The organism is Methyloceanibacter methanicus (assembly GCF_001723285.1).
In the GTDB taxonomy this organism is placed as follows: domain Bacteria; phylum Pseudomonadota; class Alphaproteobacteria; order Rhizobiales; family Methyloligellaceae; genus Methyloceanibacter; species Methyloceanibacter methanicus.
Genome location: NZ_LPWG01000001.1, coordinates 56,369 through 109,126, shown reverse-complemented (window position 1 = coordinate 109,126; position 52,758 = coordinate 56,369). Strand labels below are relative to the sequence as shown.

Annotated in this window: 63 protein-coding genes, 1 tRNA gene and 3 pseudogenes (2 of these 67 only partly in view); 41 read left to right on the top strand and 26 right to left on the bottom strand. The window is 63.1% G+C overall.

Going from position 1 to position 52,758, the window contains the following annotated elements; genetic code table 11:
- The 4 genes from AUC68_RS00560 to AUC68_RS00545 all read left to right on the top strand — a co-directional run.
- Positions 1-142: the 3' portion of a magnetosome protein MamC family protein gene (locus AUC68_RS00560; protein ID WP_069435862.1), read on the top strand. Its footprint begins 203 nt before the window's first position; the window shows 142 of its 345 coding nt (coding positions 204-345); its start codon lies off the left edge, out of view; the stop codon is at positions 140-142.
- Between the two features lie 44 nt (positions 143-186).
- Positions 187-591 carry a hypothetical protein gene (locus AUC68_RS00555; protein ID WP_141701018.1) on the top strand — a complete coding sequence of 135 codons (405 nt, stop codon included), beginning with the start codon at positions 187-189 and terminating at the stop codon, positions 589-591.
- Between the two features lie 12 nt (positions 592-603).
- Positions 604-2,733, top strand: coding sequence for a heavy metal translocating P-type ATPase (locus tag AUC68_RS00550; protein WP_083240254.1), 2,130 nt, complete (start codon positions 604-606; stop codon positions 2,731-2,733).
- Between the two features lie 159 nt (positions 2,734-2,892).
- Positions 2,893-3,309: an HMA2 domain-containing protein gene (locus tag AUC68_RS00545; protein WP_141701017.1), complete on the top strand. Its 417-nt coding sequence runs from the start codon at positions 2,893-2,895 to the stop codon at positions 3,307-3,309.
- Between the two features lie 151 nt (positions 3,310-3,460).
- On the opposite strand, the gene AUC68_RS18025 is transcribed toward AUC68_RS00545, so the two are convergent.
- Complete coding sequence (locus tag AUC68_RS18025) at positions 3,461-3,586, bottom strand: hypothetical protein (RefSeq protein WP_280138491.1); 126 nt, start codon at positions 3,584-3,586, stop codon at positions 3,461-3,463.
- Positions 3,587-3,861: 275 nt separating this feature from the next.
- Between AUC68_RS18025 and AUC68_RS00540 the strand changes: the two genes are divergently transcribed.
- Positions 3,862-4,620 (top strand): phosphatase PAP2 family protein, encoded by a 759-nt coding sequence (locus tag AUC68_RS00540; protein WP_069435859.1) that lies wholly within the window; start codon positions 3,862-3,864, stop codon positions 4,618-4,620.
- Positions 4,621-4,760: 140 nt separating this feature from the next.
- The gene (locus AUC68_RS00535) at positions 4,761-5,156 is read left to right on the top strand and encodes a Spy/CpxP family protein refolding chaperone (protein ID WP_069435858.1); all 396 of its coding nucleotides are present in this window, start codon (positions 4,761-4,763) and stop codon (positions 5,154-5,156) included.
- Here AUC68_RS00535 and AUC68_RS16910 read toward each other — a convergent pair.
- From AUC68_RS16910 to AUC68_RS00525, 3 genes are all read right to left on the bottom strand, one after another.
- Positions 5,146-5,523 carry a DUF6477 family protein gene (locus tag AUC68_RS16910; RefSeq protein ID WP_193407066.1) on the bottom strand — a complete coding sequence of 126 codons (378 nt, stop codon included), beginning with the start codon at positions 5,521-5,523 and terminating at the stop codon, positions 5,146-5,148. The two genes, AUC68_RS00535 and AUC68_RS16910, sit on opposite strands and share 11 nt — an antisense overlap.
- Before the next feature lie 118 nt (positions 5,524-5,641).
- Complete coding sequence (locus AUC68_RS16620) at positions 5,642-5,788, bottom strand: hypothetical protein (protein WP_158008185.1); 147 nt, start codon at positions 5,786-5,788, stop codon at positions 5,642-5,644.
- Positions 5,776-6,573: a DUF4396 domain-containing protein gene (locus AUC68_RS00525; protein WP_069435856.1), complete on the bottom strand. Its 798-nt coding sequence runs from the start codon at positions 6,571-6,573 to the stop codon at positions 5,776-5,778. Before AUC68_RS00525 ends, AUC68_RS16620 begins: the two co-directional genes overlap by 13 nt.
- Before the next feature lie 658 nt (positions 6,574-7,231).
- Between AUC68_RS00525 and AUC68_RS00520 the strand changes: the two genes are divergently transcribed.
- From AUC68_RS00520 to AUC68_RS00510, 3 genes are all read left to right on the top strand, one after another.
- On the top strand, positions 7,232-7,450 hold the full coding sequence (locus tag AUC68_RS00520) for a hypothetical protein (protein WP_141701016.1): 219 nt from the start codon (positions 7,232-7,234) through the stop codon (positions 7,448-7,450).
- A gap of 3 nt (positions 7,451-7,453) precedes the next feature.
- Positions 7,454-7,882 (top strand): hypothetical protein, encoded by a 429-nt coding sequence (locus AUC68_RS00515; RefSeq protein ID WP_141701015.1) that lies wholly within the window; start codon positions 7,454-7,456, stop codon positions 7,880-7,882.
- 80 nt (positions 7,883-7,962) lie between these two features.
- Positions 7,963-8,424: a hypothetical protein gene (locus AUC68_RS00510; protein WP_141701014.1), complete on the top strand. Its 462-nt coding sequence runs from the start codon at positions 7,963-7,965 to the stop codon at positions 8,422-8,424.
- On the opposite strand, the gene AUC68_RS00505 is transcribed toward AUC68_RS00510, so the two are convergent.
- Positions 8,410-9,090, bottom strand: coding sequence for a hypothetical protein (locus AUC68_RS00505; protein WP_141701013.1), 681 nt, complete (start codon positions 9,088-9,090; stop codon positions 8,410-8,412). The genes AUC68_RS00510 and AUC68_RS00505 overlap by 15 nt on opposite strands.
- A 96-nt stretch (positions 9,091-9,186) precedes the next feature.
- Here AUC68_RS00505 and AUC68_RS00500 point away from each other — a divergent pair, with 96 nt between their 5' ends.
- Complete coding sequence (locus AUC68_RS00500) at positions 9,187-9,909, top strand: metallophosphoesterase family protein (RefSeq protein ID WP_069435851.1); 723 nt, start codon at positions 9,187-9,189, stop codon at positions 9,907-9,909.
- Here the strand turns inward: AUC68_RS00500 and AUC68_RS00495 are convergent.
- Positions 9,906-10,742 carry a hypothetical protein gene (locus AUC68_RS00495; RefSeq protein WP_141701012.1) on the bottom strand — a complete coding sequence of 279 codons (837 nt, stop codon included), beginning with the start codon at positions 10,740-10,742 and terminating at the stop codon, positions 9,906-9,908. The two genes, AUC68_RS00500 and AUC68_RS00495, sit on opposite strands and share 4 nt — an antisense overlap.
- A 149-nt stretch (positions 10,743-10,891) precedes the next feature.
- On the opposite strand from AUC68_RS00495, the gene AUC68_RS16230 reads away from it, so the two are divergent.
- Positions 10,892-11,404: a hypothetical protein gene (locus AUC68_RS16230; RefSeq protein ID WP_141701011.1), complete on the top strand. Its 513-nt coding sequence runs from the start codon at positions 10,892-10,894 to the stop codon at positions 11,402-11,404.
- 174 nt (positions 11,405-11,578) lie between these two features.
- Here the strand turns inward: AUC68_RS16230 and AUC68_RS00485 are convergent, their stop codons facing one another.
- Both AUC68_RS00485 and cysQ read right to left on the bottom strand, forming a co-directional pair.
- Positions 11,579-11,983, bottom strand: a complete 405-nt coding sequence (locus AUC68_RS00485; protein WP_069435848.1) for a DUF1134 domain-containing protein — start codon at positions 11,981-11,983, stop codon at positions 11,579-11,581.
- Between the two features lie 504 nt (positions 11,984-12,487).
- On the bottom strand, positions 12,488-13,348 hold the full coding sequence (cysQ, locus tag AUC68_RS15390; RefSeq protein WP_158008184.1) for a 3'(2'),5'-bisphosphate nucleotidase CysQ: 861 nt from the start codon (positions 13,346-13,348) through the stop codon (positions 12,488-12,490).
- 132 nt (positions 13,349-13,480) lie between these two features.
- On the opposite strand from cysQ, the gene chpT reads away from it, so the two are divergent.
- From chpT to AUC68_RS00450, 8 genes are all read left to right on the top strand, one after another.
- On the top strand, positions 13,481-14,119 hold the full coding sequence (gene chpT, locus AUC68_RS16225) for a histidine phosphotransferase ChpT (protein ID WP_069435847.1): 639 nt from the start codon (positions 13,481-13,483) through the stop codon (positions 14,117-14,119).
- A 163-nt stretch (positions 14,120-14,282) separates the two neighbouring features.
- Entirely contained in the window at positions 14,283-15,005 is a 723-nt protein-coding gene (locus AUC68_RS18260; RefSeq protein ID WP_141701008.1) for an Hpt domain-containing protein, read from the top strand.
- The gene (locus AUC68_RS18255) at positions 15,005-15,517 is read left to right on the top strand and encodes a hypothetical protein (protein ID WP_204376936.1); all 513 of its coding nucleotides are present in this window, start codon (positions 15,005-15,007) and stop codon (positions 15,515-15,517) included. Before AUC68_RS18260 ends, AUC68_RS18255 begins: the two co-directional genes overlap by 1 nt.
- Positions 15,412-16,995, top strand: coding sequence for a hybrid sensor histidine kinase/response regulator (locus tag AUC68_RS18250; protein ID WP_342027151.1), 1,584 nt, complete (start codon positions 15,412-15,414; stop codon positions 16,993-16,995). Before AUC68_RS18255 ends, AUC68_RS18250 begins: the two co-directional genes overlap by 106 nt.
- Entirely contained in the window at positions 16,992-17,459 is a 468-nt protein-coding gene (locus AUC68_RS00465; protein WP_069435846.1) for a chemotaxis protein CheW, read from the top strand. The genes AUC68_RS18250 and AUC68_RS00465 overlap by 4 nt, the downstream gene beginning before the upstream one ends.
- Positions 17,460-17,499: 40 nt before the next feature.
- Positions 17,500-17,865 (top strand): response regulator, encoded by a 366-nt coding sequence (locus AUC68_RS00460; RefSeq protein WP_069435845.1) that lies wholly within the window; start codon positions 17,500-17,502, stop codon positions 17,863-17,865.
- A 106-nt stretch (positions 17,866-17,971) separates the two neighbouring features.
- Positions 17,972-19,009, top strand: a complete 1,038-nt coding sequence (locus tag AUC68_RS00455; protein ID WP_083240252.1) for a protein-glutamate methylesterase/protein-glutamine glutaminase — start codon at positions 17,972-17,974, stop codon at positions 19,007-19,009.
- The gene (locus AUC68_RS00450; protein ID WP_069435843.1) at positions 19,006-20,025 is read left to right on the top strand and encodes a CheR family methyltransferase; all 1,020 of its coding nucleotides are present in this window, start codon (positions 19,006-19,008) and stop codon (positions 20,023-20,025) included. Before AUC68_RS00455 ends, AUC68_RS00450 begins: the two co-directional genes overlap by 4 nt.
- Positions 20,026-20,050: 25 nt before the next feature.
- Here the strand turns inward: AUC68_RS00450 and AUC68_RS17015 are convergent, their stop codons facing one another.
- From AUC68_RS17015 to ctrA, 3 genes and pseudogenes are all read right to left on the bottom strand, one after another.
- On the bottom strand, positions 20,051-20,197 hold the full coding sequence (locus tag AUC68_RS17015) for a hypothetical protein (RefSeq protein WP_244500317.1): 147 nt from the start codon (positions 20,195-20,197) through the stop codon (positions 20,051-20,053).
- Positions 20,198-21,066: pseudogene (locus AUC68_RS18855) on the bottom strand (nucleotidyltransferase family protein); the annotation flags it as partial.
- A 148-nt stretch (positions 21,067-21,214) separates the two neighbouring features.
- Positions 21,215-21,922, bottom strand: coding sequence for a response regulator transcription factor CtrA (ctrA, locus tag AUC68_RS00440; protein WP_069435842.1), 708 nt, complete (start codon positions 21,920-21,922; stop codon positions 21,215-21,217).
- Between the two features lie 400 nt (positions 21,923-22,322).
- Here ctrA and AUC68_RS00435 point away from each other — a divergent pair, with 400 nt between their 5' ends.
- The 3 genes from AUC68_RS00435 (at position 22,323) to AUC68_RS00425 (ending at position 23,858) form a co-directional block, all read left to right on the top strand.
- A complete protein-coding gene (locus AUC68_RS00435; RefSeq protein ID WP_069435841.1) occupies positions 22,323-22,721 on the top strand; it encodes a flagellar export protein FliJ in 399 nt (132 codons plus the stop codon).
- A 121-nt stretch (positions 22,722-22,842) separates the two neighbouring features.
- Positions 22,843-23,328, top strand: a complete 486-nt coding sequence (locus tag AUC68_RS00430) for a YajQ family cyclic di-GMP-binding protein (protein ID WP_069435840.1) — start codon at positions 22,843-22,845, stop codon at positions 23,326-23,328.
- Between the two features lie 5 nt (positions 23,329-23,333).
- Positions 23,334-23,858: a hypothetical protein gene (locus AUC68_RS00425; RefSeq protein ID WP_069435839.1), complete on the top strand. Its 525-nt coding sequence runs from the start codon at positions 23,334-23,336 to the stop codon at positions 23,856-23,858.
- 65 nt (positions 23,859-23,923) lie between these two features.
- Here the strand turns inward: AUC68_RS00425 and AUC68_RS00420 are convergent, their stop codons facing one another.
- Both AUC68_RS00420 and AUC68_RS00415 read right to left on the bottom strand, forming a co-directional pair.
- Positions 23,924-24,736, bottom strand: coding sequence for a hypothetical protein (locus tag AUC68_RS00420; RefSeq protein ID WP_069435838.1), 813 nt, complete (start codon positions 24,734-24,736; stop codon positions 23,924-23,926).
- Positions 24,737-24,847: 111 nt separating this feature from the next.
- On the bottom strand, positions 24,848-25,684 hold the full coding sequence (locus AUC68_RS00415; RefSeq protein WP_069435837.1) for a hypothetical protein: 837 nt from the start codon (positions 25,682-25,684) through the stop codon (positions 24,848-24,850).
- Positions 25,685-25,893: 209 nt separating this feature from the next.
- Between AUC68_RS00415 and AUC68_RS00410 the strand changes: the two genes are divergently transcribed.
- The 3 genes from AUC68_RS00410 to AUC68_RS00400 all read left to right on the top strand — a co-directional run bounded on the left by AUC68_RS00410 (position 25,894) and on the right by AUC68_RS00400 (position 27,752).
- Positions 25,894-26,190, top strand: a complete 297-nt coding sequence (locus AUC68_RS00410) for a type II toxin-antitoxin system RelE/ParE family toxin (protein ID WP_204376931.1) — start codon at positions 25,894-25,896, stop codon at positions 26,188-26,190.
- Positions 26,190-26,513 (top strand): HigA family addiction module antitoxin, encoded by a 324-nt coding sequence (locus AUC68_RS00405; protein ID WP_069435836.1) that lies wholly within the window; start codon positions 26,190-26,192, stop codon positions 26,511-26,513. Before AUC68_RS00410 ends, AUC68_RS00405 begins: the two co-directional genes overlap by 1 nt.
- Positions 26,514-26,633: 120 nt before the next feature.
- Entirely contained in the window at positions 26,634-27,752 is a 1,119-nt protein-coding gene (locus AUC68_RS00400; RefSeq protein WP_069435835.1) for a hypothetical protein, read from the top strand.
- Positions 27,753-27,818: 66 nt separating this feature from the next.
- Here AUC68_RS00400 and sciP read toward each other — a convergent pair whose 3' ends face one another.
- Positions 27,819-28,097: a CtrA inhibitor SciP gene (gene sciP / locus AUC68_RS00395; protein WP_069435834.1), complete on the bottom strand. Its 279-nt coding sequence runs from the start codon at positions 28,095-28,097 to the stop codon at positions 27,819-27,821.
- Positions 28,098-28,490: 393 nt separating this feature from the next.
- Here sciP and mnmA point away from each other — a divergent pair, with 393 nt between their 5' ends.
- The 6 genes from mnmA (at position 28,491) to AUC68_RS00365 (ending at position 33,505) form a co-directional block, all read left to right on the top strand.
- Positions 28,491-29,693: a tRNA 2-thiouridine(34) synthase MnmA gene (gene mnmA / locus AUC68_RS00390; protein ID WP_069435833.1), complete on the top strand. Its 1,203-nt coding sequence runs from the start codon at positions 28,491-28,493 to the stop codon at positions 29,691-29,693.
- Positions 29,694-29,758: 65 nt separating this feature from the next.
- Positions 29,759-30,568 (top strand): class I SAM-dependent methyltransferase, encoded by an 810-nt coding sequence (locus tag AUC68_RS00385; RefSeq protein WP_069435832.1) that lies wholly within the window; start codon positions 29,759-29,761, stop codon positions 30,566-30,568.
- A gap of 226 nt (positions 30,569-30,794) precedes the next feature.
- Positions 30,795-30,871 (top strand) — tRNA-Met (locus AUC68_RS00380).
- Between the two features lie 240 nt (positions 30,872-31,111).
- A complete protein-coding gene (locus AUC68_RS00375) occupies positions 31,112-32,605 on the top strand; it encodes a formylglycine-generating enzyme family protein (protein ID WP_069435831.1) in 1,494 nt (497 codons plus the stop codon).
- Between the two features lie 10 nt (positions 32,606-32,615).
- Positions 32,616-33,050: a hypothetical protein gene (locus AUC68_RS00370; RefSeq protein ID WP_141701007.1), complete on the top strand. Its 435-nt coding sequence runs from the start codon at positions 32,616-32,618 to the stop codon at positions 33,048-33,050.
- Positions 33,051-33,118: 68 nt separating this feature from the next.
- Positions 33,119-33,505: a lysozyme inhibitor LprI family protein gene (locus tag AUC68_RS00365; protein ID WP_069435829.1), complete on the top strand. Its 387-nt coding sequence runs from the start codon at positions 33,119-33,121 to the stop codon at positions 33,503-33,505.
- A 95-nt stretch (positions 33,506-33,600) separates the two neighbouring features.
- On the opposite strand, the gene AUC68_RS00360 is transcribed toward AUC68_RS00365, so the two are convergent.
- Positions 33,601-33,945, bottom strand: a complete 345-nt coding sequence (locus AUC68_RS00360; protein ID WP_069435828.1) for a DUF4189 domain-containing protein — start codon at positions 33,943-33,945, stop codon at positions 33,601-33,603.
- Between the two features lie 608 nt (positions 33,946-34,553).
- Positions 34,554-35,156: a histidine phosphatase family protein gene (locus AUC68_RS00350; RefSeq protein ID WP_069435826.1), complete on the bottom strand. Its 603-nt coding sequence runs from the start codon at positions 35,154-35,156 to the stop codon at positions 34,554-34,556.
- 150 nt (positions 35,157-35,306) lie between these two features.
- Here AUC68_RS00350 and AUC68_RS00345 point away from each other — a divergent pair.
- Positions 35,307-37,298 (top strand): annotated as a pseudogene (locus AUC68_RS00345) (acyl CoA:acetate/3-ketoacid CoA transferase).
- Between the two features lie 191 nt (positions 37,299-37,489).
- Here AUC68_RS00345 and AUC68_RS00340 read toward each other — a convergent pair.
- The 4 genes from AUC68_RS00340 to AUC68_RS00325 all read right to left on the bottom strand — a co-directional run bounded on the left by AUC68_RS00340 (position 37,490) and on the right by AUC68_RS00325 (position 40,950).
- Entirely contained in the window at positions 37,490-37,927 is a 438-nt protein-coding gene (locus AUC68_RS00340; RefSeq protein ID WP_069435825.1) for a DsrE family protein, read from the bottom strand.
- Positions 37,928-38,138: 211 nt separating this feature from the next.
- A complete protein-coding gene (locus AUC68_RS00335; protein ID WP_069435873.1) occupies positions 38,139-38,672 on the bottom strand; it encodes a flavodoxin domain-containing protein in 534 nt (177 codons plus the stop codon).
- A gap of 124 nt (positions 38,673-38,796) precedes the next feature.
- Entirely contained in the window at positions 38,797-39,756 is a 960-nt protein-coding gene (locus AUC68_RS00330) for a PQQ-dependent catabolism-associated beta-propeller protein (protein WP_069435824.1), read from the bottom strand.
- Between the two features lie 81 nt (positions 39,757-39,837).
- On the bottom strand, positions 39,838-40,950 hold the full coding sequence (locus tag AUC68_RS00325) for an ABC transporter substrate-binding protein (protein ID WP_244500316.1): 1,113 nt from the start codon (positions 40,948-40,950) through the stop codon (positions 39,838-39,840).
- Positions 40,951-41,369: 419 nt separating this feature from the next.
- Here AUC68_RS00325 and AUC68_RS18850 point away from each other — a divergent pair.
- From AUC68_RS18850 to AUC68_RS00315, 3 genes and pseudogenes are all read left to right on the top strand, one after another.
- Positions 41,370-42,454 (top strand): annotated as a pseudogene (locus tag AUC68_RS18850) (outer membrane protein assembly factor BamB family protein); the annotation flags it as partial.
- Between the two features lie 87 nt (positions 42,455-42,541).
- A complete protein-coding gene (locus tag AUC68_RS18845; protein ID WP_483127778.1) occupies positions 42,542-43,087 on the top strand; it encodes an outer membrane protein assembly factor BamB family protein in 546 nt (181 codons plus the stop codon).
- 96 nt (positions 43,088-43,183) lie between these two features.
- Positions 43,184-43,801: a c-type cytochrome gene (locus AUC68_RS00315; protein WP_244500314.1), complete on the top strand. Its 618-nt coding sequence runs from the start codon at positions 43,184-43,186 to the stop codon at positions 43,799-43,801.
- Positions 43,802-43,803: 2 nt separating this feature from the next.
- Here the strand turns inward: AUC68_RS00315 and AUC68_RS00310 are convergent, their stop codons facing one another.
- The 3 genes from AUC68_RS00310 to ampH form a co-directional block, all read right to left on the bottom strand.
- Positions 43,804-44,727: an ankyrin repeat domain-containing protein gene (locus tag AUC68_RS00310; RefSeq protein ID WP_141701005.1), complete on the bottom strand. Its 924-nt coding sequence runs from the start codon at positions 44,725-44,727 to the stop codon at positions 43,804-43,806.
- A gap of 81 nt (positions 44,728-44,808) precedes the next feature.
- Entirely contained in the window at positions 44,809-44,979 is a 171-nt protein-coding gene (locus AUC68_RS15385) for a Flp family type IVb pilin (RefSeq protein WP_083240249.1), read from the bottom strand.
- Between the two features lie 109 nt (positions 44,980-45,088).
- Positions 45,089-46,258, bottom strand: a complete 1,170-nt coding sequence (gene ampH, locus AUC68_RS00305; protein WP_244500313.1) for a D-alanyl-D-alanine-carboxypeptidase/endopeptidase AmpH — start codon at positions 46,256-46,258, stop codon at positions 45,089-45,091.
- Positions 46,259-46,358: 100 nt separating this feature from the next.
- Between ampH and aroQ the strand changes: the two genes are divergently transcribed.
- Positions 46,359-46,907, top strand: coding sequence for a gamma subclass chorismate mutase AroQ (gene aroQ / locus AUC68_RS00300; RefSeq protein WP_069435820.1), 549 nt, complete (start codon positions 46,359-46,361; stop codon positions 46,905-46,907).
- Positions 46,908-47,407: 500 nt separating this feature from the next.
- Here aroQ and AUC68_RS00290 read toward each other — a convergent pair whose 3' ends face one another.
- Positions 47,408-47,677 carry a DUF2853 family protein gene (locus tag AUC68_RS00290; RefSeq protein WP_244500312.1) on the bottom strand — a complete coding sequence of 90 codons (270 nt, stop codon included), beginning with the start codon at positions 47,675-47,677 and terminating at the stop codon, positions 47,408-47,410.
- A gap of 126 nt (positions 47,678-47,803) precedes the next feature.
- Entirely contained in the window at positions 47,804-48,358 is a 555-nt protein-coding gene (locus AUC68_RS00285) for a lipid-binding SYLF domain-containing protein (protein ID WP_069435818.1), read from the bottom strand.
- 175 nt (positions 48,359-48,533) lie between these two features.
- Here AUC68_RS00285 and mobA point away from each other — a divergent pair, with 175 nt between their 5' ends.
- Positions 48,534-49,157 carry a molybdenum cofactor guanylyltransferase MobA gene (gene mobA, locus AUC68_RS00280; protein WP_244500311.1) on the top strand — a complete coding sequence of 208 codons (624 nt, stop codon included), beginning with the start codon at positions 48,534-48,536 and terminating at the stop codon, positions 49,155-49,157.
- A 72-nt stretch (positions 49,158-49,229) separates the two neighbouring features.
- Here mobA and fdhD read toward each other — a convergent pair whose 3' ends face one another.
- The gene (gene fdhD, locus AUC68_RS00275; RefSeq protein WP_069435816.1) at positions 49,230-50,066 is read right to left on the bottom strand and encodes a formate dehydrogenase accessory sulfurtransferase FdhD; all 837 of its coding nucleotides are present in this window, start codon (positions 50,064-50,066) and stop codon (positions 49,230-49,232) included.
- Positions 50,067-50,298: 232 nt separating this feature from the next.
- On the opposite strand from fdhD, the gene AUC68_RS00270 reads away from it, so the two are divergent.
- From AUC68_RS00270 to AUC68_RS00255, 4 genes are all read left to right on the top strand, one after another.
- The gene (locus AUC68_RS00270) at positions 50,299-50,832 is read left to right on the top strand and encodes an HdeD family acid-resistance protein (protein ID WP_069435815.1); all 534 of its coding nucleotides are present in this window, start codon (positions 50,299-50,301) and stop codon (positions 50,830-50,832) included.
- 75 nt (positions 50,833-50,907) lie between these two features.
- Complete coding sequence (locus tag AUC68_RS00265; protein WP_204376930.1) at positions 50,908-51,663, top strand: vWA domain-containing protein; 756 nt, start codon at positions 50,908-50,910, stop codon at positions 51,661-51,663.
- Between the two features lie 141 nt (positions 51,664-51,804).
- A complete protein-coding gene (locus AUC68_RS00260; RefSeq protein ID WP_158008183.1) occupies positions 51,805-52,398 on the top strand; it encodes a vWA domain-containing protein in 594 nt (197 codons plus the stop codon).
- Between the two features lie 78 nt (positions 52,399-52,476).
- On the top strand, positions 52,477-52,758 hold the start of the coding sequence (locus tag AUC68_RS00255; RefSeq protein WP_204376929.1) for a vWA domain-containing protein. It continues 489 nt past the right edge of the window; the window shows 282 of its 771 coding nt (coding positions 1-282); the start codon lies at positions 52,477-52,479; its stop codon lies beyond the right edge, outside the window.

The window sequence follows — 52,758 nt, the reverse complement described above, 5'->3', positions numbered from 1 at the left end:
CGGCGCCGGCGTGCTCGCGGGAACGGCGGCGCATCTGGTGCGGAACCATCCGTTGACGGGCGTGGCTGTCGTGCTGGCCGTCGGCGCGGGAGCGCTCTACATGGCCGGCCAAGAGAAAGCGAACGAGCCCGCGGGCAGCTGACGCGCGGCGGTTCTGCAGCAACGTTCAATCGGAAGGAAGTCTCGATGAATCCCCATCCCCACATGTATCAGATGTCTCCCGGCAACCCGGCCGATGCGCATAACGGCGGCCCTGGGCCGCAAGCTTACGACCCAGGCCAAGCTTTTGGTTACGGGCCGCATTGGCATCAGCACGCGCACCCTTTCGGTCCGGGCCACGCCGCGGGCTATGGTCCGATGGCGCCCGGCCAGCCGCAAGGCCCGGCGGCGCTCGGTCTGCTCAACAATCGGTTCGTCACCGGCATGCTGGTGGGCAGTGCGCTGACTTATGTCCTGACCAACGAGCACGTTCAACGCGCGGCGATCCGCGGCATCACGCAGGTCTGGCTCGGCATCCAAGGCGCCCTCGAGGAGACGAAAGAGCGTTTCCGTGATGCGGAATCCGAGGTCAAGGCCAATCACGGGGAGTAGCACGGTTGTCACATGTCTCTTGAAGCCACCGCATCGCCGAGCGGCGACAACGTTAGGCCGCTTCACCAGCGGCAGAACACGGTCGTCGTGGCGCACGCGCTGCCCAGGAGACTGCGTCTCAAGATGCCGCTGCTGCGCCGGCCGCATCTGGATGCCGGGCATCTGACGAGCCTCATTTCCGAGTTCGACGGCGTCGAGTCCGTGCGGATCAATGCGGCCGCGGCGTCCGTGACCATCGGTTACGACGGCAAGGCCGCGACGCGGCAGGCCATACTCGACCGGCTCTCGGCGCTCTCGCCGAGTGCGCTCGCGTTCCACAACGGTGAGAGCGAACCGAGCGTCACGCCTCTTGTGCTGCGTGCCGCGCTGTTCCTGGTTCTTCCCGTGCTGCCCGCAACTCTCGGCCGGGTCGTGGTCTGGGGTTCGATCGCGCCGCGGGTCTTCCGCGGCGTCTGGTCGTTGCTCACGCAAGGCGTGACGGTCGAAGTGCTCGACGCCACGGCCGTGTCGCTCGGTGCCGCGCGTGGCCGATACGGCACGGCCCTCCTCACCGACGAGCTGATGGCGACCGGCGACTATCTCGAAGAGACCACCGAGCGCCATTCCGAGGACCTTCTGTCGCACCTGCTTTACCGGCACCCATCCTCCGTGTGGGTCGAACGGAACGGAGACGTGGTCAAAGTGCCGTTCGCGGACTTGGACATGGGCGAGATCGTCGTCGTCGGCATCGGCGAATTGATTCCGGTCGACGGGTTGGTGCGGAACGGGGCCGCTCAGGTCAACCAAGCGTCCGTGACCGGGGAGAGCGTGCCGGTCGGCAAGGAGGCGGGGGATCGGGTCATTGCCGGCAGCATTGTCGAGAACGGGCGGATCAGGATTGAAGCCCGCCAGGTTGGCGATGAGACCACCACCGCGCGCATCGCCGCGTTCATCCACGAGTCGCTGACCGCCAAGTCGGAGACGGAACGGGTTGCGGAGGAATTCGCCAACCAGCGTGTTCTGACGACGCTCGGATTGGGGCTGGCGACGTTCCTCCTGACCCGGGACATCACCCGCGTGATGTCCGTTCTGCTGATCGACTATTCGTGTGCGGTGAAGTTGAGCGCGCCGGTGGCGATCCGGTCCATGATGTCGGAAGCCGCCGATCGCGGTGTGTTGATCAAGGGCGGTCCGAGCATCGAGGCGCTGTCGAAAGTAGACACGGTGGTGTTCGACAAGACGGGAACGCTGACGCGCGGCGACCTCGCCATCACCGACATCGTTTCCCTGGCGCCGCAAGACTGGTCCGAGGACCGGTTGCTGGCGATGGCCGCGTCCATCGAGGAGCATGCGCGCCATCCCGTGGCGGCGGCCATTGTCCGCGTGGCCCGCGAACGGGGCGCGCCCCATGTCGCGCATGACGATATCGACGTGGAAATCGCCCATGGGCTGAGGACACGCGTTGACGGCGAGGCGGTCCTGATCGGCAGCCGGCATTTCTTGCAGGATCACGAAGGGATCGCGCTTTCGACCTACGAAGACACCGCGCAGGCGCTGTCGGCCCAAGGCAAGATGCTGCTCTATATCGCGTTCGGGGGACGCGCCGTTGGCATCATCGCGCTCCGCGATGAGCTCAGGACAGACTCCGCCGAGACCGTGAGACGGCTGCGGGCATCCGGCGTCCGCAGGTTGATCATGCTCACGGGCGACCGCAAGCAGCGCGCCGAGGCGCTGGCCGAAGGTCTGGGTCTGGACGGCGTGTTCGCCGAACTGCAGCCGGAGGACAAGGCGGAGATCGTGAAGCAGCTCGGCGAGGACGGTTGCCGGACCGCTTTTGTGGGTGACGGCATCAACGACGCGCCTGCCTTGGCCACGGCCGATGTGGGGATCGCCATGCCGCGCGGCGCCGATATCGCGCGTGCCACAGCCGACATCGTGCTGCTTCAGGACAGTCTCGGTCTCGTGGCCGACGCGCGAGAGGCGTCCCGGACCGCCATGGACATCATCCGCAGCAATTTCCGCGCGGCGATCGGCATCAATTCGGGGCTGTACGTGGTGGCCTCGACCGGCTGGCTCGGTCCGGTTGCAGCTGCGACCTTGCACAACGGAACGACGCTGGCGTTGCTGGGGCGCGCCTGTCCGCAAGCCGGTTCCCGTCAATGAAGAGCGAGCCGGAGGAGCCCGAAAGACCGGCGCCTGTCACGATCGCCGATCACAATGCCGCCCTTGCCGTCGACTAACATGAGGGATGCAAAGTCGTGACGAAGCTGTCAATCTCGATCCTTAAGATCAGTCCCAGCGGCGGCGCGTGAGGAGGATCCAATGGTTTATTGCATTCACCACGTACCCGGGCGTGCACGCTTCAAGGTGCCGCGGATCAAGCAGGATCGTGCTTTCGCGCACGAGCTCGAGACCAAGCTTCTGAGCCTCGAGGGCGTTCATCGCGTCGAGGTCAATCCTTCCGCGCACTCGGTGATCGTGCACTACGACGTCGTCGTCAATCCCTTGGGCGACGCGGTCTCGCACATGCATGGCGGCAAACCGCCCATCGAGACGAGTGGGTGCGACCCGGGCGTGATTCCGCTCAGCCCCAAGCCGGGCGCCGGACCGGCCGACCGGAAGACGCACGAGGAGATTTCGCGCGGTGTGGGTAAGATCGTCGGACAGGCCGTGTTCGCCACGCTGGTACAGCGGACTCTCGAGCGAAGCCTCCTGTCACTCTTGACCGGCCTGCGCTAAGCGGCTGTCGCTGGACCCGCGCCCGGGCTTGCCTTCGTGTGCTGCATAAAAGCAGGATGGGGGCAGGATCGAGTGGCGGCACGGCATCGCCCAAGGAGGGAGAGGGGATCCCGTGCCGCGCGGATGGTTCGCGCTGAAGCGCTGCGTCTCTTTAGCCGATCATGCTTGCGTGAAGCGTGACGAGCTTCGCGCCGAGGGGCGAATGCATCGCCGTGGCAATCACCACAATGGCCCCGGCTGCGATGAGTCTCATGGTCATACGAGAGGGCAAATACATGGGGGGGTATCCTTCCCGTCTAGCGTTGTGGGGCGTCGGATTTCGACACGGAAAGCCTAGACCTGTTGCGCGCGGTTTGGGGTTACAAATCGTACACCTGAGTTCACGCCTCGGTGAGGGGGACTGAGGCCGAAACAGGGCGGCGTAACCGAAACGAACTTTCCGGTTTGCATGGCATAATGGTTCGCAATACGCATAGTGGCCGAGGGGTGCCCCTGCCGGGGGACCCCGCTGACTAAACGCAAATACGGGCAGATTCGTTGCAGGATTCGTCTATGAAGCTGTGGGAGCAGGTGCTGATCGCCCTATCGGTGCTGGCCGTCGGCTTTCTGCTGATCGACCCCTTCATGCTGGAGCGGGCCAAGGCCATGCCGCCGGCCGCCCGCGACTTCTTCCGCGTCATCACCGATATCGGCCGCTCCAATTGGATGCTGATTCCGACCGCGACCATCATCGGCTTCGCGGTTCTGCTCCGGCGCAACCATATCGGTTTCCGCAACGCGGCCGGGTACGGGCTGATCATCCAGGCGGCGACCTTCGCGTTTGTGAGCATCGGCGGGGCCGGGCTGATCTCCTCGCTGTGCAAGAACATTCTGGGCCGGGCGCGCCCCAAGCTCTACGAGGAGCTCGGCCATTTCGACTTCACCTTCTTCGCCTTCGACGCCGATCACGCCTCGCTGCCGTCGGGCCATTCGACGTCGATCTTCGCGTTTGCGACCGTTGTGGCCATATTCATTCCGCGGGCGCGGGTGTTCGTCTACACGATCGCGGCATGGGTCGCGTTCAGCCGGGTGCTGATCGGCGTACACTACTTCACCGACGCGGCGCTCGGCGCGATTCTGGGAACGGTCTTCCCCTATATCGTCCGCGACCGCTTTGCGGCCCGGCGCTGGCTTTTCGAATACGCCCCGGGCGGTGGCTACCGGCTCCGGGGTTTGCGCACCCAGGCCTGGCTGGGCTGGCCCGCAGGCGTGCGCGCATCGCACGACGCCGCTGGCGCGCCATCTCAGGAGAAATCGGCGAAGCAGGGGTGAGTCCCGGCTGGACTGTCTGGGCCTGCTCACGCCCGTCCCCCGTTGATCCTTCCGCTCGTCGTTCCTATCTGCATTTTCTCGACAAAATACGTGGCCCACGCCCCCGTTGCTGGCTTGAGGGCCTAAGGAGAAATTTCGAAATGACGACAAGTCTGAAGCGTATCGTCGCCATGCTGGCCCTCATCGGCGCAACGCTGGTCCCGGCGGCGGCCTTGGCGCAATTGCTGACACCCGAAGACGTGGCCAAGATGGAGGCGCGTCTCGGCCTGACGCCGGAGCAGCGCGCCGCCATTCAGCCGATCCTGCGGGACTCGATGTCGGCCCGTAGCAGCACGTTTCAAAAGCACGGCGTGAACTTCGAGACCTGCGAGCGGCCTGGCGCTCTGGGACTCATCAGGCTCAACAAGGACATGAACCGGATCAACGCGGATACGCGCACGCGGCTGGCGGCCATCCTCAGTCCGGAGCAGCTTCGCGAATACGACAAGATCGTCGCGGAGCAGACGGTCCTCGTGAAGAACAAGATCATGTGCTGATTTCGGATGGCGCGCGGAGCGGTTTGTCCGCCTCCGCGTCGCCTCCGCGTGCAAGCGCCGCCAGTGCGGTTCTTTCCGCCTGCAAGGCGCCGAGGATGGCGAGGTGGCGGTTCGGGTCGTAGGACCAATGTCCGCCCGCGCCCGCGCGGGCCGAGTTGCGCGCGAGGCGTATCAGCCGGGCGATCAGCTTGCGCCGGCCCTGAAGCGACAGATCGGCGATCTCGTCCGGTTTTGCGGCGAGGATCTTCGGCAAATGGCGGGCCCGCTCGTAGCGCGCAGCGGTCCGGGCGATGGCGCCGGCGCGAGAGCCTCGTCCGGCGCGTGCACACGCTTCAAGCCGTTTCCGTCCGGGCTGTGGTGTCGGCACGGGACACTCCGCTGCATACCGGCCACCTCCCGTCCCCTCCGGCACCCGCCGATAGGATAGAGGCAGGCGCGCGGACGCGGACTGTCTGTGGACAGCGCGGTCCCGTGCGCGGACGCTACTAGGCGAAGATCAGTGTGATGACGATGCCGAGGGCGAGGACGGCGAGCGACACAGCCCCCATGACCCACACCGGCGGCGTGGGCTTGTGCAGCGCGGAGCCGCTCTCGGCCGCCTTCATCTTGTCGGCCATGGTCATGGCGGACATTTTCGTGCCCGGTGCGGCGCCGTCCTTGGAGGTGGCGTTGGGCGTATCCTCGGACATGTCCATGCCGGCCATGTTGCTCGATCCTTCCCCGCGCGAGCCCTCGCCGCCGGCGCGTGACTCTCGGCGTCCTGGCCCGCGGGCCGCACCGTCAACATGCCGTGTTTCAGATGGTGTGCGACCAGCCAGTAGTTCATGGGGTAGGCGCACAGGGCGCCCACCATGAGGGCCAGCGACATGCGGAACCAGAACAGCGGCTGCAGGGGGTCGTGAGCGTCCGCGTTGCCCTGAAAAGCCAAGGCGGAGACCGGCAGCATGCCGCCCATGAGGCAGTTCATGGACAGGAACTCCGAGCTGAATGTCCCTTTCAGCGCCTTCCAATAGGAGCCGAACATCTCGCCCATGAAGAGAGCCTGAAAGATGCTCCAGCCGAAGGCGAAGCCGAGCACGTATTCCAGCGCGAAATCCGCCATCAAGGGGAGGGCGACGAGGGCGCCGATCACCGCGCCGACCAGGATGCCGACGCCGTCGCCGGCAGCGCAATGCATCGTCGAGCCGAGCGCTTGGCGCCACCGCGAGGCCACGTAGCGCTCATGAAGCCCTGGCAGTGGTTCGCGGCAACCCAGGACGTAGAGAAAGGCGCCGAAGGGTCCGGAATAGGCGGTGAAGAGCACGAAGGCCCATTTCATCACCGGGTTCTCCGGCGTCGCACGGATATCGACGGCGACGAACACCAGCGAAAACGCCGTCAGGATGAACCATAACAGTATGACCCCGTCGATCAGCATATCTCGCCCCCCGGCTGTCCCAGCCACGTGCCCCGTGTCCAGCCGTTTTACCCCGGCCATCCGGCGCTTGCGACCGGGACGGTGCGCGCTGGCGTGCTCTGCCGAAAATATAGGCATTTCTGCTGCCTCGTTGGCGCCCAGGTTGCCATTTTTCCTATGGCTGTTGCTCCGTGCTCTAGGGTTTGGTCATCGTTCGCGTTAGCCTAAGGGCCATCTTGCGAATCAATTTTTTGCGGTGCAGCATTCGAGTGGAGGGCCGGAGAAGAGGCGAAAGCCTTGGAATTCCGGCACTTCATACCGGTCTAAGGGGCTACGAAATGCACGTAAAACCGCATAGTTTTGGGCATTCTGACGCAGGGTGCCCGTCATGGTCCGGTTTTGCACGGGTCTTGCGAAGGCAACACTAAGCTCGTGCAATCAGGCGGGCGGATGCTGCGATGCAACATCAGCCGACCATGCGGTAAAGTTCCAACCGGTCTGGAAGAGTTTCGGGAGGTAGCGGTCCAAAACGGACCTCAAGGAGTGGCGTTGGTGCAACCTTTGTAGAGGGGGCCAAATGCCTACGAGACTGACCCGAGTCAAAGCGGCTGCCCTGAGCCATTCGGTTCAGGCCGTCAAGCAGCCGCCCACGGCGCCACCACGGACAATCGATGCGGCCATGCGGCTGCCCGAGGTGTTGTTTGCCGCGTTTATCCACATGCTGTCCACCCGCCTCTCGGGGCTGCGCAGAATAGACGGCGTCGATTGGGCCTTTGGGCCGATCCTACGCGTTCCGTCTGCGCATCCGGCGGCACGTATTTCCGAACAATCGATGCTCGCTGCACCGGCGGGCCAACTGGTCCCGTTGGGGGGCCTTATTCAGAATTGGGGAGCATAGATCATGCCCGTACCCATGCCATCTGCCATTGTCTTGATTGTTTGCAAGACGGTCGTTGCCGGTCCGGCCGATCAGAACGCGGCCTATACCGGATACGAGAACCTTGAATGGGCCACCGAACACTCCATGATGGTGTGCCGCCGACAGAAGGTGGACCTTTACGATCCCGCTGTCGATGGGGGCTTCGATGTAAGTGGCAAGAGACTTCCCGCCGCCGCACCCCAGCCCTTCAACCAGCAGCGCTGCCAGCGAGCCGGCATCACGCTCGGCGTGAACTGGGACCAAGCCCATCGCGGGTCGAAATACCGCTTCTGGCGTGTTGCCTGCCCGGTTCCGATCGTCGACACAAGGACGGGCGAGGTGATCGCCTGGAAGATGCCCGAATGCGGCCGGCGTGATATAGTGGTCTGCGAGGTCGATACCGCGATCTAACGCGGACCAGCCTCGATCTTGCGAACGCCGTAGAAGGCCCTCCCGCGTGAGAGCGGCCGCGGCGGGGGAGGATCTTGGCGATGCCAATTCGTGTCCCGATGTGGGCGAAAATCTCTGCTGGGCTGGTTCTTGCCGTTGTCCTGTTGGGATTTGCAGGGCTCAAAGCCACGTCCAGCAAGTTCGGACCGCTCGTCCAGCCGCACGGCACGACCTATTATGGCGGCGACGGTCCAAAAATCGCGAGCGTGCCGTGCAAGTCCGAGAGCGAGATCCGGTCCGCCATCGCGCGGGTCCATGCCCAATTCGACCATTATGCTGGCCCGCGCCTGCAGGCTTTCGAGCAACGGGCCGCGCATCAAAAGGGCCTGCCGCCGCTCCGGGTCGACACCCTCTATGTCATTACCGAGGACGACCAGATGCGGGATGGGAAAACAGTCCTGTTTATCGGCCTGAAGTCCGATTGCGTGAGCACGGTCTTCAGCTTTCCGGCGCGGCTATATCTTGAATTGATGTCACCATCGGCGAAGTCAGGGGAAGGTTGATGGACGTTCGATATTGGGCAGGGGGCGAGCTCCGATGAGAATTAGGACTCCCGGCGCCGAGTCGTCCTGCTTGCCCGCCTGATTTGGGTCGTAAGCCACGCTAAGATGCCCTGCTGACGCAAGTCTCCCCGCGATGAGCTTAGCGAGTGGTTCGTTGCGACCACCTATAATGATACCGATTGCAAGTCGGCCAACGTCGAGCCGCGAAGCGACCTCGCTCGATACCTGAATCCCAGCGCTCCGCAGGCAGCGTATGAGCTGTTCCGCGAAATTGGCCGCCTCGGCATCATGCGCATAGGTCTCAACGGCCACGGTCTCGCCCTCAAATGCGCGAATGGCGTCTTTGAGTGACTCTTGTGTTGTCCGACTGAGCGTCCTTGGCGACAGCTGCATTTCGAGCGTTACACGTGCTGCTCTTTCTTTTAGCAGACGCTCCTTTGCTCTTATTGCCTCAAGCTCCAAGCCCGCGGTTTTCTCTTGGGCATGCGCGAGTTCACGCTTTAGGTTGTCCTCTTTTACTCGGCCGGAGATGATTAGGAGGAAAGTCGCGACAATTCCAACTAGTAGGCTGGCTAGAAAAAACCAGTTGGACCAATTAGCGACGGTTTCAGCGGTGTCTGGTGACATCCTCTTACCAATCAATCTCCAGGTCGATATTTGCCACATCTTACGATTCTGCGTCGGCTTGGCGCTTCAACTTGTGCGCTAATTGTGAGTTATATCAACTTTTGCCATGGTCAGGTACTTTCGAGGGATTGTGTTGTGACCCCCACGGTTCCCGAGGGCGAAGTCGTCTATGCGATCGGCGATATTCATGGGCGCACGGACCTGTTGTCCGCGCTCTTGGCCTTGATCGCGCAGGATGCGGCGCGCAGCGATCATTCGAAAAAGACCCTGGTGTTCCTCGGGGATTATGTGGACCGGGGACCGGACAGCCGCGGCGTGATCGATATGCTGAGCAGAGGCCCGCTCGACGGCTCGAAGCGCATTGTCCTCAAAGGCAACCACGAACAGTTCCTGCTGGATTTCCTGAACGACCCCGGCTGCCTCGACTCCTGGTGCCGCAACGGTGGGGAGCCGACGCTTGCGTCCTACGGCGTCGATATCGACCGGCTGGAGCGCATCGGCGCGCGCCGAGGCTGGCGGGAGGCCTTTATGGCCGCGCTTCCCCCCACGCATCTGCGTTTCCTCGAGAGCCTCGAACTCACCTGCGTGGTCGGCGACTATGTTTTCGTGCACGCAGGCTTACGTCCCGGCGTTCCCCTCGCCGCGCAGGTCGCGGATGATCTCCTCTGGATCCGCCATGAGTTTCTGGAGGCGCAGGAGCCGTTCGGGAAGATCGTGGTCCATGGGCACACGCCAGGGGACAAGCCCGTGGTTCGGACGAATCGGATCGGGATCGACACGGGCGCGGTGTTCACGGGCTGCCTGACGGCGTTGCGCCTTGCGAACGGAACGCGGGATTTTCTGCAGACTGACGGTTAGCCGCGCCGCTCGGGACTGTCCGCCACGAGGCCGCGAAGCCGGCTTGTCAGGCTTCCCCCGCCGGACTTTGCCGACTGACGCTTGGCGCGCCGCGCGGCGAAACGCTTGGACAGGCTGCGCGGCGGCTCGACCGGCTCCTCCGCGTCCTCGCCGGCATGGGCTTCCGTATACGCCGCCTCGCCGCCGTCCTCATCCGGCTGGTCCTCGTGGCCCTCCGAGGCCGCGCCCGGTGTGGCGTAGTGCCCTGCGATCTCGTAGGTCTCGTAGTCCTCTTCGAGCTCGTAGTCGTCCTCGTCGTCATAGGTCTCTTCCGCGGTCTCTTCCACGGAGTAGGTCTCCGCCGCCGCGTAAGCCTGTTCGGCCGGGACCGGCTCGGCAGGGTGCGCCTCGTCTTCGTCGTAGGCGGCTTCCTCAGCATAGGCCCCTTCAGCCTCAACATAGGCCCCTTCAGCCTGGTAGATGTCCTCGGGCTGATCGGTTTCGTGATGCCGATAGGGCTCCTCCGGCTCATAGGTCTCTTCGGCCGGTTCGATACCCTCCGGCGCGCCGGGGGCCTCTTCGGCGTAGGCCGTCTCCGCGTAGCCGGCCGCGCCATTGCCCGCATAGGCGACGGTCTCTTCCTCGACCGCGCCGTCATGCTCGGCTACCGCGTCGTGCTCCGCCTCCATATCCTCGTAGTCCGTTTCCTCATAGGTCGTGTCCTCTTGGGCAACGGCCTGTGCCGGGGCGGCTTGCCACGACGGGGCTTGGTGCCGCGCGGCGCCGAGAATCTGGGAGGCGAGGTGGCTGAGCTCCCGGCGCAGGAAGGCGATCTCCTCGCTGCTGGTCCGCACACGGTCCAACTCTTCCTGGGCGCGCGAGAGTTCCGCCGCCAGGCGTTGGCTCTCGGCGACGGCGCGCGCGCGGTTTTCGCCGAACCGCGCCCGGCCGCGCTGCCGCTTTCCAGCGACAACCTGAGCTGATCGATGTCGGCACGCTGGTTGTGGACGGTCGCGCGGGCGACTTTCAGCGCTTCGGATTGGGAGGCGACCGTCGTCCGAAGCTCGGCGTTCACCGTTTCCAGATCCGACAAAGCTTTCTTGGCCGCCTTCAGCCGCGCATCGACGTCGGGCAGCCGCCGTTTGATCGTCTGTTGCAGCACGCGGTTGGCGTTTTCGGCTTCGTGCAGTTCGCTCCTGACGGAGTCCAGATTGCCGTTCAGCTTCTGTATTTCGACACGGCGCTTATTGGCCTCGATCAGTTCGCGCGCCGCCTTCTCCTTCGACTTCTCGAGGGCGACCTCGACTTTGCGCAGCTGGATGGCGAAGTCCGCGCGAATCTGGTCCTTGTCGGCCTGGATCTCGGCGAGCGTCATGGGCATGGTGGCTTCGAGCCGGCGCGTGGTGAGCTTGACGGCGCGGTTCCACAATGGGGGCGCAAGCATGAGGCCGAGCAGGCATCCCAGGAAGAAGCCCAACGCCCCGAACATGAACCACTCGATCATCAAGGCCTTTAATTCCTTGAAATGAGGCCGCGTCAGCGCCCCAGCTTGGCGCTGCATGCCAGCGCTCCACGTGCCCCTCGTGCCGCCGCCCGTGCCACGCGCGCAACCCATCGGGCAAGCCAATGCCCGGCGCGCCCGGCAGTCCGCGACCCGCAAGACCCGTGCTACCGCTTCCTTAGCGCCTAATTAGAACGGATTCCAGGTCGGCTGGCGAGTATACTTCAAGTAGCCGACATTTGCGCCCAGTCTAAGGCCGACCCCGGAGCGTATGGGGGCGAGGACGAGGTCGTCCCGTGCCAGATAGGTGACGCCGACGCCGCCGACGAGATAGGCGGACCCATCGACGCCTGCGAACTTGTTGTAGATCTGGTTGGGATCTCGAAGATTGTAGACCAAAACCATGGTCTTAGAGCCTTCGGCGCCGAAATCGTAGCCGAGCGAGGGGCCCTGCCAGAAGACGCGAACCTGCTGACCCGAGGCGGTGTGCAGGGTGCCTTCGCCGTAGCGCAGACCGGCGACGAAGGCGCCGCCCGCCTCTTCGCCGATAATGTAGCCGTTGGGCCGTCCCGAGCGCTGGAACGTATATTCCACCGCGCTTGCAAATCCCGACGAGACCTTTCCGAAGACTGGTGGCCGGCGTTCTTGATCTCCTCGGCGGAGAAACCGTCCGAGGCACCGTCCAGTTTTTCCGAGGCATAGCCTTGGGCCGGGACGTAGGTCTGCTCGGATTGGTAGGCCTGTTGCTGATAGGTCTGTTGCGGCGCCTGTTGAGACGCCGGCGCGGGCTGCGTGGCAACCGGCGTGCTACCGGGCGCCGGGTCGGGGACGTAAGATCGCGTCTGCGGATAGGCGCCGTTCACGGTCGCGTTCGGCACCGGCATCGTGTTGGACGCCGTGCCGTTGGACGCGTACTGCGCCGGCGCACCGGATGTCAGGACAAAGCTGATAAGGATCGCCGAAGTCGCGGCGATCGCGATGCTCGTACTACGCATGACTATAGCCCCCGGACGCGCGCGCCGGCGAAATGGCTGGGTTTAGAGCCACAAGGCCTCCGCCGCGATTATTGACCGAAAGCGTTACCAAACGGTGGAAGGCTTACCGGGGCGTTAAGACGGTGCGGCCCCAGGCGATGAAGTTCGAATTTTTCAGTCCGGCGTCCGTTTTTCCATAGGCGAAGCGCGCGCCCTTGGTGTCGACCACATGACCGCCGGCCGCTTCCAGCACGGCCTGGCCCGCCGCCGTATCCCACTCCATGGTGGGGGCGAGGCGGGGATAGAGATCCGCATTGCCTCGGGCGATCTCCAGGAATTTGACCGAGGAGCCCGCGCCGCTGCGTTCGGTCACGGAAAAACCTTTCAGGAACTCCTCGGTCTTTCCGTCCAGATGAGACAGGCTGACAAGCGCCGTGATGGCCTCCGGGTTCGCGGCCCGCGCGTGCAGCCGCGTGTGCTCGAGTGCGCTCAAGTCAGCGCCGTCGGCACTCGGCGCCATCTCGGCCTCGATCGCGACGCCGTCGGCGATCGTCACGGCGAGGAGCGCGCGTGCGGGCGCATAGACGAGGCCGAAACAGGGGAACCCGTCCTCGATCAGCCCGACATTGACGGTGAAGTCCGTGCGCTTCTTGATGAATTCCTTGGTCCCGTCCAGCGGGTCGACCAGGAAGAATGTCCGGCCCAGCGGGGCTTTCCGGTCGGCCGCGGTCTCCTCGGACACCACGGGGATGGACGGTGCGAAGTCACGCAGCGCGGCGGTCAGGATGGCGTCGGCGTCCCGATCCGCCCTGGTCACGGGGGAGTCGTCGTCCTTGTACTCAATGCCTTCCGTGGAGCCGTAGTGCGACATGATGGCGGCGCCCGCCTTGGCCGCGGCGTCGGTCAGAACCTCTGCGGCGGCACGCAGGTCGAAGACGGTGGTCTGTTCGGCAAGTGCCGCTGTTGTATGTCTTGGTGCTGACAAGGCAAAATGCTCCAAAGGGCTGTGATTCGTTCGAACGTGTCTTTGATGATTGCGCCCTTCCTGTAACAGAAATTCGTACCTAGGCCACGATAACTCCGCAGGGGGCCCTGGGGACGCGACAAGGAGCAAGCCATGTCGGAGCCGGCCGAGCTCGGCGATCTCGATCTTGCGGCGCTGGTTTCCAGCCGCATCTGCCACGACATCATCAACCCGGTTTCGGCCATTTCCAACGGCTTGGAGATGCTGGCCGAGGAACCGGACGACGATATGCGCGCTGCGGCGATGGATTTGATTCTCAAGAGCGCCAATCAAGCGTCCGCCAAGTTGCAATTCGCCCGGATCGCCTTCGGCGCGGCGGGTTCGGCCGGGGCCGAAGTCGACACCCGCGACGCGGAAAAGGTGGCCCAGGCCTTCGTGGGCACCAGCGAGAAGCACGACCTCGTCTGGGACGGTCCGGCTCTGATCCTGCCAAAGAACAAGGTCAAGCTGCTGCTCAATCTCGTGGGACTTGGCGTGGTGGCGCTGCCGCGCGGCGGAACAATTCGGGCGGTGATTTCCGGGGATGGCGAGGATTTGTCCTACACGGTCACCGCGACGGGCAAGGCCGCGCGTCTCGCCGACCAGGTCCGGGCCCTGCTGGCCGGCGATGCCAGCGGCGAGGTCGATGCGCATTCGATCCAGCCTTACTACGCCGCGCGCGTGGCGCGGGCTGCCGGCATGACGGTGACGGTCGAGTCGGGCGAGGACGAGGTCGTGCTGACGGCGCGGTAGTCCGACCGCGGCCGGCTCTTCTCTATGCGACATCTTCGGTCAAACGGGCCGTGAAATTCGGCCGTCAACGGACCGTAAACCAGGAATCGTGGACAATCCGCGGATCAATTTGCGTGGTCCTTTGTACGGCGCGAGTCGTTTTCGATTCGCGCTGGGGTGTGTCATGGACGATCTTCTAGCGGAATTCCTGGTCGAGACGTGCGAGCAGCTTGACGAGCTGGACACGAGCCTCGTGCGCTTCGAGCAGAATCCAAACGATGCGGAGATGCTCAACACGATCTTCCGCACCGCGCACACGATCAAAGGCACGTGCGGCTTCTTCGACCTGCCGCGTCTGGCAAAGCTGGCGCATGCTACTGAAGCCCTCATGGGGCGCTATCGGGACGGCGCATCTGTATCGGCGCAAGGTGTCACCGTTATTCTGGCGAGCCTCGAACGGTTCAAGGAGATCTTGGCGGAACTCGAGCTCAACGGCCGGGAACCGCAAGGCTCCGACGACGATCTTATCCAGAGGCTCGAGACTCTGGCCGAGGAGCACACGTTGTCCGAGGAAGACGTTTCGGCCGAGGAGCACGAAATATCGCCGGGCCCGAGGAACGCGGACCACGGCGTGCAATTTCAGGCACCGGCGGAGTTCGAGGTGGAGACGGCGGTGGCGACTTCGCCGGTTCACGAACATCTCGATGCCTTGGAACGGGCCTGGCAAGAGGCGCACGCCTCGCCGGAAACGGTCGAGCCGGGCGGCCAGCGGAGATCCCGGACGCATTCGACTCCGTCGATCCGAATACGGACCGGTTGGAGGTCGCGCCTGCAGATGCGGAGCCGCAAGCGCCCTTGCTGCGCGTCCAGACGGTTCGGGTCGCCGTCGATACCCTGGAAACACTGATGACAACGGTGAGCGAACTCGTGCTTGCCCGCAATCAGTTGCTCGATATCGCGACCCGCTCGGACGTGCCGGCCTTCTCCGCGCCTTTGCAGCGATTGTCCTCCGTGACGGTCGAACTCCAGGACGCGGTCATGAAGGCGAGACTGCAACCCATTGCCAACGCGTGGCAGAAACTGCCGGTCCTCGTGCGCACGCTCGCTGCCGATCTTGGCAAGTCGATCGAGATCCGGATGTCGGGCGGAGACAAGGAGCTCGACCGGCAAGTCCTCGAAGCGATCAAGGATCCGCTGACGCATATGGTGCGCAATGCCGCCGATCATGGCTTGGAAGACCGCGCGGGCGCGCCGAGGCCGGCAAGCCGGCAACCGGCCGGATCAGCCTCAGGGCATCGCAGCAGGGGGGCAGTATCGTCGTCGAAGTATCCGACGACGGCCAGGGTCTCGACGTTCAGGCCGTGCGGCGCAAGGCGCTTGCCAAGGGTTTGGCTTCGCCCATGGAGCTCGATGCTCTGAGCGATGCCGAAATCTGCAATTTCATTTTCAAGCCCGGCTTTTCGACCACGGATACGGTGAGCGAGATTTCCGGCCGCGGCGTCGGCATGGATGTGGTTCGCAGCAATATCGTGTCGATTGGCGGCACCGTGGAACTTGCATCGACATCGTCCCGGGGCACCACGTTTGTCATCAGGATTCCATTGACCCTTGCGATCATGTCCGCGCTGATCGTGGACGCGGCCGGTATGCGGTTCGCGATTCCGCAGTTCAGCATTGTTGAGCTGGCGCGCACTGGGGATACCGCCGGGCACCCCGTCGAGACGATCAACGGAGCCGCGGTCTTGCACCTTCGCGACGAACTTCTGCCCTTGTTGGATTTCGGCGCGCAGCTCGATCTGCGCGAGGCGGATTGGCTAGACGTCAACGCGTCGGGACGAACCGCCGTGATCATGCAGGCCGGGACGAAGCGATTCGGCATCCTTGTCGATGCGGCGTCCCGCACCGAGGAAATCGTGGTGAAGCCGGTTTCCAGACTGTTGCGGCAAATCGATGTGTTTTCCGGCAGCACGATTCTCGGTGACGGCAGCGTCATCATGATCGTCGATCCCGGCGCGCTGGCCGGTGCCGTTGGGCACATCGACGGGCTGGACGAGGGGGCGTCGTACGCGGAGCCGGTTGCACAGGACGACAACCGCATGGCTCTGCTGTTGTTCCGGGCGGGGTCGCAGGGGCTCAAGGCGTTGCCGCTGTCTCTTGTCACGCGGCTCGAAGACGTCTTGGTGGAGTCGATCGAGGTCTGCGACGGCCAGGACGTCGTCCAGTATCGCGGGAGCCTTCTCCCGCTCGTGCGTCTCGACGAAGACCGATCGGCGTCCCACGGCGCGACCTTGCCGGTGGTCGTGTTCACCGATGGGGCGCGCGCGGCCGGTCTGGTCGTCGACGAGATCGTGGACATTGTCGAGGAACCGCTGGCGATCGATCTGCATGCCGACGGCGCCGGAATTGCCGGGATGGCGATCGTGCGCGATCACGCGGTCGAGATCGTCGACGTGGGACACTATCTCGCACCGTTCTTCGATCAGCGGGACGCACGAGACGGACGCGGCGCGGCGGCCCCGACCCGCATCCTGCTCGTCGACGACGGTCAGTTCTTCCGCGACATGCTGGTGCCGCTGCTGCGGGGAAGCGGCTACGACGTCACGCCGGTCTCCTCGGCGCGCGAGGCGCTTGCGCTCAAGGATGCCGGGGAACGCTTCGACGTTGTCGTGAGCGATATCGATATGCCGGGCATGGACGGGCTCGCGCTCGCCCGCACCATCAGGGCCGATTCGGAGTGGAGCACAATTCCCCTGATCGGCCTGTCGTCACAGCCTAGCCCGCGGCTTGCCGAGACCGGCCGCTTGGCCGGATTCGATGCCTTTGTCGGCAAGTTCGACAGACGGTCGCTGATGCAGGTCCTGGGAAGTTGGCGGGAAGACCGGGAGGATGCCGCGTGAGTCTTGAACGGAGTTCGCAGTCCCTGACGAACGGGTTGGTCACGGTCAAAGTCGCCGACCAGCGTTTCGCCGTGCCTCTTGAGCGTGTCAGCCACGTCTTCGTTCCGGACCGTCTGTCGACGGTGCCGCTGGCGCCGCCGGAGATCGCGGGGCTTCTAAACTTGCGGGGCCGGATCGTGACCGCATTCGATCTGCGCATGCGGTTCGGGCTGCCGACGCGCGCGCCGGACGATCCCATGGTTGCGCTCGGTGTCGAGGACGGCGGCGAGCTGTACGGATTAATTGCGGATAGGGCGGGCGAGGCCATATGGACCGCGCCGTCCGCCGTGGAGCCCGTGCCTACCAATCTCGATGCGCGTTGGGCGGGTCTTTGTGCCGGTGTTTGCCGGTTGGATGACGGGCTCCTGATGGTGCTCGATGTCGATAGGGTTCTTGACTTCAATCACAGCAGTATAGCGGCGTGAGGACGCGTGTGTCCTGCATACCGAATTGGGGGAACAGGTTATGAAGCATTGCTTGGTCGTGGATGACAGTGCCGTCATTCGCAAAGTGGCCAGACGGATCTTGGATTCACTCAGCTTCTCGACTTCCGAAGCCGAGAATGGCCGCGAGGCTCTCGATCAGTGCCGCACGTCGATGCCGGACGCGGTGCTGCTCGATTGGAACATGCCGGAGATGGACGGCATCGAGTTCCTCGTCGCGCTACGCAAGGAAGCGGGTGGACAAGAACCGAAAGTGATCTTCTGCACGACGGAAAACGATGTGGAGCATATTGCCCGTGCGATTTCCGCCGGTGCCAACGAATACATCATGAAGCCCTTCGATCGAGAAGTCATCGAAGCGAAGTTTCAGGAAGTCGGGCTGCTCTAGTCCGCCTATGGCCGCTTCAGCCAGGGTCTCTCAAATGCCAATTCATAAGGCGCCCCCGATAGGCGGCGGGCGTGCATACAGGCCGGGGGCCACACCCAGCCGGGTCATGATCGTCGACGACTCGGGCCTGCTGCGTCGCGTCGTGTCGCGATGGATCGATGCCGAATCGGATCTGGAAGTCGTCGCCTGCCACGCTAACGGCAAGCAGGCGGTCGACGATGTGGCACAAAGCCAGCCCGACGTGATCATCCTCGATATCGAAATGCCGGTGATGGACGGGCTGGAAGCCTTGCCGCTCCTGAAGCGGGCCTGCCCCAACGCCCAAGTGCTGATGGTCTCGACGCTGACGAAGCGCAACGCCGAGATCAGCCTCAAGGCGCTCGAGCTTGGGGCGGTGGAGTGCATGCCGAAGCCCGACAGGCAAAGCGAGATCGTCGGCGTTCCGGAATTCCAGCGCGAATTGCTGTGGAAGGTCAAAGGGATTGCGCGTTGGCGCGCGCGGCCTGCCGCACGCCCGGATGGTTTCGCATGGCGTGCCTACGCGACCCGCCCGCCGCGTGCCGTGGTGATCGGCAGTTCCACGGGGGGGCCCGAAGCGCTGGTCAGGCTGCTGAAGGGCCTTGCGCCTTCGCTCAGCGACGTCCCGGTCCTGATCGCGCAGCATATGCCGCCGATCTTCACTGCGGCCTTGGCCGAGCGTTTGTCCCGCGTCGCAGGCGTGGAGGCCGTGGAAGCGCAGGACGGTGAGACGCTCGTTGGCGGGCGAGTCTATGTGGCTCCCGGCGATGGGCATATGACGATCGGGCACGGTGCGCCACCGCACATTGCCATCGGCAACGGGCCGGCGGTGAACTACTGCCGTCCCTCGGTGGACCTCTTGTTCGACAGCGCGGCGAAAGTCTTCGGCGGCAGAGCGCTCGCAATCGTGCTGACCGGCATGGGCGCGGACGGTGCCGAAGGCGCGAGCCAAATCGCCGATGCGGGCGGCAGCGTGATTGCCCAGGATCTGGGGACGAGCGTGGTTTGGGGCATGCCCGGCGCGGCGGTGAGAGCCGGGGCTTGCGCGTCCGTTCTGCCGTTGGACGCGATCGCCCGCACCGCGGCGCAACTCATCGCGGGCAAACGACCGGAGGGCCGCGCATGAGGCAGCAAGAGTTTCAGCGCATCGGCCGCGTGCTTCGGGACCATTCCGGGGCCGAGCTCGGGGAGAACACAAGGAGCGCCGTCGCGGTGAAGCTCTCCCCGGTGCTGGAAGAGTTCAATCTTCCGACCATGGCGCATCTGACTGCGGCCCTGACCATGCCGGGGAACGGCCGTCTTCGCCAGCGCGTCGCGGAGGCCGTTGCCGTGCCGGAGTCCTATTTCTTCCGGAACAGGGAGTGCTTCGCATACATTGCCGACGTGATGCTCCCACATCTTATGGAACAGCGCGCCCGCACGCGCCGGCTTCGCATTTGGAGCGCCGCCTGTTCGACAGGACAAGAGCCCTATTCGCTGGCCATGCTGTTGGCCGAGAAAGGCGCGGTGCTCGACGGCTGGACGGTCGAGATCCTCGCCACCGATTTTTCGGGGCCGGTCCTGCGGAAGGCGGCTCAGGGCCTGTATTCCCAGTTCGAGGTTCAGAGGGGCTTGCCCGCCACGAAGCTGATCAAATATTTCGAGAAGTCGGGTGCGGCCTGGCAGATCAAACCGGACATCCGTGCGCGCGTCGCGTTCCGTGAGCAGAATCTGCTTCACAGCTGCGCGGAGCTCGGCCGTTTCGATATCATTCTGTGCCGGAACGTCCTGATCTATTTCGGACTTGCTCAGCGCGCCGCGGTCATTGCCCGCATGGCACGCCGGCTTGAGCCTGACGGCTATCTGGTCCTCGGAGCCGCCGAGACGACCCATGGCTATTCGGACGACTTCGGGCGGGTTCCGGAGGGTCAGAATGGCGTCTATCGCCTTCGCTCCAGTCTCGCGCGCGATACCACGGAGCGGCCGTTCGGCAAGGAGCGCGAGTCTGCGGCGGCGTTCCGCAGTGTCATCCTCGACCGGGCCACCGCGGACCGTCTGGAGGCAAGGGCCCGTGCGCGGGGGATGACGCTGTCCGCGCTCCTGGCCGAAATAGCGGGAACGGACCCGTACCCGGAAGGCTCCACCGAGACCAAGCGCCGCTAACAGGGCGTTCTTGCGCCGAACCGCGCTACGTGAAAGCGGCGATCAAGTCGGACAAAGAGGGCCGTTGCTTCAGGGACCTCTCGATCGCCTGACGCCACTTTGGTCCAGAGTTCATGGCCTGTTTGAACGCGTCTTCCAGAGCGTAAGGACGGTCTTCAACGAGCGTACTCATGAGCCATTGCGCCTGGGCCAGATCTTTCCGCGCCTTTGCCTCAGAACCTGCCGCGCGGCGTTGAGCGACGATCAATTTGTGGATCGCGTAACGCTCAGGCGCGGAATCTGTACGAGCACGCCGTGGCGATAGAGGCTCACCGCGGGGATGGGTTCGGCTATGAGATAGTTCAGAAATGTGAGTGTTTGAGCGTAGACGCCAAGAGGTTCCAGCATGAGGATGTCTTTGTCTTCGAGCATTTTCGGAGCCAGAAAGTCGACCACGGCACCTCCTCCTTGCATGACCCAACGGGTCGGGCGGTGCTTCGGGTGCAGGTTCGGTGCTGGCGAGAGTTTGAGGTCCTTGAAGGTGACGGCGAGCGATGGGTCGACCTTGTCGTCAATAACCAGTTTGAGTCCCTCGAATGCCGCAATGTCGACATCCTCGGTCGCGGCCAATGTGTTGTCCATGCGGACACCCAACTCGGCGCTGTAGTGGCGGAATGCATGGGTACCAACCAGGGTTCCGCCGAGGCGAAACGTGCCGACCCGGGCCATGGCATTGAGGACTTTGCCTGTCTCACGATCCAGCGCCGGCAGACCTGCGGCGCGAAGTTGCGCGACGAGTGTGGAGCATCGCCGCTCAAAGGACTTCTGGTCTTCACGGTGGCTCTTGGCGGCCTCGATCCGTTCGCGGAGGTCGGGCGTGTCCGGCCCCAGGTACCGGTCGACGACGCGCTGGCCGATCCGTCTCTGAGCATACCAGTACTGTCCTTTCCCCTTGATGTCCTTGAGGAAAGGTGTGCCGCCTAGATCGGACACCGCCCGTATCTTGTGTGCTTCAAGAAGGTCCTGGTAGGCGGTCTGGATGGCCAGCGGAAATGAGTCCATCGTTACCCTACGTTTTTGAGTTTTGTAGGGTATATCAGTGTTACCCTACAAAAACAACTTATGTAGGGTATCACACGACGCCCAAACGCAAAAATGGCCGGGGCGGGCCCGGCCATTTCCACGTCCAACAATCGAGACTTCGAGAGGTCTACGCGGCGGCTTCGCCGGTATCCGCCTCATCGTCCGGGTTGCGCAGCACGTAGCCACGGCCCCAGACCGTCTCGATGTAATGCTTGCCACCGGTTGCCGCTGCGAGCTTCTTGCGGAGCTTGCAGATGAAAACGTCGATGATCTTGAGTTCCGGCTCGTCCATGCCGCCATAGAGATGGTTCAGGAACATCTCCTTGGTCAGCGTCGTGCCCTTCCGAAGTGAGAGCAGTTCGAGCATCTGATATTCCTTGCCGGTCAGATGGACGCGCTGGCCGTTCACGTCGACCGTCTTGGTGTCGAGATTGACCTTCAGGCCGCCGGTCTGGATGACGGACTGCGCATGCCCCTTGGAGCGGCGCACGATGGCGTGGATGCGCGCGACCAGTTCGTCCTTGTGGAATGGCTTGGTCATGTAGTCGTCGGCGCCGAAGCCGAGGCCACGAACCTTATCCTCGATGCCCGCGAGGCCGGAGAGGATCAGGATCGGGGTCGCCACCTTGCTCACCCGCAAGGACTTCAAGACTTCGTATCCGCTCATATCCGGCAGATTCAAGTCGAGAAGGATGATGTCGTAGTCGTAAATCTTGCCGAGATCGACACCCTCTTCGCCGAGATCAGTCTTATAGACGTTAAAGCCTTCCGACTGCAGCATTAGCTCAATGCTTTGAGCCGTGGCGCTGTCGTCCTCGATCAGAAGAACCCGCATTTTAATCCCCCGTCTTCTCTATGTCCTGGCTGTCCCCTGACCCAATACGTCGGACGCTGATTGGTTAATTTCGAATCAAGAAGTTAATGGGCAATAGTTAACAAAAACTAATCAACAGGATAGTGCTAACCTAAAATGCTAACGAACAGCGCCGGCCGAGCCCGTCCCGGCCCGGGCGCTTCAATCGATTAGATGCAATTCATATGGTTTACCGGCGCTTAAGTCCTCTCGGCGATGATCTTGCGTGAAGGGGCGGGGGGAACCGGTCCTTGAGACTTGTTTTGAGGCCGTCTTTGGACGCGGATCTGAGGGATGTCCCGCGCACAATATTCGGCTCGTGGCATGTAAAGAGTATCGTTCGCGGGTGCGCGGACACCGAACAGGCTTGAGGGTATTGAGTATGAAGTCACGCGACGCAGTCATCCGTTTGAAGCGCTTCGAGGTCGAAGAGAAGCGCCGCAAACTTGCCGATATCGAGTCCATGATCGCCGAGTTCAACGACATGGCGGTGGATCTCGACCGGCAGATCGCCGTCGAGCAAGAGCGCGCCGGCGTCACCGACGTTAACCATTACGCCTATCCCACCTTTGCCAAGGCGGCCATGCAGCGCCGGGACAATCTGGCAATGTCGGTGGCCGGGCTCGAGGCCAAGCTGGCCGCGGCCAAGGGTGAGCTCGAGGAAGCCGAAGAAGATCTTCGGAAGATCGAGTTCATGCACGGGCGCGATTCCGATCGTGCGCGGGATGACGTGCCCGAGGCGGAATTCGGCATGCTGGGCGTTCAGCGAGTCGCCGGTTAAATTCGGCTCGCGGCGTTCTCGATGGTCCGGCGGCGACGGGCGGCGATTGTCCGCCCGATCCCGCGCGCGGGGGCTCGGACGCCCCTGATCCTGGAACACCCGAAACCACGGAGGCCCGGCCATGCCGTCGTTCGATATCGTCTCCAAGACCGAGCTGCCCGACGTCGACAATGCGCTCGCGAACATGACGCGCGAGATGAGCCAGCGCTACGACTTCAAGGGCTCCAACTCCAAGATCGAGCGGAACGAGGGCGTCATCGTCATCCACGCGGACGACGACCTGAAGCTCAAGCAGATGCACGAGTTGCTGCAAGGCCACCTCGCCAAGCGCGGCATCGAACCCGGCGTGATCGACTATCAGGCCGTGGAGAAGGCGGCCGGCCAGTCGGTCCGGCAGAACGTGTTGCTGCGCCAGGGCATCGACAAGGAACTGGCCAAGCGCATCGTCAAAGAGGTGAAGGGCGGGAAGTTCAAGGTGCAGGTCGCCATTCAGGGGGACGAGCTGCGCGTCACCGGCAAGAAGCGCGACGATTTGCAGGATGTCATCCAGTTCGTGAAGGGCCTGCCCATCGACCAGCCCCTGCAATTCGAGAACTTCCGGGACTGAGGCGCGTGACGGCCGTGCGCGGACACACGCTTCTCCGGCCGGCAGCGGTGGGCCTCGCGCTCGCCGCCACGGGGCTTTCGCTCGCCGCCTGCCGGACCAACAAGCAGGCCGCGCAGGCGCAGCTGGTCGCCGCCGAGCAGACCGGCGCTATTCCCGTCTACAATAGGCAGCGTCTCACCACGACGACGGCGCGGCCGGTGGACGCCTATGTGATGCTGGGCGGGCGCATCAAGACCTGCTGGTTCAACGCGTCCGCGCCGCTGCTGCCGCGGCATGTCTACCGGGCCGACGTCAGCCCGGACGGAGGCAAGGTGGCGATCACCATTCACGACAAGAAAGATGCGCGCGGTCTCGCCGGCGACGTCGCCTATGCCATCGACATCGCCGAAGAGGGCGGCGGGACGGTCATCACCACCAAGAACCGTTCCATGACGCCGTCCCAGGCCGCGAAGATGCAATACGACATCAATCGCTGGAAGAGCGGCGAGACCAATTGCAGCCGCAAAGTGCCGCGCCTGGCGGCGGGGTGAGGGTTCTAACGAGCGGTCACTGACAGGATCGCGAGGCGTATGTCTTCATCAGAAATAGCCATTGATCAGGGCTCCTTTGTTAAGCGCGCCACTGTCCGTGACGATTGATACTGACTCTGGAATGGTCTTTGGAAACATGGATCCGAGCGGGCGAAGCATGGGAGATGGTCCGGCAATTCGGGCCAGCCGGGACGCTCCGTCGTCAGCTGCAAGTGCGCGGATTTGATGGAGAAGTTTTGACTGAATTCCTGTGAGGGATTGGCGAGCTTGACGCGCCTCCACGTGTCGGGTCTGGTCGGATCTGCGAACGTGATCATGATCGGCAATTGATCTATGGGTACATCAGCTCCGATCTTCTCCGCGGTGGCCATTTTAAAGGGCGGCAGTTCAGTTAACTTGGTCGTGCCGAAGCGGAGAACCATTCGGGCTAGAACGCTAATTGCGTTTGGGACGTTTGTTCCCCCGGATCCGGCCATCGTGACCAAGAGCGGCTTGCCGCCTACGTCGAAATAGATCGCTTCGCCGAAGACCACGACCTGCTCATTGGAGACGCCGCCAAGCGTTAGCCTGTTCCTGATCGGGTTCCTCGCTTTCAGGACCTCATAGACCTCAGAGTTGCTGATCGTCTTCCCGTCGACGTCAAGCGTGACCGTCAATCTGTATTGATAGCTAATCCAAGGGTTCACGGCGCAATAGCGGAGCCATAGGACCGCGACAGCCGCAGGAAACAACATCAAGATGACCGGCCACTTTCGGAACCGGCACCGAACCATGATGGACACCGCGAGGCAGAGCACGATGGCTGCAAGTACCGCATGCCAGTACAGCATCCACCACATCTGAAAATGAGCGATGCTGTCCTTGCTGGCCTCAAACATCCCGCTCGCCCTTCCTAGAGACCGGCCAAAATGGCGAGAGCGTCTGCATGCGTCTCGCACGCGGCGCGCCAGTATGCGTCCATGGAAAGGATCGCGAGCCGGATATCTTCGTCAGAAATAGCCATTGATCAGGGCTCCTTTGTTGAGCGTATCGGCGCGTGTCACAATCGATGTCGTCTCTCGAATTCCGATCGGAAAAATCCAGGCTCGCGAACGGAGCCAGGGAAGATGCCCCGGCAACTCGGGCCACCCAGGCTGTTCCGTTGTTAGTTGCAAATGTGCGGACTGGATCACAAAGTTCGGACCGAGAGTGTCCGCGTAGTCGACGACACGGCGGATATGTCGCCACGAACCGGGATCGTCGACATCCATAAATGTGATTGCTCTCGGCAGTTGGCCGATCGGAACGGCAGCCCCGATTTTCTCCGCGGTGGCCTTTTTGAAGGGCGGCAATTCCACCAACTTGGTTGGTCCGAAACGAAGGACTTTGTAGGCAAGAACGCTGACTGACGTTGGAGCATTTTGCTCGCCAGACCCCGCCATCGTGAATAGCAGCGGCTTGCCATTCACATCGAAATAGATTGCTTCGCCGAAGACCACGGTCCGGTAACTAGACCCCGGGGCACCCAGCGACAGCGCATACATTAGCGGCGTCTTCGCTTTTCGAACCTCATATGTGGAGGAGTTGCTGACGGCCTTCCCATCAGTCTCAATGTTGACGGTCAGCGTGTAGCGGTAGGTCTCCCACGGATACGCCGCGCAATACCAAAGCCACGCTCCAGCGAATACAGCCGGGATAAGAGCAAAAAAGCATGGCCAAAAGTACGCGGCGTACCGATAGATGACGTACGACGTTTGACAGAGTACGAGCACCGCAAGAACCGCATGCCAGTACAGCAGCCACCACATCTGAAAATGGGCAATGCTGTCCTTGCTGGCGTCGATCATCGGGTTTTCCGCCTCTCACCTACCAGTTGTAGATCACTCCGCCATCCTGCAGGCGGGGTGGGGCATTCGTCCAGGGACGGGGCGTCGCAATCTCGCGAAGGGGTAAATGGCGGGACCTAGGATGAGGCTTCGTGTGCGGCCTGGACGCTTGCGCCGCACCGGCTTGGGGCCGTCCTTCAGTGTAATGTGCTGCTTGACAGTCAGGTGTCATGCGCTACATTACAGGTGTGATCCGGTCGTTCAGGCACAAAGGCCTCAGGGCCTTCTGGGAGAAGGGCGAAACACAGAAGCTTCCGGCGGAGCGCGTCGGCCGGATCGAGAGGATGCTCGACCGCTTGAACAGCGCAACCGAGCCAGGCGACATGGACGTGCCCAGCTACCGGTTTCATAGACTCAAAGGTACTCGGACGGGCACCTATGCCGTGACGGTCTCGGGCAATTGGCGCTTGACCTTTCAATGGGAAGACGGCGACGCGACCAATGTGAACTTCGAGGACTATCACTGATGACCAAGACCTATCCGAAGAGGGACCCGAACCGGAGGCCCACCCATCCCGGCGCGCTGCTGCGCGAGGATGTGATCCCTTTCTTGGTGGAAGAGAAGGGGCTGACCAAGACCGCCATCGCGAAGGGGCTCGGCATGTCCCGCAACCAGCTCTATCAGATCCTTGCGGAGAAGCAGCCGGTGACGCCGGAGACGGCGGTCAAGCTTGCCGCGGCCTTTGGCGGCTCGGCCCAGTCCTGGCTCAATATGCAGTCCGCCTACGATCTCTGGGAGGCCGAGCGGACGGTCGACGTCGGACCGGCCAGAAAGCTCCGGGCGGCCTAGGGCAGCGCCGGAACGCGCCACCCCAGAATTGCATTTTCGGCGCTCGCGCCCCATCTAAGCGGCGATGCGCCCCTCCGCCGCCCGGCTGCCCGCCAAGCCCGTTTCGTCTATATCTAACCCATGATCTCGATCCTCGTTTTCGTCGTCCTCGTGGTCGTCCTGCTGCTTATCGCCCGGCGCAGCAGCAAGAACCGGGACGCGATCCTCATCGAAGTGATCTTGGGCATCGCGGGTTCCGTCGCGGCGGCCGTCATCGTCACGTCCTTCCCGAAGGTCGATACGGACAATTTCCTGGGATATTTGGACAACCAGATCTACGAGTTCGTCTTTGGCAAGAAAGCGGACGAGGCGCCCAAAGTGCCGGCGGCGGACGAAAAAGTGGTCGCCATCAAAAAGAACGTCAGCTCCGACGACCGGAAGATCGAAGGGGTCTACGCCGGGCTTGTCCGCGCGGTCCAGAACGGCTCGGATGTTCTTTCGGAGAAGGCGTATATCTTGCGGGTCGATCCCGCCAAGAAGGACAAGATTCTCGAGATCTACCAGGGCGGCGACATCGAATACCAAATCCGGATTGACGGAAAGCTTCAGAAGGACGGCGTGACCTGGCTCGGCGAAACGAAGTCCGTCCTGAAGGGCGGGACGTTCGTTCAGGACGATCTGAAGCTGCTCCTGTCCCCCGAAGTCGGGCGGATCGACTGGCACCAGCATGACAAGGTTCAGCGCATCGAGTCGATCGGGACGCTGTACAAGATCGACGAGGAGATCGCGTCGGAGCGCGTTCGCGCGATCAACAGGATCAAGAACAATATCGTCATCTGCAAGGAAGACAGCGCCAAGAAGGGCCCCGACCCCTCGCAGTTTCTGTTCATTCCGGTCGGATATCGCGCGGGCTCGGCGGCGCCCTCGCTGGAGGGACCGAGCTATGCGGACAAGCTCTTCGGCCAGATCATCTCCGGGTACGCGATGCCGTACGAGGCGCCCTACGACGTGCACATCAAGACGCGGTTCAAGAGCAACGACTTCCCGAATCTCACCGGCATGAACATGCTGCAGCCGGATCTGTCGTTCTTCGTCGGGTTCTTCGACAAGGACTACAGCGTCGGCGTCAATCGCCCGGGCGAGGAGGCGACCTGGTTCAAGCAGGCGTTCGGCGAGACCGAGCCGTGCCGGGTGTTCTTCGTGGGGTTTCCGCCGGTGGCGGGGCTGGCCGGTGCGCCCGCAGCCCCGGCACGGCAGTGACCCCCAAACAAAATGGCCGGGGCGGGCCCGGCCATTCGGAAGTCCTGTCTTGGATGGAGCGCGGGGCTAGTTGCCGCGATAATCCTGGATGCGGGTCGCGCGCAGGCCGGCGAGGCCGTGCTTGTCGATGGAACGCTGCCAGCTCAGGAACTCGTCCACGGTCAGCGTATAGCGGTCGCAGGCCTCTTCGAGGCTGAGGAGACCACCGCGCACGGCGGCAACGACCTCCGCTTTCCGCCGGATGACCCAGCGGCGGGTGTCCTTCGGGGGTAGGTCGGCGACGGTCAGCGGGCTGCCGTCTGGCCCGATGACGTATCGGACGCGTGGCCTGTAATGTTCAGTCATCGTACGCAACACTCACAATACTTCGATGAGCAACAATCAAGGGAGACCCTACCAGCGCCCCATTTAAGAATTGCCTAAGCCGGCCGGTAAAATAAGCCGCAAGGAAATCGCCAAAACTCTCTGAATTATTTCAAATTTCTCGGTCCGCGTTGTGGCGTCACAATGGGGGTTTGTGTCCCTTTAGCTTGCGTGGCGGGCGCGCGCTCCCTATGTTCTGGGACTTATCCAAACTGTCACAAGGGATTAGGGGACAGGCTCGCGACCGCGCGGCGAAGCGTCGAGAAGCAGTCAGGCCAGGCCTTGCGCCACCATCGTCGTGCCATGCCCGCCCGGTAGGGTCTTGATGGCGAAAGCCGGCCGCGCATTCAGCCAAGAGAGTGCCTAACAGCAATCATGGTTAACAGTTTGCATCTTCCGGGGCGTCCGGCCGAGACGCGGGTGGTCGTCGCCATGTCGGGCGGCGTCGACTCGTCCGTGGTGGCTGGCCTCTTGAAGCGGGAGGGATACGACGTCGTCGGCATCACCTTGCAGCTCTACGACCATGGCGAGGCCGTGGCCAAGAAGGGCGCCTGCTGCGCCGGCCAGGACATCAAGGATGCGCGCCGTGTGGCGGCCGCGCTCGATATCCCCCATTACGTGCTCGACTATGAGCGCAAGTTCGAGCAGGCCGTGATGGGGGCGTTCGCCGATAGCTATCTCTCGGGCGAGACGCCGGTGCCGTGCGTCGCCTGCAATCAGAACATCAAGTTTCGCGATCTTCTGGAAACGGCCGAAGGGCTTGGCGCCGCCGCGCTCGCAACGGGCCATTACGTGAAAAACATGACCGGCGCGCATGGCCGGGAGCTGCATCGCGCGGCCGACAAGGAGCGCGACCAGAGCTATTTCCTGTTCAACACGACGCCCGAACAGCTCGCCTTCCTGCGCTTCCCCTTGGGCGGTATGCCGAAGGACGAGACGCGCGCGCTCGCGCGCGAATTCGGGCTCGACGTCGCCGACAAGTCGGACAGCCAGGACATCTGCTTCGTGCCCACGGGCCGGTACACGCAAGTGATCGAGCGGCTGCGCCCCGGTGCCGCCGAGTCCGGCAATATCGTCCATGTGGATGGCCGCGTGCTGGGCCGCCATACGGGCATCATCAATTACACGATCGGCCAGCGCCGGGGCCTCGGCATCGCCGCGGCCGAGCCGCTTTACGTGGTCAAGCTCGATGCCGGGCGCCACGAAGTGGTGGTGGGCCCGCGCGAGGCGCTTCTGGCGCGCACCGTCGTGCTGCGCGACCTCAATTGGCTGGGCGATGAGCCTTTCGAGACGGTCGCGGCCGGCGGTCTCGAGGTCTTGGCGCGGATCCGGTCCACGGGCCCGCTGCAGCCGGCGACGGTCCTCTGCGAAAGCGGGACGGTGCTGGTGGAGCTTGCCGATGGCGAAGAGGGGGTGTCCCCGGGACAGGCTTGTGTATTTTATGCCGCATCGGGCGGCGGAGAGCGGCTTCTTGGCGGCGGATGGATCAAGTCCGCGGCCGGAGCCTTCCAAACCAAGGACGCATTTCCGGTCGGGGCGCCATTGCCGCCCGAGGCGTTCTTGGTGCAATCGCGTTAGGCCGCCAAAGGAAAGCGGCTCACAGCCTCGGGGAGGGTTAAGCGTTGTCTTCCAATCATCCAGTGATGGACACCGAATCCGTCCGCCACGCTTACCGCCGCTGGGCGCCGGTTTACGATTACACGTTCGGCCAGGTCGCCGATGCGGGCCGCAAGCACGCGGTCAAGATCATCAACAAGCGCAAGGGCCGCGTTCTCGAAGTGGGCGTCGGCACGGGGCTGTCGCTGCCGGCCTACGGCAAGCACCTGACCGTCACCGGCATCGATCTGTCGCCGGACATGCTGGACAAGGCGAGGCAGAAAGTCGCCAGGAAGAAGCTCGACAATGTGGACGGGCTGCACGAGATGGACGCGAGCGCGCTCGGCTTTGCGGATGAGAGCTTCGACACCGTGGTCGCTATGTACGTGATGACCGTCGTGCCCGATCCGGAGAAGGTCATGCGCGAGCTGGAGCGGGTTTGCGCGCCCGGCGGCGAGGTGATCCTCGTCAACCATTTCAGCCAGGAGCACGGCGTGCGCGGGTTCCTCGAGCGGAAACTGGCCAATTTCGCCGACCTGATCGGCTGGCACGCGGTGTTCGAGCCCGAGCGCGTCCTGATTTGCGATGACTTGCGCCTGGTGGAGCGGCGGCCGCTCTGGCCCGTGGGACTGTTCACCATGCTGCGCTTCGTCAAGGAGCCGGGCTTCGGCGTCGCCCCGCAGGCGGCACGCGAATTTCTGGCTAAGGGTCGCAAGACGGGGCGTCAGGCGGTTGGCGCGGCCCATGCGGCGTCTTCGTCCGCGCCGCGGAAAGAGGCCTTCGCGCGCCGAATGCTTGACAGCAATTACTGGCGGTCCCTATATCGCCGCCTCCAGAGTCAATTGGCCGAGCGTTAGTTTTTTCTTGCCCTACCGCGCTAGCGCGCTACTTGAGGGCTCGATGTTCGCGCTATCGGCCTAGCGGCCTATTTGAGCGCATGATTTTTGCGCTATCGGCCTAGCGGCCTATTTGAGCGCATGATTTTTGCGCTACCGGCCGTCGGCCCACTTGAGCGCGAGACCAAGTTAGGGTCTAAGGTGCGGACGATCTGGAGTGCGTGGGCCGTGCCCAGCGCACCATTGGGGCGGAGTAGCTCAGCCGGTTAGAGCAGCGGAATCATAATCCGCGTGTCGGGGGTTCGAGTCCCTCCTCCGCTACCAGATCTTCCAATTGGTGAGCCTTAGAGTGCCGCGTCGCGTCACGCCGGCAGTGTCGTTTCCGGGCGGCCGGGACGTACGGCGCCGACGCTTGGATGCGGAGACCCATCGACCGAAAACACGGGCCGCAAGCCGGGCCGCAAATCCCGGAACGGACGCTGGCCGGCTCCCAGCGCTGCTCAGTTGCAGCCGGCAAATTCTCGTGCAACGATAAGTGGCAGGTGGGGCTGAGACTTAACCGATATGCAGCAATTCGGGGCTCTGTTCACAGTCTTCGTGGGGATGATCAGCTTGGGGATGGTCAGCGCCGCGGCCCTTGCCGAGGCACCGGCGCCGCTCTCGAGCTTCAAGGACTGCGACGCATGTCCTGAAATGGTGGCCCTCCCGCCAGGTAAGTTCCTGATGGGCGCCTCCGCAGCGGACCGCAAACTCGCGGACGCCTACTCGGTTGCGAGCGAGTTGCCGCAGCACGAAGTCACAATTGCCTATCCGTTCGCACTCAGCCGGTTCGAGGTGAGCGTTGCGGACCTCGGCGCCTATGCCGCGGAGACCGGCGCCAAGCCGGGCGGAGAATGCCAGATCAGGGCGCCGGACCTTGGCCCCAACAAGGGGAAGTTCCTCGGGACATTGAAGCCCGGCACGCCGCGTAACATCCCGGGGCTCGTGGTGATCACCGATGGCGACTTCCGCAAGCCCGGCGCCGTCGTGACCGAGCGGCACCCGGCGGTCTGCATTTCGCGCCGGGAGGCCATGGCCTATCTCGCCTGGCTGAGTAAAAAGACCGGGCGCCGCTATCGCCTGCCCACAGAAGCGGAATGGGAATATGCCGCGCGGGCGGGCAGCAAGACGCCGTTTCACTACGGGGGCGGCCTAAGCGATCTGTGCAAGTACGGTAACTTCGCCGACAAGAAGTCTGTGTACGGCGCGAGGATCGTCGCCAAATGCGCCGAGAACCCGTCGCCCGAGGGGCTCGCGCCGATTGGCAGCTATCTGCCGAACGCGTGGGGCCTGCATGACATGACCGGCAACGCTTTTGAGTTCGTCGAGGATTGCGCGTCCGAGAATTACCATGGTGCGCCGAACGACGGCTCGGCGTGGCGCGGCAGCGGGAAGCCTTGCGAGTTCTTCACGACACGGAGTTATTTTTTCGACAGCCTCGGAACCAGTCTCCGCTCAGCCGCGCGTTGCACGGCGGTGGATTGGGACGGCCGCAGCAACGGACTTGCGATCCGCGTCGCCGTGTCGCTCGACGAGGTTGGGCGAGCCGAACCCGAAATGGGCAACGGTTCGCCAAAGGCCGAACGAACGTCCCCTCCGCTCGGTCCGTCATTGGTCCTCAAGCCCCCACTTGGGGCAACAGGCAACATGCCGCTGCCAAAGGCGTTGAGCGGCGTGGATCGGATCTACACGAGCGCCTGCGCAGCGAACGGCTGTTCTGTCAGCGCTTTGAGAGACGTAAGGCCCACGGTCGTCGCGGACCTGCGCGAGGTGGACACCGTGACGTGGACCTGGGACGTGGATATGGATCGAAGGCCGCGTTCTGAAAAAGTCGAAAAGGCGTTCAACAACGAGCTCACGGTCTCATGCGACGAGGCTAAGGTTTGGCAGGGGGCGGCGGAAATCTCCATCACCGCGACAGCCGAAACGAAGTTCCGTCCGCGACGGCCGGACGTTCCGTTCTTCGACCTTTGGTGGGCGGTTTGCCGGGACGTCATGAAGAAATATTCGGGGGGATGACGTGAGGGCCTTGACGGGTTCCGTTCTGCTGCTGACCGCGGCGGGTGTCTTTAGCCTCGCGGGCGCATGCGTTGCGTCGGCCGTGGCGGCCGGGGGTCCGTGCGGCATAGCGTCTGGGACGTGGACGGACGAGCAAGGCACCTGCGCGATCATCAAAGAGGGCGGCCGGAATCTAGGCGGCCAATATACCTATATGACCTTCGGCAAGAACGGGAAATGGGCGCAGTGGGAGAGTCTTTGTCAGATTCGAAACCCGGTGCTCAGCGGAGACATCTGCGCGCTGCAAATGGCTTGCTCTGTCGAAGGCTCGACGTCGGTCTCAAAAGTCAGATTTCGGATCGTCGATTCGAATTCCATTGCCTTCGAAAGCGACAGCGGCGCTTTCGATAACACGTACATGTTTTGCACGCCGAAACCGTACTCACCCTATTTCGACATCGACTAGGTCCCTAAAACGGCAGCAGAACGCAGGATGGACAGCCGCTTCGCGGAAGTCCGCAAGAGGAGGTCGCGATGCAAATAGCCGGGTGGCGCACACCGATTGTCGCAACGATTCTTGTGCTTCTCACATCGGCGCCCGCCAAGAGCGGGACGGATGTCTACGGGCCGGAGTTCAAGAGCTGCCCGTCCGGCAGTACGCTGCAAATCGTAGACTGCCTCAACCGCTACACGAAGGCCTGGGACAAACGGCTGAATGCGGCCTACCAGAAGCTTCTCAAGGACAACCCCCAGGCAGAGCAGCTCAGGAGCGCACAGCGGCTGTGGCTGAAGTTTCGTGACGCCAATTGCGGCTATTACGGATCGGGCGACGGCTCGATTGTTCGCATCCACGCGGCGGCATGCCTCCGGTACATGACGTCTCAGCGGGCGCGGGAGTTGGAGGAGTTGCTAACGTATTAGAGACGCGGGCCAACGGGACGTGCCAAGTCTCGCTTTCGCGCGCCCGGTTCGACGACTCCCGCCGTGTTGAGCCGCACGCGTTGACTCGGTGTCTATCATCTCGATGTGCAGGCCCACCGGACGACCCTGCAATCGCTGCTCGAACCGGCACACGTCTGCAGCGCACTGCGCTCGGCGGCGGCGCGGCTGCCGGCCCAGGCTCCGCCATAGCCGCCATAGTCCCCAAGGGCCAGGGCGCCACACGCGTTGCGAAACCAGGTCACAACCCTGCAGCCTCCGCCATAGCTTCGGCAGCGAGCCATGGCAGTCTTCTCGGCGTGCGCCCGGCTGCGCGAGTCGTAGGAATAGCCGTAAGCGCGCGTGTCCGGCGAATAGGCGATGGCCCCGTAATTGTCCCGGGCCGTTGCAGGCGTTGCCACACCCACCACGACGAGAGCCATGCAGAATAAGCCTATCAAGTGTCCTTTGCGGCACATGGCTTGGTTCACCCCCGTTCGTGGCCGGCCAGCTTCGCTTCGCTATGAAAACCAGTTGAATTATGGGTGTGTTGTCGTAGTAATCAACTGTGTGTTGTGCTTCACTCGGGTTAGGCCATGTCACCAATCCTGTTTTCCTTGAGCTTCGGTCCAGGTTGGCGCGGCAACAAGGCTCTGTTGCTGTTGGCGGCTGGGCTTCTGATAGGCGCCATCGACGTGTCGGATGCGAGCGCCAGACAAGTCTTGTGCTACCCCAAGGATGTCGATCCTCAGATTCTTCGGTCGCCTCGCGCTGGCGACTATCTCCCGAATTGGGCGCCTCCGAGCGGCGTCGGCACGGGGTGGTCGTTCACGAAGGTCTCCCGGACGGGAGCGTTTCTCAAAGGCGTCTTGAACACCTCACGCGGTAATCCGACTACGGGCACGATTTATGTCGTCGCCGCCGAATGGCATTGCGACTGACTCCACCTAGAGCCCGGTGTTCCATTTGGAGGCCCGGGATACGGTAATGTCGCTTGCGGTGCTCGCTCTTCGTTGTGCGCGCCCGGTTCGGCCCTGCGGTAGAGCAGGCGTCAGTGTCGGTGCACCTGGCCGCCTTCGAGACGGAAGAGGACGTCTTGTGGCTCGTCGAGTGAGAGGATCTCCGCCTCGGACATGCCCGCATACGACCCGCGAAGAACGCGTTCGACGGCCCCGTGAGTCACCACGATCAACCGTCCGTGTGCTGCGCGCAGCCAGGACTCAACGCGTCTTGCGACCATGGCATAGCTCTCGCCGCCGGGGATTCGATAGGACCATCGGTCCTTGTTGCGCTCCTGCCATTGGGCCCCGAAGCTTTGCTCGATCTCCTTGAGAGTCAGCCCGTCCCAAACGCCGAAGTCGATTTCGGTCAAACGCTTCTCCGTCTCGATTTCGGCATCGGGCCGCGCCAAGGCCTCGGCGACGATTCGCGCCGTATGTACGGCGCGGCCGAGTGGACTGGACACGATATGAAAGTCCTCCGCGGGGCCGATCAGGCTACGAAGGGTGCGGCCCTGTCGTTTCGCCTCCGCAACGCCTTTGGCGGTGAGCGGTGAGTCCAGCCGGCCGTCGAACCGCCCGGCGCGATTGCATTCCGTTTCCCCATGGCGCAACAGGTAGATGGCCTCCAGGGACGCGTTCGGCCTTGCGTGCATCGATCGATTGGTCGCAATTGAGGACGGCAACCGATACCACATGGCCGTGAGAGCTTCCAGGCTGGCAGGAGGCAGCCCCAACTGGGCTTCGACAAGGGGGCGCCGGTTATGCGATCCTGAAGAAAAGGACTGTTGAGGAAGCGAACCAAGATGAAAGACAAGACAATCAAGGCTGAAGAAGCCATCGCGCTGATCCGCGACAACGACGTCGTCACGACTACGGGCTTTGTTCAGAGCTGCATTCCGGAGGCGCTCCACGCAGCCCTCGAGACGCGCTTTGTCGAGACGGGCGCCCCTCGTGACCTCACGCTGATCATGTGCGCCGGCGCCGGCGACAGCAAAGGCCTTGGGACCGGGCGCCTGCACCATGAGGGTCTTCTGAAGCGCGTGATCGCCGCCAATTTCGGCCGGATGCCCAAAGTGGCCGAGGCCGCCCAACAGAACAAGATCTGCGGCTACAACCTGCCCCAAGGCGTGATCTCGCAGCTCTATCGGGCCTGCGCCGCCGGGCAGCCCGGCCTGTTCTCGAGGTCGGCCTTCACACCTATGTGGACCCGCGGCTCGACGGCGGGAAGGTCAACGACGTCACCGAGGAAGACATCGTCAAGCTCGTCGAAGTCGAAGGCGAGGAGTGGCTGTTCTACAAGGCGACAAAGATCGACGTGGCCTTCATCCGCGCCACGAGCGCAGACCCGTCTGGCAATCTCAGCATGGAGAAGGAAGCGCTGACCCTCGACGGCCTGGCCCAGGCCATGGCGGCCTACAACAATGGCGGTCTCGTGATCGCTCAGGTCGAGCGCATCGTCGAGCAGGGCTCGCTCAAGCCGAAAGACGTCAAGGTGCCCGGTATTCTGGTGGACTGCGTCGTGGTGGCCGACCCGCCGGAGATGCACCGCATGAATTACGGCGTGCTCTACGATCCGGCCCTGTCAGGCGAAATCCGGGTGCCCGTGGAAGGCATGCCGAAGATGCCACTCGATCCGCGCAAGGTCATCGCTCGCCGTGCTGCGTTCGAGCTGCCGCCCAACGGTGTCGTGAATCTCGGCGTCGCGCTCCGGACGGCGTGGCCTCCATCGCAAACGAAGAGAAGGTGACGCCCTATATCACCCTCACGACCGAAGCCGGCGCTGTGGGCGGCGTTCTGGCGGGCGGATCGAGTTTCGGATCCTCGGCTAATGCCCACTCGATCATCGATCAGAACACCATGTTCGACTTCTACGATGGCGGCGGGCTCGATCTCACCTGCCTCGGCATGGCCGAATGCGATGCGCAGGGCAACGTCAACACCAGCCGTTTCGGCGGCCGCCTCAACGGGTGCGGCGGGTTCATCAATATCTCGCAGACTCCCGCGCCGTCGTGTTCGCGGGCACCTTCACGGCAGGCGGTCTCGAGGTCGAAATCGCGAACGACGGCATCAAGATCGTCAAGGAGGGCCGTGCGCGGAAATTCGTCAGCCACGTCGAGCAGATCACGTTCAGCGGATCGTTCGCCCTGGAACGGTCGCAGCCCGTGATCTACGTGACCGAGCGCTGCGTGTTCCAACTGACGCCTGGCGGTCTCGAGCTGATCGAGGTGGCGCGAGGGATCGACATCGACAAGGACATCCTGGCCCAAATGGACTTCAAGCCGGTCATCAACAAGCCGGTTCCCATGGAGAGGCGCATCTTCAACGACGAGCCGATGGAGCTTCTGGACGATCTGCTCAATCTCAAGCTCTGGGAACGCGTCAGCTACGATGCGGACCGCAATATCCTGTTCCTCAACCTCGAGGGTTGGAGCGTCCGGAAGAAGAGCGATGTCGAGGATCTCACCAAGGTCCTCGTCGATGCCTGCAAGAAGGCCGGCAAGCGGGTCAACGCCGTGGTGAACCACGATGGCTGCCGGATCGCCGAGGACCTGTATGACGATTACGCCGGCATGATCGAATACATGATGGAACACTACTACGCGACCACCACACGCTACACGACGAGCACATTCATGCGCTTGAAGATGGAAGAAGCGTTGAGCAAGCGTGGGCTCGCTCCGCATGTCTACGAGCGGGCCGAGGAAGCGCACGATGCCGTGGGCATCGCTTCACCCATGGCGGCGGCCAGCTTGGCGCCGCAAAAGCACAATGGCCGGTCACACCCGGCGGAATGACGGCGTGAGTTTGAGCGCATTGGGCCGTGTGACGCTGCCCTTCGCAGCGTCGCATGCCCGGCGCGCTGGCCTGGTTGGACGTTGAGGCGAGGCTCAGCCATGGGCGTGAGCACCGCATGAGTGCTCAGCGGGACCCGGTGGCATCCTAAGCCGGCTCATGCGGGGCCGGGGCGCCTCGTCGGCTGGTGCGGCTACCAGGTGAGAGTCTTCGTGCCATCCATGAAGAGCCGCTCGGTCACCTTGTCCGGACCGCCGACCGCGACCCCACGCACCAAGCCGGTGTCCTCGATGCCGTAGTACTTCATGCAGTGCGGGCACGCGAGGAGCACGGCGCCGCCGCTTGTCAGGGTGCCAATCTCTTTCTGCTGCTCAGGGTAGGTCTCGGCGTGAGCCTTCGAGACGACGAGGACGCCTCTGTTGCTGAAGAAGACCGTGACGGGATGGCCCTGGTCTTGAATGGTCTTGGCGAAGCTGAGGGCCATGGTTGCGGCGTGCGCGTCGTCGGACACCAGGCTGACGAAGAAGGGGTCTTCGTCTCCGGAAACGGCTGGCTGCACGCTCGCCGCAAGCGTCGCGGCGGCAAGCACGAAGGCGAGGATAACGCCAAATCTAAACACGGATTTCGTCATTGAGGGGGGCACCTGTTGATCGATGAACGCAGTCTGTCGAGAGGCAATATCCAATCGAGGGTCGCGCTTCGGCCTTGATCTCAATCAAGCGGCATCGTGTGGGCCGCAGCAGCGCACCGGCCACGCAGATGTTTCTCTGTTCCGGTTCTTGGGAGCGCGCCGGACCTGCGTTCCGCCTGTCAGCCAGCCCGCTTTGCGCGGGACGAGGTCGTCAATCTGCGGCCGTTTCGAGAAAGTCTTCGACGAAGCTGGCCAAAGCGGTCCAGTCGGTGAACTCCCGGTCCGCTCCGGGCTCGGAGGTCAGCCCCCGCCTCATGACGATGAACTTCACGACCTGCTCTTGGAAATAGTCGTATTCGGTGAATCGGACGGCGCCGCCGAGCAGAAGGGTCATGCGCGGCCGCCACCCCGTCAACTCGACGAACTGATCCACGTAGCTTTGCGCGGCTGGACGGGTCTCTTCCAGCGCCGCCGACAGGCTCACCGATATGAAGGCCGAAGGGCTTGCATTCAGGCGATCGCAATGCGCTGTCGCGAAGTTCTTGATGGCATTTTGGTGCTGCTCCTGGTGAACCGACCCGGCGACGACAAAGGCTTGAAAGGCGTCGAGATTCACGCTGGCACCCGGTTCTCCGGCGTCGAGCAGCTCGACGGAGTGTCCGCAGTCGGCGACCTCTTTTGCCACCCGCTCGGCGATCTTCCGGGTCTGCCCCTCGGTGGTTCCATAGACAATCAGGACATTCACGACGTTCCCCCGCAGCCAGAGTGCACCGTTGGATGAATGATCGACGGCGCCCAGCATACAGTTCGGGCCGCGCGGTGCCCAGTGCGCCGTCTCCGTTTTGTGTGACTCAATCTTCTTGTGTGACTCAGTCTTCGGAAACCGTGACGCCCCAGGGCGCCGTTCCGGTCGGGATCGACTTGACGACCTTCAGGCTGGGGACGTCGATCACCGATACATCGTTGCTGTTTCCGTTCGTTGCGAACAACAGCTTCTGGTCCGGCGTGAAGGCGAGTTGCCAGACCCGTTTCCCAACCAGCAGATAGTCTTCGACCTCGAATGTCTTCGCATCAATGACCGCCACGCGGTTCGCCGGCCCAAGCGCGACGAACGCCTTCGTGCCGTCTTTCGTCACGCGCACGCCTACGGGTTGGAGGTAAATCGGCTGGACACCAGGGACGTCGAACTTGATGACCTTGATCACCTCGCGTGTCTCGGCATCGATTACGGAGACCGTGCCGGCCACCTCTGAGCTGACCCACAAGTGCTTTCCGTCCGCCGTGAACTCGGCAAAACGTGGCCGTGTGCCCACCAGGACGTTGTCGGTGATCTGGTAGGTCTCGGTATCGATGAAATGCGCCATGTTGGTCGTCTCGGACGTCACCACGACCGTCTTGCCGTCGGGGCTGACGCCGACGCCCTCGGGCTCCACGCCAACCTGGACCTCCGCCAAAACCTTCGTCGTATCGAGATCGACGACCGTCAGCAGGTTGTCGTCTTCGTTGGCGATGTAGACGGGGCTGCCGGAAGGATGAATGTTCAGGAGTTCGGGGTCGGGGCCGGAGGGAAGGTCGGCCACAATCTCCCTCGAGGCGACGTCGAGCACCTGCACGGTATCGTCGTCGCTCGCGCAAATGAGGACCTGCTTTCCGTCCTTGCTCACCTTGATGCCGCGCGGCCGTTGTCCGACGGGGATCGTCGTCAGCACTTGCAGCGTGTCGCTGTCGATGACCGTCAGAGAGTTGCCTTTCTCGTTGGACACATAGACCGTGTAAGCGGCCGCGCGCCCGAACCGCAGAAAAGAAGGGCCGTCACGAGAACGGCGAATAGTGGCAGTATCTTCACGGTGTCCTCCCAGGACTTAAGTTTTGTCTTGCGCTTGTCTTTGTCGTTACGACTTGCTTTCGGTTTAGAATTCACACTTGGTCTCGGGCGCATCGATCCCGAGCGTGTCGACGTCTTCGTGCTCGTGCAGGAATCCGCTCTGAGGCGAGGTTGAGACCGGCAGTTCCGCCTCGGCGATAATGATGGGTTGGCGAAGCTGGCCGTCCCATTTCCGGAACGTCACCTTCTGTCCCTTGAACGCAGCAAGGTCAAAGCTGTCGCCGCGAATGTAGGCGTCGATCGGTCCGTAGTCTCCGGACTGGGTGCGCGAGGCGGCTTCGCCGACGGCGCGGACTGCGATCCACGCTTGGTGATCCAGGGGCAGCATGAAGCGGTTTGCGAAGCGCTGAAACCTGTTTTGCATCTGTGTCGCGCCCCATTGCTCATGCGCCGGATGCCAGCTCATGGCTCTGAGACCGGCCGTGCCGGCGACGGGGCGCGGGTCCCAGGTGCGAAATGGAAGATAGGGTCCGAAAACCTCGCGCTGATCCGCTACGATCAGGACGTCATAAGATGGCGCGGCCTGCGTGAAGACCGGCATCTGCTGCTGGATGCGTTGCTGGCCCGTATCGGAGCGACGCGCGCCGGGGGTCTCCTTGTACGCGCGCTCCTCGACGATCTCGGCGCCAAATCGTTTCGCTGAGCGGCGGATGGCGTCCCGGTACGCCTGGTCCTCCGGAAAGACGCCGTTGACCAAGAACCATCGCTGCCATTTCTTCCAAACCAGATATTGGGCAAGCGCGTCGGCAAGCATGGCGACATCGGGCGCCGTGTGCAGCACGTTCGCGCGGCAGTCTTCCTGCCGGAGGCCGACGTCGGCGGCGCTGATATTGAACAGCAGCACGTCTTTGCCTTCGACCGCGTCCGCAAGCGCCAGCAAGACCTCCGCCGGCGCATCGACCAGCACGAACTGATGGCCACTATCGACAAGCTTGTTGAGAGCGGCGACGGGATCGCCATCGACGGGCACGCGTTCCACGTCCAGTGCGAATTTTTGATTTGTGAACATCCCCGTCGTGTTGTTGTCGCTCAGCGCGATTTGCGCTCCCGCGATCCCTAAGTCGTCCGGTTTCACGTTCAAACGTGACAGGGGAATGAGTTCGTCGACCTCCTGTTTGAGGTAGCCGATCGGGATCAATGTAGGCTCAGGCTTGGCTTTGGGAGGGGCGGCTAGGGTGGCTGGCGGCATCAAAGCGAGCAAAGTTCCTACGCACGCGAGGATTCGCAGCCGCATCCAAAACGGCTTTGGCGGGATGCTCGCGAGCCCGCACGCGCCGTTAGACCGGACCGAATTTCTTAATCTCATTCCATAACCCACCGTGAAGCCTTGGCTCCGCCCCTCATGCCATGGTGCAAGTGTAGCCAGTTCGAGGCCTGTCGCGTAGCAAGTTCGGCGGGCAGTTATGGCAAGGAACATGCCATCTGGTAGCGTTTGCAAGAGGATAAGCAACACTGCGTTGACAAGTGCCAATCCCGCGCGCAGGCTTCGTATGTGAACCCATCTGGAGCTTCCGGCCGACAACGGCCGGTTGAAATGGGTGTCCAAGGGAGGAAAATATGGGGAGCTGTAAGACAGCCACCACGCTTGCTGGTGCGCTTGTAGTTAGTCTTGCCGGAGCCACCGCAGCGTGGCCAGGTGCTGAGACGGAAACCGTCGTAACAACGACAACCCGAGAAGCACCTGTGCCATCCGTGTCGCAGGACATGCTCAGCGGAGCGGCGGCAGACACAAAAAACAATCTTCACACCAATCTGAACTACGACCAGACCCGGTATTATCAAGGGAAGCAGATCAACAAGTCGAATGTTGGGAAGCTTCGCCCGGCCTGGATATTCCAAACCGAAGTCGTTGAATCGCTGGAAACGACACCGATTATTGTCGACGGAGTGATGTACGTCACAACGTCGTTCAACCACTCTACGCGATCGATGCGAAGACAGGCGAGCAGTTCTGGCATTACAAGCACAAAATGGGGCCCGTCACGACGTACTGTTGCGGTCCCAACAATCGCGGCGTCGCGATCTACAAAGACAAAGTCTACATGGGGACGCTCGACGCGAAGCTCGTCGCCCTGGATGCCAAGACAGGAAGCCTGATCTGGGAAACGGAGATCGCCGATCCGGAACTGGGCTATTCGGAAACCATGGCGCCGACCGTCGTCGACGGCAAGGTTCTGATCGGCACCAATGGCGGTGAGTACGGTATCCGCGGTTTCGTCCGTGCCTACGACGCCGACACGGGCGAGCTCGTCTGGAACTTCCATACGATCCCCGAGGACTCCGTCGGCGAGTGGGCGACGCATGATGCCACGGGCAAGGATATGCACCGCGACATCGAAGCCGAAAAGGCGGCGCTCGCGAAGCTGGGCGATCCCTACAAGACCCTCGGTGGTGGCGTGTGGCAGAATCCGGCCGTCGATCTCAAGACCAAGCGCATCTACTTCGTCGTCGGCAACCCGTCTCCCGATCTCGACGGCTCGATCCGTCCGGGCGACAACCTCTACACGGACTCGCTTGTGTCGGTCGATCTCAACACCGGCGAGTATGTGTGCCACTTCCAATACATCGCCCATGACGTTTGGGATCTCGACGCGGTGAGCCCGCCGATCCTGGTCGATGTCAAGGACAATGACGGCAACACGGTTCCCGGCGTCATCCATGGCGGCAAGACGGGCAACGTCTATATCCACAATCGCGATGACTGCAGCCTCATCCGCTTCTCCGAGGCGATGGTCGATCAGACCGGTATGTGGTCCCTGCCGACACCGGAAGGCACGCCGATGCTTCCCGGCGCCAATGGCGGCGTGGAATGGTCGGTGATGTCGGTCAATCCCGACCTTGGCCTGACCTACGCGGTCAACCTGCATCAGCCGATGACGTACCACGTCGAGAGCTCGCCCTATCCGGGCGGCAAGCTCTGGCTTGGTGGCGCCTTCAAGGTGATCCCGGACTCCGATCAGTTCGGCAACGTGACGGCCGTCGACTACAATACCGGCAAGATCAAGTGGCAGAAGAAGACGCCGCTGCCGATGATGGGCGGTACGCTCGCGACCGCCGGTGGGCTGGTGTTCACCGGTGAAGGCGATGGCTGGTTCCGCGCCTACGACGCTGAGAATGGCGAAGTCCTGTGGTCGTTCTTCGCCGGCGCGGGCGTCAATGCCCCGGCCACCGCTTATTCGGTGGACGGCAAGGAATACATCGTGGTCGGTGCAGGCGGTAACACCCAGATCGACTTCAAGCGGGGCAACAATATCATCGCCTTTACCGTCGATTGATAGCGGTTGCGTCGTGAACGATTAGAATGAATGAGGACGGGGCACGGCCGTGCCCCGTCCTTTTTTGCAAGTGCGCTTTTCTCAGGGGGATGCAGAATGCTTCACGTTTCGCGGCGTGCCGTTTGTGCCGCTTTTCTCATCGGTTCGACCTTGTTTGCCGGCAGCGGCAGCGCCGAAGAGTTCAATCTGGAAGAGAAGGTCAAGCTTTGCGCGACCTGTCACGGGGCGGACGGCGTGCCGATCAACAAGCAGACACCCGTGATCTGGGGGCAGAACGAAGGCTACTTCTACCTGCAGCTCCGCGATTTCAAGCGAGGAACACGCAAGAACCCGTTGATGGAGCCGATCGCGGCGCCGCTTGAGAAGAAAGACATGTACGCGCTCGCCGCATACTTCACGAAGAAGAAGTGGCCGAATCTCGGTCAGCCGCCCGCACCGGCCAGCGTCGCCGCGAAGGCCGACTCCGCAGTGCGATCCGTTGGCTGCAGAGGCTGCCACCTCGACCATTTCCAGGGTGACGGCACGACGGCCCGTCTTGCCGGCCAGTCGCGGGAGTATCTGCTGGCGACGATGCTGGCGTTCCGCGACGGTTCACGCGGCAACAATCCTGGCATGTCGAATCTCATGAGCGCCACGCCCGAGGACGATTTCGAAGCGCTGGCAGAATATCTGGCGGGGCTGCAGATCGATCAGTATCTCGGCCACGGCCGCTGAGCCTAGGGCGCGGCCGATAACGTCTCGCGCAATGCCGTCAGCGACGTGAGGTCGGCGGCCGACTTGCCTTGATCGTCACGCAGGCTCTTGTCAGCGCCACGCGCGAGCAAGAGTTCGACCGCGGCGGTGTGGTCGAGTTCGGCCGCTATCATCAGCGCCGTGCGGCCGCGATTGTCTCGGTCGTCGACATTGGCGCCGCGATCCAAGAGCAGTTTCATCACCTCCACGACGTCCAAGACACCCGCCTCGCTCGAATGACCCGCCGTCCACATCAGCGCTGTGAGATCATTGCCGTAGCGCGCATTGACGTCGACGCCGCTGTCGAGAAGAAGCCGGGTCACCGGCAGGAAGCCGCGGCCGGCCGCGTAGACGATCGCGGACTTCTTCGTCCCATCGATCCAGTTGGGATCGGCCCCCTTCTCGAGTAGATAGGCGGCGATGGGCTCGCTTCCCATATAGGCGGCGGCGACGAGCGGCGTGATGCCGCTACGGCCCGGAAGATCCACTTCCGCACCCCGCTCCACCAGCAGCTTCACGGTCTCCAACCGACCCGCTTCCGCGGACTTGTAGAGCGCGGTGGAACCGTCGAGATTTCGCGCATCGATTGGCGCACCGCTATCGAGAAAGAGTTTAACGAGCGCGACCTCACCCGACGCGGCTGCGTGGGACAGTGGTTTCGCCCCGAACCGGTCGCGAGCCTCGAGGGACGCGCCATCCTTCAGCGCAAGGGCGGCAAGCTCCTCGCATCCTTTGTCAGTCGCGGAAAAGAGGGTGTTGTTGACCTCGACCGTGCTGGCGCCACGCTCGATCTGCGCATAGCTCTGCTCAAGGTTCTGGCAGGCGCGGCGATTGGCAAAGGCGGCCTCGGGCAGGAGCATCAGAATGGGGAGGGAAGCGGCAAGAACCAAGCGAACCAAAAACAGCATTTCAATCTCCAACGGCGTCACCGCTCGAAAGTATCAGCTTTTCGCAATGTTAGGGATAGAGCGGTTGTCTGTCGTCCGGCGCTATTGCGCCTTCAGCTCGCTGGACACCTTCGAGAAGATGTTGGTCAGCGAGCAGGAGACCTGCGTCAGGGACGTGGTCATGACGATGGCGATGCCGGCGGCAAGGAGGCCGTACTCGATCGCTGTCGCGCCGGACTCGTCCCTGACGAACGCTAGGAGCAGTCTGCCCATCGCCGATGGTCTCCAAGTTGCAGGGCTCCGATTACATACCCATTCCCTTAACGCTTTCTTGAGCCTGCCGGATGATCGTCAGCATGCCACGCAATTGTGCAGGGCCCGTCTAACGCGGCGCGAGCGAGGTGATCATCTCGTTGACGACTTCGGCCATGGTCGTGGCGGCGGCGAAGTCGAACTGGTTGATGGCCACGAAGGCGGCGATGCCGCGCGTCGGCGCGAAGGCGATATAGGAGAACGTTCCCTGCAGGCCGCCGGCCTTCTGTAGGATCAGCGGGCGATCGTTCTCCGGCATCATCACCACCCAGGCGAGACTCATCGCATCCATATGGCCCGACTCGTCCATGCCCTGCACGGGATTGAGATTGTCCCGCACGAGGTACGCGGCGTGGTCGAGCATCCGGGTTTCCGCGTCCTTTTCCGCGAGGCGATCGAGATGCCATTGCATCCAGCGCAACAGGTCCTTCGGCGTCGAATACAGGCCGCCGGAACCGACAATGACCTCGCCGGTCGGAACGTCGGGCAGGGCCTTGCCGTCAAAACCGTGGCCCTGCATCAGGCGGCTCTTCTGGTCGTCGTTGAGCGTGAAGCCCGTGTCGGTCATGCCGAGCGGCCCCGTGACGTGCTCCTTCAGCAGTTCCGGGTAGGGGGTCTTGGCCGCCTCCGACAGGCCGATGGCGAGGAGATCGAAGGCGAAGTTGGAGTAGAGCACGCCCGTTCCCGGCGGATAGAGCAGGTCGTTCTCGGCCAGCCAGCCGGCGAAGGCCTCGCGCGTGATCGGCTTGAACGGATTGTCCTTGGGGCCCGGCTCATGGGGAACCTCGCGCGGGATGCCGGCGGACTGGGTGGCGATGTCGATCAGCCGGATTTTGGCGACGTTCGGATCCTTGCCCGAGCCGAGATCGGGCGCGAGCGTGCCGAGGCGCTGGGTGAGGGAGACCGTACCGTCGGCCGCGAGCGCGGCCAGCACCTGGCCCGTGAACGCCTTCGTGATCGAGCCGATCCGCATCACGGTGTCGCCGTCCGGCGCCTCGCCGCTATCCGTGGCTTCGCCGAACCCGTAGACGGCGGTCTCGCCGTTGCGGACGGCGCCGATCACGAGCCCGGGGACCTTGGTCTGAAGAAACAGGACCGTTCCGGTAAACTCGACCGTCTCCTCCAGCAGCGGGTCGGCCTGCGCGGGCGCCCCAATGACGGGGGCCGCGCAAACGCAGGCGGCGAGTCCGAGAATGACATTGCGAACACGTGGCAGCATGGAGTGTGAACGGGCGGGCATGTCTTTGAGGGCCTTTGTTGCTAAGAGGACGGCGCAAGACGGCGCGCCGTCCCTTATAGCGCCTTTGGGCGGCGTGCCGATAGGACGGAGACGGAACACAATGCGCCAGGTGGTTCTGGTCCTGCTCGCGATCCTGGCGTCGGCCAATGGTCCGGCCGGCGCCGACCCCGCCGGCGGCGTGCACGCTCTCCGCCATTTGTTGGTCGAGCGTCTGGGTCTCATGGAGCAGGTGGCCGCCCATAAATGGAACGAGCGGCTCCCGATCGACGACCCGGTCCGCGAGGCCAATGTGCTCGCGGCGGCTCTGGCGCGGTCGCGCGCCGCGGGGCTCGATGTTCGGCTGGCGCGGCGATTCATCGTGGCGCAGATGGAGGCGGCCAAGATCGTGCAGCGTTTCTATTTCGACACATGGCGGTCAGGGGGCGTCGAACGGCTCGCGGATGTCCCGGATCTCGAGGCGGACTTGCGCCCGAGGATTGGCGCGCTTTCGGCCGACTTGATCGTGTCCATGGCCGAGAACAGCCGTGAGCTCACCGGGTGCTCGGCCGTGTCCATCCTGAGGCCGATCCCGGAAACGCTCGCGAACGTACCGCGCGCCTGGGCCGTGGCCGTCGACGGCGTGCTGGGCGCGCGCGTGGATTGCCCTTAAGGGCGGTCAAGCCCCGGCGCCCGGTCACCCTTTTCTAACCATGTCGCCGTTTTCTCCAAGGTTTCGCCCTGTTTTTAGGAAAATTGATTCCTAAGTAGGGTGGAGTCCTTTGCTCGAACCATAAGATTTTGTACGACGCGATCATGAGACAGATTGCTTTATTTGTCGCCACTGGGCTCGTGGCCTTGTCCGTCGCGGGTTGCGCGGTCGAGGTGCCGATGTCGGCCTTTGGCGTGGGCCCGCTGAATCAAGAGCGGAGCGCCGTCGCCAATCCTCAACACGGTCAAGACGCCGCGCCGCGCCGTTAGGGCGTTGCCGGGCTTCGTTCGCCGGCGAGATATCGCGATAGGGCGCGCTTAGAAGGCGCGGCTCAACGGCCGGAGCATCGCTGCTCCGGGTCCGTCGTCATCGTCTGTATCCAAGAAAGACGTGCTGGCGGGATGAACGCTAGGCGAAGTCGGACAGCTTGCCGAAGTGATCGGCCAGCAGGTAGTAGACCGTCACGCGGTTCTGTTGCGCACGTCCTTCAACTTTTCGCCGATGGTCGCGATGGCGCCGTCCAGTTCGTCGTCGGACATGCTGAGGCCGAGTTTCTTCTTGAGGAACTTCTCGCGCACGCGCTCCAGCTCGGATTTGTCGGTGAAGGACACGAGCGATGCATCCCGGCTTTGCAGCGCGATACCGCAGTGACGTACGATTCCCGCGATCGCCTTATCGTCGGCGTCCGCTACGTATTTCTTGACGTCTTCGCCCCAATCTGTGTCAGCCATCCGATCCTCCCGTCATTGGTTTCACAACCTGCAAGCGTCTTATGACAGCATCCTACGTCTGTAGGGGCCGCTTATGACAAGACAATTGCAGAGCTGCGCCAGAATGTATCAACGCGTCTTGCGCGCTTAACGGTCGATCTTGGTGATTTTGGAGCCTTCGAGCGTCAGGTTGTACATGAGCCCTTTCGGATCGAGCACGAAGCCGATCACGGGCTGCGTGATCTTGTCGGTATCGATGGATCCGCCCACGCCGACCGTGATGATCGCCACCGAAGCATCCACGCCGATCTTGAAGCCCGACAGGCTGTAGAATTGATCGAGTGCGTCCTGGGTCATGAACATAATGATGACCGAGCGCTGCTGCACGCCGAGCTGAAAGCCGAACGATGCGCCGACGAGATTATAGAAGCCGGCCGGCCTTTGATCGACGATCAGCATGCCTTCGCCGTACTCCCCGCCAATGCCGAAACCGGCCTTGACGATGGAGGGAAACACCAAGATTCCCACGGCCTTGTTGGCCAGCGGCCGCGCGCCGCCGATCTGATCGACGAATCTGTGCAGCGTGTCGTTGACGTCGTCCTCGATCTCCTGGGCGGATGCGGCCACGGCGCACGACGGTTCGCAGACGGATGCGACGAGCGCGAGGAAGGCGGCAAACACACTGGTTGTCAGAATTTTCATGGCGCAGCTCCTTGAATCCCCCGAACGCCCTATACGGTCGCATTGTGGCAGACCTTCGCCCGGCATACGGCAACAATCCGCTCGAAGGTTCCGGCACGCGAGCCTGTCCGGCATTCTCTTTCAAGACGCAAACGGGACCGTGACGGCGCCCCGCCCGGCGCCCTAAAGTCCGGACATGGCTACGGACATGGAAGAGATCGCCGGGATCGTTCTTGCAGGCGGGCAATCGCGCCGGATGGGCGGTGGCGACAAGGCCCTGCTCAAGCTGGGAAAAAGGCCCGTGCTGGCCGAGGTCGTCGCGCGCCTGGCCCCGCAGGCCGGCTCTATCGTCCTGAGCGCCAATGGCGACCCGGCCCGCTTCGCCGCGTTCGGCATGCCCGTCGTGCCGGATTCCCGTGCGGAGTTCCAGGGGCCGTTGGCCGGGATCGAGGCCGGCCTGTCCTGGGTGCGGGCCGCATGTCCCGGCGTCCGCTTCGCGGTGACCGTCCCCGGCGATACGCCGTTCATTCCGCCGGACCTCGTGCAGCGGTTGGCGGAAGGCCGGGGCGATGCCCCGATGGCCGTGGCCGTCTCGACGGCAGGTCTTCATCCGGTGATCGGGCTGTGGCCGGTCGCGATGGCCGAGGGTCTGGCAGAGGCCCTGGCGCGCGGGGAACGCAGAGCCAGTGCGTTCGTGCGGGCACACGGGGCGGCGGAAGTCGCTTTCGGGCCGATCAGGATCGGGGGCGCCGCGCTGGACCCGTTCTTCAATATCAACACGCCGGAGGATCTCGACTTGGCCCGTGGCCTTTGCGAGTAAGTCTCGGCGAACGAAAACCTGGCCATGAAAGGGCCGGCCACGCTCCGTGGCGACCAGGCGAAGCTGGATGGCCTAAGCCACGTCGCTTTTCGAAGCGCCGGCGATGCGGTGCGGGTGGGTGAAGACTTCGAATCCGTCCTTGCGGGCCACGGCGGCCAAGGTCAGCCCGCAGGCCTCGGCCATGCGCACGGCGAGCGCCGTCGGCGCCGACACGGCCACGACGACGGGCGCGCCGATCATGGCCGATTTCTGCACCATTTCGATCGCCACCCGGCTGGTCAGAACGATCACGCCGTGCGCGCCGCCGCCGCCGCCGCCGTCGCGCGCCCGCGCGCCCGCCAGCTTGTCGAGGGCGTTGTGACGGCCCACGTCTTCCCTGATGGCGACAAGACCCCGCGCGGGCTCCCAGAAGCCGGCGGCATGGACTGCGCGGGTCTCGCGATTGAGCTCTTGATGGGCGGCAAGCGAGGACACGGCGGTCATGATCTCGTCGGGCGTGAAGACACGGCCCTGGCTCACGGCGGGCGGCGGGCGCATGGCTTCGATCAGGCTTTCGACACCGCAGAGGCCGCAGCCCGTGGGGCCGGCCAGCTTGCGACGGCGGCCCAGGAACTCGGCCGCGTCCTTCGCCTTGAGCCAGACGCGCAGTTCGATCCCGGCCTCTTCCTCGACCACCTCGACCGTGTCGATGGCCTCCAGGGACGGCACGATCCCCTCGGTGAGGGCAAAGCCGACCGCGAAGTCTTCCAGGTCCTGCGGCGTCGCCATCATCACCGCGTAGGAGGCCGTGTTGAACGTGAAGGCGATCGCGGTTTCTTCTGGGATCGCGCGGGTGCCGGCCGTCATGGTGGCCGATGCGGAGTCGGCGCGCCAAACCGAGCAGGGGACGCGGACGATCGGTTTCATCATGGGGCCCTCCGGGACCGGGCACCGGCTGACGGCGGCTTTCCGAGAATCACTTCTCTTAGATAAGGGAGCATATCAGCCTTCGCCACCGCATGTCGGCGCTCGATAAATGGCAGATTTCAGGGGAAACCCATCATCATCCGGTACAGCGGCAGGCAAATTGCTATAATTCTGGGCACAAGCGCGGGCGCGCCCGCGGCGAAAACAATGAGACGACATCAGGGAGGATATGACTATGGCTGCAACGACCGCCCCGAAGAGCCACTCGGATATCTGGTGGGTCTTCCTGCTCGAAGGGATCGCGTCGGTCCTGTTCGGTTTTCTGCTGATTACCCGGCCCGCGGAAACGCTGGTCGCGCTTGTCATCTTTCTCGGGCTCTATTGGTTGTTCGTGGGCGTGCTGGAATTGGTGCGGGTGTTCGTCGACGACACCGTGCCGTGGTACTGGTCGCTGATCATTGGTGTGCTCGGCATTCTCGCGGGCATCATCGTTCTGAGGCATCCGCTTTTCTCCGCCATCGTGCTGCCCACGGCCATTGTCGTGTGGCTCGGCATCCTCGGTATCGTCATCGGTATCGTCGCGATCATCGGGGCCTTCACCGGCGGTGGCGTGGGCTCCTTCATATTCGGCCTGATCAATCTGATCATCGGCGTTATCCTGCTTGGGGCGCCAATACCGGCAGCGCTGGCCGTTCCGCTCGTCTTTGGCGCGCTGTTGCTTATTCAGGGCGTGATTTTGATCTTCTACGCCTTCAAAGTCCGAGAGTAGCCCCCGCCGCGGCCGCGAATGCAGCGGCACATTGAGCGTTTCTTAGAGCGTCTTGCGGGGAGAAGGGTGGTTTGGATGACGACACCAAATAGACTTCTCCTCGCAGGATTGCTCTGGGCCATGCCGCTCGCTGTTCTCGCCGGTCCCGGCAAGGCACAAGACCAGAAGACGCCCTGCACGGAAGATGCGATGATCGTGTTCGATGCCTCCGGGTCCATGGCCGGGAACCTCGGACAGGGCATCATGACCGAGAAGCCGCGCATTCACGAAGTGCGCAAAGCCTTGGCCCGCGTTCTGCCGGGAATCACCCGCTACCGCAAAGTGGGGCTGATCACCTACGGTCCGGGCCCTTATCGTCAGTGTAACGTGCAACTCGACCTGCGGCCGATCCCCAATGCCGCCGAGCCCATCATGCGCGTGGTCACGGGGCTGAACCCTGCCGGCAAGACACCCTTGACCGAGGCGGTCGAGCAGGCCGCGGAGGTCCTCAGCGATCGCTCGCAACCGGGCATCGTCGTCCTGCTGACGGACGGCGAGGAGACATGCAACGGCGATCCGTGCGGGTTGGGGAAAACCTTCGTCGCGAACGGCGCCAATCTGACGGTCCATGTCATTGCCTTCCAGATGAAGAATTTCACGTGGATGGGCGAATCCAGCGTACTGGACGTGAAGTGTCTCGCGCAGGAAACGCACGGGCTCTACATCTCGGCGGAGAACGAAGAAGACCTGGTGAAAGCGTTCCGGCAGACGCTCGGTTGCCCGATGATGTCGGCCTTGGACGCGCAAGGTCACTTGCCCGATGACTCGAAGCTGCTAGGAATGCGCCCCTAGATTGCCGTAAAATGGCAACTTTGAGGGAATGGGGTAGCATTCATGCTTGCCAAGTCTGCGTTGGGTTGGTTCAGGCGTTGCGGCCTGGCGCTGATGGCTGTTTGCGTGTGGCCGGCGCATGGTTTTGCGGTTGAGTCGGCCGTGCCATGCACCGAAGACGCGATGATCGTCTTCGATGCCTCCGGTTCGATGGCCGGCAGCCTGGCCGAGGGGATCGGCGCCAAGATCCGCCGCATCGACGAGGTCCGCAAGGCCCTGGCCCAGGCGCTGCCGCGCGTCACGCATTTCCGCAAGATCGGGCTCATCACCTACGGCCCCGGGCCCTACCAGCAATGCAACGTCACTCTCGATTTACGGCCGACCGCCGATGCCGCCCAGCCCATCTTGCAGACAGTCGGCGGGCTCAACCCCTCTGGCAAGACGCCGTTGACGGAGGCCGTCGAGCAGGCGGCCGAGGTTCTCGACTACAAGGCCAAGCCCGGCATCGTGGTGGTTCTGACCGATGGCGAGGAGACGTGCGGCGGCGCGCCGTGCGACCTTGGCGAGAAACTCAATAGGGAAGGCACGCGGCTGACGGTCCACGTGATCGGCTTTCGCATGACGGCGTTTTGGACCGGGGCCCAGAGCGCACTGGACGTCCAGTGTTTGGCCAAGGAGACGGGCGGGCTCTACATCGCCACGAACAGCCAGGATGAACTTGTCCGCGCGTCGAGAAGACGCTCGGGTGCCCCATGATGTCGGCCTGGGATCCGTCCGACCTCGAGCGGCACTATTCATCAAGCATGGCCCCGCGTCCTTAGCTAAGAATAGGCGATGATCGTTCGGCCCGCGTCCACCTTGAGAAACGCTGCGCGCTGTGGCGTGAAGCGCGTTTTCGATGTGCTCGCGTGTACCGTTCTGGTGCTTTGTGGCGCTCTGTCCGGGGCGGCGCCTGCTCTTGCGGCCGAGAGGCCCAGCCCCTGTACCGAAGACGCGATGATCGTCTTCGATGCCTCCGGATCCATGGCGGGGAATCTGGATCCGTTCTCGACGGTTGTGCAGTTGCGCATCGACGAAGTGCGCAAGGCACTGCGCCGTGTCCTGCCCCGGGCGCAA

What these genes read in the sequence shown, in the direction of transcription:
- AUC68_RS00555 (WP_141701018.1), top strand. Translation starts at nt 187, where the DNA reads ATGAATCCCCATCCCCACATGTATCAGATGTCTCCCGGCAACCCGGCC.
- AUC68_RS00550 (WP_083240254.1), top strand. Translation starts at nt 604, where the DNA reads ATGTCTCTTGAAGCCACCGCATCGCCGAGCGGCGACAACGTTAGGCCG.
- AUC68_RS00545 (WP_141701017.1), top strand. Translation starts at nt 2,893, where the DNA reads ATGGTTTATTGCATTCACCACGTACCCGGGCGTGCACGCTTCAAGGTG.
- AUC68_RS18025 (WP_280138491.1), bottom strand. Translation starts at nt 3,586, where the DNA reads ATGTATTTGCCCTCTCGTATGACCATGAGACTCATCGCAGCCGGGGCC.
- AUC68_RS00540 (WP_069435859.1), top strand. Translation starts at nt 3,862, where the DNA reads ATGAAGCTGTGGGAGCAGGTGCTGATCGCCCTATCGGTGCTGGCCGTC.
- AUC68_RS00535 (WP_069435858.1), top strand. Translation starts at nt 4,761, where the DNA reads ATGACGACAAGTCTGAAGCGTATCGTCGCCATGCTGGCCCTCATCGGC.
- AUC68_RS16620 (WP_158008185.1), bottom strand. Translation starts at nt 5,788, where the DNA reads ATGTCCGCCATGACCATGGCCGACAAGATGAAGGCGGCCGAGAGCGGC.
- AUC68_RS00525 (WP_069435856.1), bottom strand. Translation starts at nt 6,573, where the DNA reads ATGCTGATCGACGGGGTCATACTGTTATGGTTCATCCTGACGGCGTTT.
- AUC68_RS00520 (WP_141701016.1), top strand. Translation starts at nt 7,232, where the DNA reads ATGCGGCTGCCCGAGGTGTTGTTTGCCGCGTTTATCCACATGCTGTCC.
- AUC68_RS00515 (WP_141701015.1), top strand. Translation starts at nt 7,454, where the DNA reads ATGCCCGTACCCATGCCATCTGCCATTGTCTTGATTGTTTGCAAGACG.
- AUC68_RS00510 (WP_141701014.1), top strand. Translation starts at nt 7,963, where the DNA reads ATGCCAATTCGTGTCCCGATGTGGGCGAAAATCTCTGCTGGGCTGGTT.
- AUC68_RS00505 (WP_141701013.1), bottom strand. Translation starts at nt 9,090, where the DNA reads ATGTGGCAAATATCGACCTGGAGATTGATTGGTAAGAGGATGTCACCA.
- chpT (WP_069435847.1), top strand. Translation starts at nt 13,481, where the DNA reads ATGTCGGAGCCGGCCGAGCTCGGCGATCTCGATCTTGCGGCGCTGGTT.
- AUC68_RS18260 (WP_141701008.1), top strand. Translation starts at nt 14,283, where the DNA reads ATGGACGATCTTCTAGCGGAATTCCTGGTCGAGACGTGCGAGCAGCTT.
- AUC68_RS18255 (WP_204376936.1), top strand. Translation starts at nt 15,005, where the DNA reads ATGACAACGGTGAGCGAACTCGTGCTTGCCCGCAATCAGTTGCTCGAT.
- AUC68_RS00460 (WP_069435845.1), top strand. Translation starts at nt 17,500, where the DNA reads ATGAAGCATTGCTTGGTCGTGGATGACAGTGCCGTCATTCGCAAAGTG.
- AUC68_RS00455 (WP_083240252.1), top strand. Translation starts at nt 17,972, where the DNA reads ATGATCGTCGACGACTCGGGCCTGCTGCGTCGCGTCGTGTCGCGATGG.
- AUC68_RS00450 (WP_069435843.1), top strand. Translation starts at nt 19,006, where the DNA reads ATGAGGCAGCAAGAGTTTCAGCGCATCGGCCGCGTGCTTCGGGACCAT.
- AUC68_RS17015 (WP_244500317.1), bottom strand. Translation starts at nt 20,197, where the DNA reads ATGAGTACGCTCGTTGAAGACCGTCCTTACGCTCTGGAAGACGCGTTC.
- ctrA (WP_069435842.1), bottom strand. Translation starts at nt 21,922, where the DNA reads ATGCGGGTTCTTCTGATCGAGGACGACAGCGCCACGGCTCAAAGCATT.
- AUC68_RS00435 (WP_069435841.1), top strand. Translation starts at nt 22,323, where the DNA reads ATGAAGTCACGCGACGCAGTCATCCGTTTGAAGCGCTTCGAGGTCGAA.
- AUC68_RS00430 (WP_069435840.1), top strand. Translation starts at nt 22,843, where the DNA reads ATGCCGTCGTTCGATATCGTCTCCAAGACCGAGCTGCCCGACGTCGAC.
- AUC68_RS00420 (WP_069435838.1), bottom strand. Translation starts at nt 24,736, where the DNA reads ATGTTTGAGGCCAGCAAGGACAGCATCGCTCATTTTCAGATGTGGTGG.
- AUC68_RS00415 (WP_069435837.1), bottom strand. Translation starts at nt 25,684, where the DNA reads ATGATCGACGCCAGCAAGGACAGCATTGCCCATTTTCAGATGTGGTGG.
- AUC68_RS00410 (WP_204376931.1), top strand. Translation starts at nt 25,894, where the DNA reads ATGCGCTACATTACAGGTGTGATCCGGTCGTTCAGGCACAAAGGCCTC.
- AUC68_RS00405 (WP_069435836.1), top strand. Translation starts at nt 26,190, where the DNA reads ATGACCAAGACCTATCCGAAGAGGGACCCGAACCGGAGGCCCACCCAT.
- AUC68_RS00400 (WP_069435835.1), top strand. Translation starts at nt 26,634, where the DNA reads ATGATCTCGATCCTCGTTTTCGTCGTCCTCGTGGTCGTCCTGCTGCTT.
- sciP (WP_069435834.1), bottom strand. Translation starts at nt 28,097, where the DNA reads ATGACTGAACATTACAGGCCACGCGTCCGATACGTCATCGGGCCAGAC.
- mnmA (WP_069435833.1), top strand. Translation starts at nt 28,491, where the DNA reads ATGGTTAACAGTTTGCATCTTCCGGGGCGTCCGGCCGAGACGCGGGTG.
- AUC68_RS00385 (WP_069435832.1), top strand. Translation starts at nt 29,759, where the DNA reads ATGGACACCGAATCCGTCCGCCACGCTTACCGCCGCTGGGCGCCGGTT.
- AUC68_RS00375 (WP_069435831.1), top strand. Translation starts at nt 31,112, where the DNA reads ATGCAGCAATTCGGGGCTCTGTTCACAGTCTTCGTGGGGATGATCAGC.
- AUC68_RS00365 (WP_069435829.1), top strand. Translation starts at nt 33,119, where the DNA reads ATGCAAATAGCCGGGTGGCGCACACCGATTGTCGCAACGATTCTTGTG.
- AUC68_RS00360 (WP_069435828.1), bottom strand. Translation starts at nt 33,945, where the DNA reads ATGGCTCTCGTCGTGGTGGGTGTGGCAACGCCTGCAACGGCCCGGGAC.
- AUC68_RS00350 (WP_069435826.1), bottom strand. Translation starts at nt 35,156, where the DNA reads ATGCACGCAAGGCCGAACGCGTCCCTGGAGGCCATCTACCTGTTGCGC.
- AUC68_RS00340 (WP_069435825.1), bottom strand. Translation starts at nt 37,927, where the DNA reads ATGACGAAATCCGTGTTTAGATTTGGCGTTATCCTCGCCTTCGTGCTT.
- AUC68_RS18845 (WP_483127778.1), top strand. Translation starts at nt 42,542, where the DNA reads ATGGTCGATCAGACCGGTATGTGGTCCCTGCCGACACCGGAAGGCACG.
- AUC68_RS00315 (WP_244500314.1), top strand. Translation starts at nt 43,184, where the DNA reads ATGCTTCACGTTTCGCGGCGTGCCGTTTGTGCCGCTTTTCTCATCGGT.
- AUC68_RS00310 (WP_141701005.1), bottom strand. Translation starts at nt 44,727, where the DNA reads ATGCTGTTTTTGGTTCGCTTGGTTCTTGCCGCTTCCCTCCCCATTCTG.
- AUC68_RS15385 (WP_083240249.1), bottom strand. Translation starts at nt 44,979, where the DNA reads ATGGGCAGACTGCTCCTAGCGTTCGTCAGGGACGAGTCCGGCGCGACA.
- ampH (WP_244500313.1), bottom strand. Translation starts at nt 46,258, where the DNA reads ATGCCCGCCCGTTCACACTCCATGCTGCCACGTGTTCGCAATGTCATT.
- aroQ (WP_069435820.1), top strand. Translation starts at nt 46,359, where the DNA reads ATGCGCCAGGTGGTTCTGGTCCTGCTCGCGATCCTGGCGTCGGCCAAT.
- AUC68_RS00290 (WP_244500312.1), bottom strand. Translation starts at nt 47,677, where the DNA reads ATGGCTGACACAGATTGGGGCGAAGACGTCAAGAAATACGTAGCGGAC.
- AUC68_RS00285 (WP_069435818.1), bottom strand. Translation starts at nt 48,358, where the DNA reads ATGAAAATTCTGACAACCAGTGTGTTTGCCGCCTTCCTCGCGCTCGTC.
- mobA (WP_244500311.1), top strand. Translation starts at nt 48,534, where the DNA reads ATGGCTACGGACATGGAAGAGATCGCCGGGATCGTTCTTGCAGGCGGG.
- fdhD (WP_069435816.1), bottom strand. Translation starts at nt 50,066, where the DNA reads ATGATGAAACCGATCGTCCGCGTCCCCTGCTCGGTTTGGCGCGCCGAC.
- AUC68_RS00270 (WP_069435815.1), top strand. Translation starts at nt 50,299, where the DNA reads ATGGCTGCAACGACCGCCCCGAAGAGCCACTCGGATATCTGGTGGGTC.
- AUC68_RS00265 (WP_204376930.1), top strand. Translation starts at nt 50,908, where the DNA reads ATGACGACACCAAATAGACTTCTCCTCGCAGGATTGCTCTGGGCCATG.